54 protein-coding genes and 1 riboswitch (2 of these 55 only partly in view) are annotated in these 56,194 nt (G+C 72.2%); of the genes, 41 read left to right on the top strand and 13 right to left on the bottom strand.

Annotated features, from left to right (window positions below):
* From ACGFN2_RS14295 to nusB, 10 genes are all read left to right on the top strand, one after another.
* Positions 1-686 carry the 3' portion of a shikimate dehydrogenase gene (locus tag ACGFN2_RS14295; RefSeq protein ID WP_393360185.1) on the top strand. 154 nt of this gene lie to the left of the window's left edge, so 686 of the gene's 840 nt are visible here — the last part of the coding sequence; the start codon falls outside the window, past its left edge; the stop codon is at positions 684-686.
* A gap of 139 nt (positions 687-825) precedes the next feature.
* Positions 826-1,302: a hypothetical protein gene (locus ACGFN2_RS14290; protein WP_393360183.1), complete on the top strand. Its 477-nt coding sequence runs from the start codon at positions 826-828 to the stop codon at positions 1,300-1,302.
* A 193-nt stretch (positions 1,303-1,495) separates the two neighbouring features.
* Complete coding sequence (aroC, locus tag ACGFN2_RS14285; protein WP_362602304.1) at positions 1,496-2,680, top strand: chorismate synthase; 1,185 nt, start codon at positions 1,496-1,498, stop codon at positions 2,678-2,680.
* A complete protein-coding gene (locus ACGFN2_RS14280; protein WP_362602307.1) occupies positions 2,677-3,234 on the top strand; it encodes a shikimate kinase in 558 nt (185 codons plus the stop codon). Before aroC ends, ACGFN2_RS14280 begins: the two co-directional genes overlap by 4 nt.
* Complete coding sequence (aroB, locus tag ACGFN2_RS14275) at positions 3,231-4,322, top strand: 3-dehydroquinate synthase (protein ID WP_362602310.1); 1,092 nt, start codon at positions 3,231-3,233, stop codon at positions 4,320-4,322. The genes ACGFN2_RS14280 and aroB overlap by 4 nt, the downstream gene beginning before the upstream one ends.
* Positions 4,319-4,768 (top strand): type II 3-dehydroquinate dehydratase, encoded by a 450-nt coding sequence (gene aroQ / locus ACGFN2_RS14270; protein WP_362602313.1) that lies wholly within the window; start codon positions 4,319-4,321, stop codon positions 4,766-4,768. The genes aroB and aroQ overlap by 4 nt, the downstream gene beginning before the upstream one ends.
* A gap of 247 nt (positions 4,769-5,015) precedes the next feature.
* Positions 5,016-5,879 carry a Pro-rich N-terminal domain-containing protein gene (locus tag ACGFN2_RS14265; RefSeq protein ID WP_393360180.1) on the top strand — a complete coding sequence of 288 codons (864 nt, stop codon included), beginning with the start codon at positions 5,016-5,018 and terminating at the stop codon, positions 5,877-5,879.
* Between the two features lie 104 nt (positions 5,880-5,983).
* Positions 5,984-7,090 carry an aminopeptidase P family protein gene (locus ACGFN2_RS14260; protein WP_362602319.1) on the top strand — a complete coding sequence of 369 codons (1,107 nt, stop codon included), beginning with the start codon at positions 5,984-5,986 and terminating at the stop codon, positions 7,088-7,090.
* Between the two features lie 65 nt (positions 7,091-7,155).
* Positions 7,156-7,722 carry an elongation factor P gene (efp, locus tag ACGFN2_RS14255; protein WP_362602321.1) on the top strand — a complete coding sequence of 189 codons (567 nt, stop codon included), beginning with the start codon at positions 7,156-7,158 and terminating at the stop codon, positions 7,720-7,722.
* Between the two features lie 2 nt (positions 7,723-7,724).
* On the top strand, positions 7,725-8,159 hold the full coding sequence (gene nusB / locus ACGFN2_RS14250; RefSeq protein ID WP_362602322.1) for a transcription antitermination factor NusB: 435 nt from the start codon (positions 7,725-7,727) through the stop codon (positions 8,157-8,159).
* 205 nt (positions 8,160-8,364) lie between these two features.
* Here the strand turns inward: nusB and bldD are convergent, their stop codons facing one another.
* Positions 8,365-8,865, bottom strand: coding sequence for a transcriptional regulator BldD (gene bldD / locus ACGFN2_RS14245; protein ID WP_018087605.1), 501 nt, complete (start codon positions 8,863-8,865; stop codon positions 8,365-8,367).
* A gap of 221 nt (positions 8,866-9,086) precedes the next feature.
* Here bldD and pyrR point away from each other — a divergent pair, with 221 nt between their 5' ends.
* From pyrR to ACGFN2_RS14175, 14 genes are all read left to right on the top strand, one after another.
* The gene (gene pyrR, locus ACGFN2_RS14240) at positions 9,087-9,677 is read left to right on the top strand and encodes a bifunctional pyr operon transcriptional regulator/uracil phosphoribosyltransferase PyrR (RefSeq protein ID WP_362602325.1); all 591 of its coding nucleotides are present in this window, start codon (positions 9,087-9,089) and stop codon (positions 9,675-9,677) included.
* Positions 9,678-9,770: 93 nt separating this feature from the next.
* Positions 9,771-10,778 carry an aspartate carbamoyltransferase catalytic subunit gene (locus ACGFN2_RS14235; RefSeq protein ID WP_362602328.1) on the top strand — a complete coding sequence of 336 codons (1,008 nt, stop codon included), beginning with the start codon at positions 9,771-9,773 and terminating at the stop codon, positions 10,776-10,778.
* A 25-nt stretch (positions 10,779-10,803) separates the two neighbouring features.
* On the top strand, positions 10,804-12,090 hold the full coding sequence (locus ACGFN2_RS14230) for a dihydroorotase (protein WP_362602332.1): 1,287 nt from the start codon (positions 10,804-10,806) through the stop codon (positions 12,088-12,090).
* Entirely contained in the window at positions 12,087-12,695 is a 609-nt protein-coding gene (locus ACGFN2_RS14225) for a hypothetical protein (RefSeq protein ID WP_362602335.1), read from the top strand. Before ACGFN2_RS14230 ends, ACGFN2_RS14225 begins: the two co-directional genes overlap by 4 nt.
* Complete coding sequence (gene carA, locus ACGFN2_RS14220) at positions 12,692-13,834, top strand: glutamine-hydrolyzing carbamoyl-phosphate synthase small subunit (RefSeq protein ID WP_393360176.1); 1,143 nt, start codon at positions 12,692-12,694, stop codon at positions 13,832-13,834. The genes ACGFN2_RS14225 and carA overlap by 4 nt, the downstream gene beginning before the upstream one ends.
* On the top strand, positions 13,827-17,138 hold the full coding sequence (carB, locus tag ACGFN2_RS14215) for a carbamoyl-phosphate synthase large subunit (protein ID WP_393360174.1): 3,312 nt from the start codon (positions 13,827-13,829) through the stop codon (positions 17,136-17,138). The genes carA and carB overlap by 8 nt, the downstream gene beginning before the upstream one ends.
* 84 nt (positions 17,139-17,222) lie before the next feature.
* Complete coding sequence (locus ACGFN2_RS14210; RefSeq protein ID WP_393360172.1) at positions 17,223-18,332, top strand: quinone-dependent dihydroorotate dehydrogenase; 1,110 nt, start codon at positions 17,223-17,225, stop codon at positions 18,330-18,332.
* Positions 18,329-19,186 carry an orotidine-5'-phosphate decarboxylase gene (gene pyrF, locus ACGFN2_RS14205; protein ID WP_393360170.1) on the top strand — a complete coding sequence of 286 codons (858 nt, stop codon included), beginning with the start codon at positions 18,329-18,331 and terminating at the stop codon, positions 19,184-19,186. The genes ACGFN2_RS14210 and pyrF overlap by 4 nt, the downstream gene beginning before the upstream one ends.
* 215 nt (positions 19,187-19,401) lie before the next feature.
* Positions 19,402-19,725: an integration host factor gene (locus ACGFN2_RS14200; protein ID WP_006607450.1), complete on the top strand. Its 324-nt coding sequence runs from the start codon at positions 19,402-19,404 to the stop codon at positions 19,723-19,725.
* A 38-nt stretch (positions 19,726-19,763) separates the two neighbouring features.
* The gene (gene gmk, locus ACGFN2_RS14195; protein WP_393360168.1) at positions 19,764-20,384 is read left to right on the top strand and encodes a guanylate kinase; all 621 of its coding nucleotides are present in this window, start codon (positions 19,764-19,766) and stop codon (positions 20,382-20,384) included.
* A 71-nt stretch (positions 20,385-20,455) separates the two neighbouring features.
* Positions 20,456-20,728 (top strand): DNA-directed RNA polymerase subunit omega, encoded by a 273-nt coding sequence (gene rpoZ, locus ACGFN2_RS14190; RefSeq protein ID WP_005319902.1) that lies wholly within the window; start codon positions 20,456-20,458, stop codon positions 20,726-20,728.
* Between the two features lie 101 nt (positions 20,729-20,829).
* Positions 20,830-22,065, top strand: coding sequence for a bifunctional phosphopantothenoylcysteine decarboxylase/phosphopantothenate--cysteine ligase CoaBC (gene coaBC / locus ACGFN2_RS14185; RefSeq protein WP_362602351.1), 1,236 nt, complete (start codon positions 20,830-20,832; stop codon positions 22,063-22,065).
* 252 nt (positions 22,066-22,317) lie between these two features.
* Complete coding sequence (metK, locus tag ACGFN2_RS14180; protein WP_362602353.1) at positions 22,318-23,526, top strand: methionine adenosyltransferase; 1,209 nt, start codon at positions 22,318-22,320, stop codon at positions 23,524-23,526.
* Positions 23,527-23,639: 113 nt separating this feature from the next.
* The gene (locus tag ACGFN2_RS14175) at positions 23,640-25,778 is read left to right on the top strand and encodes a primosomal protein N' (RefSeq protein ID WP_393360165.1); all 2,139 of its coding nucleotides are present in this window, start codon (positions 23,640-23,642) and stop codon (positions 25,776-25,778) included.
* A 142-nt stretch (positions 25,779-25,920) separates the two neighbouring features.
* Here the strand turns inward: ACGFN2_RS14175 and ACGFN2_RS14170 are convergent, their stop codons facing one another.
* Complete coding sequence (locus tag ACGFN2_RS14170; protein ID WP_362602359.1) at positions 25,921-26,475, bottom strand: hypothetical protein; 555 nt, start codon at positions 26,473-26,475, stop codon at positions 25,921-25,923.
* A gap of 248 nt (positions 26,476-26,723) precedes the next feature.
* Here ACGFN2_RS14170 and fmt point away from each other — a divergent pair, with 248 nt between their 5' ends.
* The 9 genes from fmt to ACGFN2_RS14125 all read left to right on the top strand — a co-directional run bounded on the left by fmt (position 26,724) and on the right by ACGFN2_RS14125 (position 36,436).
* Positions 26,724-27,668: a methionyl-tRNA formyltransferase gene (gene fmt, locus ACGFN2_RS14165; protein ID WP_393360163.1), complete on the top strand. Its 945-nt coding sequence runs from the start codon at positions 26,724-26,726 to the stop codon at positions 27,666-27,668.
* Positions 27,669-27,942: 274 nt separating this feature from the next.
* Complete coding sequence (locus tag ACGFN2_RS14160) at positions 27,943-29,376, top strand: transcription antitermination factor NusB (RefSeq protein ID WP_362602364.1); 1,434 nt, start codon at positions 27,943-27,945, stop codon at positions 29,374-29,376.
* 158 nt (positions 29,377-29,534) lie between these two features.
* Positions 29,535-30,218, top strand: coding sequence for a ribulose-phosphate 3-epimerase (gene rpe, locus ACGFN2_RS14155; protein ID WP_362602367.1), 684 nt, complete (start codon positions 29,535-29,537; stop codon positions 30,216-30,218).
* Positions 30,219-30,434: 216 nt separating this feature from the next.
* Positions 30,435-31,451: a sugar-binding domain-containing protein gene (locus tag ACGFN2_RS14150; RefSeq protein WP_362602370.1), complete on the top strand. Its 1,017-nt coding sequence runs from the start codon at positions 30,435-30,437 to the stop codon at positions 31,449-31,451.
* Positions 31,452-31,571: 120 nt separating this feature from the next.
* Positions 31,572-32,039, top strand: coding sequence for a ribonuclease domain-containing protein (locus ACGFN2_RS14145; protein ID WP_362602373.1), 468 nt, complete (start codon positions 31,572-31,574; stop codon positions 32,037-32,039).
* Positions 32,036-32,491, top strand: a complete 456-nt coding sequence (locus ACGFN2_RS14140; protein ID WP_362602376.1) for a barstar family protein — start codon at positions 32,036-32,038, stop codon at positions 32,489-32,491. The genes ACGFN2_RS14145 and ACGFN2_RS14140 overlap by 4 nt, the downstream gene beginning before the upstream one ends.
* Positions 32,492-32,657: 166 nt before the next feature.
* Entirely contained in the window at positions 32,658-34,121 is a 1,464-nt protein-coding gene (locus ACGFN2_RS14135) for a GuaB1 family IMP dehydrogenase-related protein (protein WP_362602379.1), read from the top strand.
* 382 nt (positions 34,122-34,503) lie between these two features.
* Positions 34,504-35,970, top strand: coding sequence for an amino acid permease (locus ACGFN2_RS14130; protein ID WP_393360159.1), 1,467 nt, complete (start codon positions 34,504-34,506; stop codon positions 35,968-35,970).
* A gap of 10 nt (positions 35,971-35,980) precedes the next feature.
* On the top strand, positions 35,981-36,436 hold the full coding sequence (locus ACGFN2_RS14125) for an Lrp/AsnC family transcriptional regulator (protein ID WP_362602384.1): 456 nt from the start codon (positions 35,981-35,983) through the stop codon (positions 36,434-36,436).
* Positions 36,437-36,470: 34 nt separating this feature from the next.
* Here the strand turns inward: ACGFN2_RS14125 and ACGFN2_RS14120 are convergent, their stop codons facing one another.
* Positions 36,471-37,919 carry an MFS transporter gene (locus ACGFN2_RS14120; protein ID WP_393360157.1) on the bottom strand — a complete coding sequence of 483 codons (1,449 nt, stop codon included), beginning with the start codon at positions 37,917-37,919 and terminating at the stop codon, positions 36,471-36,473.
* 54 nt (positions 37,920-37,973) lie between these two features.
* Here ACGFN2_RS14120 and ACGFN2_RS14115 point away from each other — a divergent pair, with 54 nt between their 5' ends.
* Positions 37,974-38,909: a LysR family transcriptional regulator gene (locus ACGFN2_RS14115; protein WP_362602390.1), complete on the top strand. Its 936-nt coding sequence runs from the start codon at positions 37,974-37,976 to the stop codon at positions 38,907-38,909.
* A 159-nt stretch (positions 38,910-39,068) separates the two neighbouring features.
* Here ACGFN2_RS14115 and ACGFN2_RS14110 read toward each other — a convergent pair whose 3' ends face one another.
* Positions 39,069-40,208 carry a GDSL-type esterase/lipase family protein gene (locus ACGFN2_RS14110; protein WP_393360222.1) on the bottom strand — a complete coding sequence of 380 codons (1,140 nt, stop codon included), beginning with the start codon at positions 40,206-40,208 and terminating at the stop codon, positions 39,069-39,071.
* 316 nt (positions 40,209-40,524) lie between these two features.
* Between ACGFN2_RS14110 and ACGFN2_RS14105 the strand changes: the two genes are divergently transcribed.
* Positions 40,525-41,340 (top strand): carbon-nitrogen hydrolase family protein, encoded by an 816-nt coding sequence (locus tag ACGFN2_RS14105; protein ID WP_393360155.1) that lies wholly within the window; start codon positions 40,525-40,527, stop codon positions 41,338-41,340.
* A 109-nt stretch (positions 41,341-41,449) separates the two neighbouring features.
* On the top strand, positions 41,450-43,150 hold the full coding sequence (locus ACGFN2_RS14100; protein ID WP_393360153.1) for a flavin monoamine oxidase family protein: 1,701 nt from the start codon (positions 41,450-41,452) through the stop codon (positions 43,148-43,150).
* Positions 43,151-43,315: 165 nt separating this feature from the next.
* Here ACGFN2_RS14100 and ACGFN2_RS14095 read toward each other — a convergent pair whose 3' ends face one another.
* The 4 genes from ACGFN2_RS14095 to ACGFN2_RS14080 all read right to left on the bottom strand — a co-directional run bounded on the left by ACGFN2_RS14095 (position 43,316) and on the right by ACGFN2_RS14080 (position 45,911).
* Complete coding sequence (locus tag ACGFN2_RS14095) at positions 43,316-43,603, bottom strand: hypothetical protein (RefSeq protein WP_393360151.1); 288 nt, start codon at positions 43,601-43,603, stop codon at positions 43,316-43,318.
* Between the two features lie 66 nt (positions 43,604-43,669).
* Complete coding sequence (locus ACGFN2_RS14090; RefSeq protein ID WP_393360149.1) at positions 43,670-44,623, bottom strand: IS481 family transposase; 954 nt, start codon at positions 44,621-44,623, stop codon at positions 43,670-43,672.
* 118 nt (positions 44,624-44,741) lie between these two features.
* Positions 44,742-45,053, bottom strand: a complete 312-nt coding sequence (locus ACGFN2_RS14085) for a hypothetical protein (protein ID WP_393360148.1) — start codon at positions 45,051-45,053, stop codon at positions 44,742-44,744.
* 99 nt (positions 45,054-45,152) lie between these two features.
* Positions 45,153-45,911: a DUF5995 family protein gene (locus tag ACGFN2_RS14080; protein ID WP_393360147.1), complete on the bottom strand. Its 759-nt coding sequence runs from the start codon at positions 45,909-45,911 to the stop codon at positions 45,153-45,155.
* Between the two features lie 341 nt (positions 45,912-46,252).
* On the opposite strand from ACGFN2_RS14080, the gene ACGFN2_RS14075 reads away from it, so the two are divergent.
* On the top strand, positions 46,253-47,638 hold the full coding sequence (locus ACGFN2_RS14075; protein WP_393360145.1) for a uracil-xanthine permease family protein: 1,386 nt from the start codon (positions 46,253-46,255) through the stop codon (positions 47,636-47,638).
* Positions 47,639-47,733: 95 nt separating this feature from the next.
* On the opposite strand, the gene ACGFN2_RS14070 is transcribed toward ACGFN2_RS14075, so the two are convergent.
* The 3 genes from ACGFN2_RS14070 to ACGFN2_RS14060 form a co-directional block, all read right to left on the bottom strand.
* The gene (locus ACGFN2_RS14070) at positions 47,734-48,507 is read right to left on the bottom strand and encodes a CDP-diacylglycerol diphosphatase (RefSeq protein ID WP_393360143.1); all 774 of its coding nucleotides are present in this window, start codon (positions 48,505-48,507) and stop codon (positions 47,734-47,736) included.
* A gap of 131 nt (positions 48,508-48,638) precedes the next feature.
* Positions 48,639-49,049, bottom strand: coding sequence for a Rid family hydrolase (locus ACGFN2_RS14065; RefSeq protein WP_362602410.1), 411 nt, complete (start codon positions 49,047-49,049; stop codon positions 48,639-48,641).
* Positions 49,050-49,184: 135 nt separating this feature from the next.
* Positions 49,185-49,745: an isochorismatase family cysteine hydrolase gene (locus tag ACGFN2_RS14060; protein WP_362602412.1), complete on the bottom strand. Its 561-nt coding sequence runs from the start codon at positions 49,743-49,745 to the stop codon at positions 49,185-49,187.
* A 505-nt stretch (positions 49,746-50,250) separates the two neighbouring features.
* Here ACGFN2_RS14060 and ACGFN2_RS14055 point away from each other — a divergent pair.
* Complete coding sequence (locus ACGFN2_RS14055; RefSeq protein ID WP_362602415.1) at positions 50,251-50,739, top strand: thioesterase family protein; 489 nt, start codon at positions 50,251-50,253, stop codon at positions 50,737-50,739.
* 87 nt (positions 50,740-50,826) lie between these two features.
* Here ACGFN2_RS14055 and ACGFN2_RS14050 read toward each other — a convergent pair whose 3' ends face one another.
* Positions 50,827-52,053: an MFS transporter gene (locus ACGFN2_RS14050; protein ID WP_393360140.1), complete on the bottom strand. Its 1,227-nt coding sequence runs from the start codon at positions 52,051-52,053 to the stop codon at positions 50,827-50,829.
* 70 nt (positions 52,054-52,123) lie between these two features.
* On the opposite strand from ACGFN2_RS14050, the gene ACGFN2_RS14045 reads away from it, so the two are divergent.
* Entirely contained in the window at positions 52,124-53,515 is a 1,392-nt protein-coding gene (locus ACGFN2_RS14045) for an ROK family transcriptional regulator (protein WP_393360138.1), read from the top strand.
* A gap of 159 nt (positions 53,516-53,674) precedes the next feature.
* Here ACGFN2_RS14045 and ACGFN2_RS14040 read toward each other — a convergent pair whose 3' ends face one another.
* Positions 53,675-54,442 (bottom strand): NAD(P)H-binding protein, encoded by a 768-nt coding sequence (locus tag ACGFN2_RS14040; RefSeq protein WP_362602424.1) that lies wholly within the window; start codon positions 54,440-54,442, stop codon positions 53,675-53,677.
* A 173-nt stretch (positions 54,443-54,615) separates the two neighbouring features.
* Positions 54,616-54,746: riboswitch (FMN riboswitch) on the top strand.
* 154 nt (positions 54,747-54,900) lie between these two features.
* On the opposite strand from ACGFN2_RS14040, the gene ribD reads away from it, so the two are divergent.
* A complete protein-coding gene (ribD, locus tag ACGFN2_RS14035; protein WP_393360136.1) occupies positions 54,901-56,028 on the top strand; it encodes a bifunctional diaminohydroxyphosphoribosylaminopyrimidine deaminase/5-amino-6-(5-phosphoribosylamino)uracil reductase RibD in 1,128 nt (375 codons plus the stop codon).
* 1 nt (position 56,029) lies between these two features.
* A protein-coding gene (locus tag ACGFN2_RS14030) for a riboflavin synthase (protein ID WP_393360134.1) crosses the window boundary here: on the top strand, positions 56,030-56,194 show its 5' portion. The gene runs 471 nt beyond the window's last position; 165 of the gene's 636 nt are visible here — the first part of the coding sequence; the start codon lies at positions 56,030-56,032; its stop codon lies beyond the right edge, outside the window.

Genomic DNA, 56,194 nt, shown 5'->3' with positions numbered 1-56,194 from the left:
CGGGGCTCGGACCGGAATGGCGGGGGCTGTCGCTGACCATGCCGCTGAAGCGAGCGGTGATTCCGCTGCTCGATGAGGTCAGTGACGTCGCGGCATCCGTTGAAGCGGTCAACACGGTCGTCTTCACCGAGCAGGGCCGGAGGGTCGGCGACAACACCGACATCCCCGGAATGGTCGCGGCGCTGCGCGAGCGGGGCATCGACCGGGTCGAGACGGCCGCCATTCTGGGGGCAGGGGCGACCGCCTCATCTGCGCTCGCCGCGCTTGCGCAGGTCTGCGAAGGCGAGATCGTCACCTACGTACGCAGCGCGGCCCGTGCCGCCGAGATGCGGGAATGGGGAACGCGTCTCGGCGTCGAGGTACGGATCGAGGACTGGGCCGACGCAGCGCAGGCGCTGCGTGCCCCCCTTGTGATCGCCACGACGCCGGCGGGCGCCACCGACGCGCTGGCCGCGTCCGTTCCGGAGCGGCCGGCGACGCTCTTCGACGTGTTGTACGACCCCTGGCCCAGTGCGCTCGCGGCGCGTTGGTCGGGGTGTGGAGGTGCTGTGGTGGGCGGATTGGACCTGCTTGTTCACCAGGCGCTCCTTCAGGTCGAGTTGATGACGGGGCGCGCTCCGGCTCCCTTGGCTGCCATGCGGGCCAAGGGGGAAGCTGCCCTGGCGAAATCTTCATCAGAAGGCTGATCGAAATTCGCTTGACGTGATGCGGGAATATCCCCCAGGGGGCGCGGTCTGATGTGGCGCTCTCTTGTCGGATATTCGATTGACGGTCCCCTTCCTGCCGCATAGATTGCATGTGTCGCAGAGTTTTTCAGGGGGGATCGTGAAGCGCAGCATTTCTCGAATCGGTACGGTTTCGGCAGCTGGTCTGCTTGCCTTTACGGGCATGATTTTCGCGGGCGCGCCGGCGCAAGCTGTCGGTGGATGTTCCCGATCGCAGCACAAGGAGCTGTCAACTTCCGGGTACGACGTGGACATCTACGTCAAGATGTGTATCTATTACAATGGGGCGACCTACGTGGGCACGGCTCAGGGGTACTGGCAGGAAGCCGGCGGTCACAAGTTCGACAACTTTGATGTCCAGTCGCGAGTCGAGGAATTCGGCTCGACGAAGAGCCGGAAGACCTCTGACGAGACAGCCGAGATCAACGGCCGGACGGCGGATAGCTTTCAGGTCCGGGCCGAGTGGCTCTCCGGGCAGGAAAATGGGTTCACTGCCGACGGGAAAATCACGTACAACATCAATGATGATGGAAAAGGCGATATGGTGTGGAACCTCGCCGACTCGCCGGCGGTCTGACGCAGATGTAGTGACGTAGCTTCGCAATTGCGGCCCGACGGTTATCCCGTCGGGCCGCAATTCCATTTCTTCGTCGTCATTCCACGGACAACAATTCCCTGTCCGTGTACTGGACCTGCGACGATGCCGCAGCCGCGACGTGGGAGGATCAGGGAGAGACCGTACGCGGATGAGCAGTACATGAGGAGCACCGTTGAGCAGGTTGCGCTGGCTGACGGCGGGGGAGTCGCACGGCCCCGCACTCGTGGCGACGCTGGAGGGCCTTCCGGCCGGCGTGCCCATCACCACGGAGTTGGTGGCGGACGCGCTGGCGCGGCGGCGGCTCGGCTACGGCCGCGGTGCCCGGATGAAGTTCGAGCAGGACCAGGTCACCTTCCTGGGCGGGGTGCGGCACGGCCTGTCGCTGGGCTCGCCGGTGGCGGTCATGGTCGGCAACACCGAGTGGCCCAAGTGGGAGCAGGTGATGGCGGCCGACCCGGTGGACCCGGAGGAGCTGGCCGCGCTGGCCCGTAACGCGCCGCTGACCCGCCCCCGCCCCGGGCACGCCGACCTCGCCGGCATGCAGAAGTACGGCTTCGACGAGGCCCGCCCGATCCTGGAGCGCGCCTCGGCCCGTGAGACCGCCGCCCGGGTCGCGCTCGGCGCGGTCGCCCGCTCCTTCCTCAAGGAGACGGCCGGCATCGAGATCGTCTCGCACGTCGTCGAGCTGGCCGCGGCCAAGGCCCCGTACGGGGTCTACCCGCAGCCCTCCGACGTGGCGAAGCTGGACGCCGACCCGGTGCGCTGCCTGGACGCGGACGCGAGCAAGGCGATGGTCGCCGAGATCGACCAGGCCCACAAGGACGGCGACACCCTCGGCGGTGTCGTCGAGGTGCTGGCCTACGGCGTGCCGGTGGGCCTGGGCTCGCACGTCCACTGGGACCGGCGACTGGACGCCCGGCTGGCCGCCGCCCTGATGGGCATCCAGGCGATCAAGGGCGTCGAGGTCGGCGACGGCTTCGACCTGGCGCGGGTGCCCGGCTCGAAGGCCCATGACGAGATCCTCTCGACCGACGACGGGATCAAGCGCAGCTCCGGCCGCTCCGGCGGCACCGAGGGCGGGCTGACCACCGGCGAACTGCTGCGGGTGCGGGCCGCGATGAAGCCGATCGCGACGGTGCCGAAGGCGCTGGCCACCGTCGACGTGAGCACGGGCGAGGCGGCCAAGGCGCACCACCAGCGCTCGGACGTCTGCGCGGTGCCGGCCGCCGGTATCGTCGCCGAGGCGATGGTGGCCCTGGTGCTGGCGGACGCGGTGGTGGAGAAGTTCGGCGGCGACAGCGTGCCGGAGACCCGCCGCAACGTGCAGACTTTCCTCGACAACCTGGCGATCCGATGACGTCGCCGGCCGTCGTGCTGATCGGCCCGCCCGGGGCCGGCAAGTCGACGGTGGGTGCTCTGCTGGCCGAGCGGCTGGGCGTCGGCTACCGGGACACCGACGCCGATGTCGTCGCCACGGCCGGCCGGCCGATCGCCGAGATCTTCATCGACCAGGGCGAGGCGCACTTCCGCGACCTGGAACGGGCCGCCGTGCGCGCCGCGGTCGAGGGCCACCCCGGCGTGCTCGCGCTCGGCGGCGGCGCGATCCTCGACGAAGGCACCCGCGCGCTGCTGACCGGACTGCCGGTGGTCTTCCTGGACGTGGAGCTGGCGGACGCCGTCAAGCGGGTGGGCCTCGACGCGCCCCGCCCGCTGCTGGCCGTCAATCCGCGCAAGCAGTGGCGTGAGCTGATGGAGCGCCGCCGTCCGCTGTACACCGAGGCCGCGCGCGCCGTGATCGCCACCGGGGAGCGGACCCCCGGGCAGATCGTCGAGGCGATCCTGGACGCGCTGGAGCTACGCGAGGCCGCGGGAGACACCCCGCGGGCCGCCCACAGGGAGGAACAGGCATGACGGAGCAGGCCACCCGCATCCAGGTCGGCGGCACGGCGGGCACCGACCCGTACGAGGTGCTCGTCGGGCGGCAGCTGCTCGGTGAGCTTCCCGGCCTGATCGGCGCGGGGGTCAAGCGCGTCGCGGTGCTGCACCCGGAGGCGCTGGCCGCCACCGGCGAGGCGCTGCGCGAGGATCTGGCCTCCCAGGGCTACGAGGCCATCGCCATCCAGCTGCCGAACGCCGAGGAGTCCAAGACCGCCGAGGTCGCGGCGTACTGCTGGAAGGCGCTCGGCCAGTCCGGCTTCACCCGCAGCGACGTGATCGTGGGCGTCGGCGGCGGCGCCACCACCGACCTGGCGGGTTTCGTCGCCGCGACCTGGCTGCGCGGGGTGCGCTGGATCGCGGTGCCGACCACCGTGCTCGGCATGGTGGACGCGGCCGTCGGCGGCAAGACCGGCATCAACACCGCCGAGGGCAAGAACCTCGTCGGCGCCTTCCACCCGCCGGCCGGGGTGCTCTGCGACCTGGCCGCGCTGGACTCGCTGCCGGTCAACGACTACGTCTCCGGTCTGGCCGAGGTGATCAAGGCCGGCTTCATCGCCGACCCGGCGATCCTCGACCTGATCGAGTCCGACCCCGAGGCCGCCAAGCGCCCGGACGGCGCGCACACCGCCGAGCTGATCGAGCGGGCGATCCGGGTCAAGGCCGAGGTGGTCTCCGCGGACCTGAAGGAGTCCGGTCTGCGGGAGATCCTCAACTACGGCCACACCCTGGCGCACGCCATCGAGAAGAACGAGCGCTACAACTGGCGGCACGGCGCGGCCGTCTCCGTCGGCATGGTCTTCGCCGCCGAACTCGGCCGGATCGCCGGCCGGCTGGACGACGCCACCGCCGACCGGCACCGCTCCGTCCTGGAGTCCGTCGGGCTGCCGCTGACCTACCGGGGCGACCAGTGGCCCAAGCTGCTGGAGACCATGAAGGTCGACAAGAAGTCCCGCGGTGACCGGCTGCGCTTCATCGTCCTGGACGGCCTCGCCAAGCCGACCGTCCTGGAGGGCCCGGACCCGGCCATGCTGCTCGCCGCACACGCGGAGATCGCGGCGTGAGCGGCAAGGCCCGGCGGGTGCTCGTCCTCAACGGCCCCAACCTCGGCCGGCTGGGCTCCCGTGAGCCCGACGTCTACGGCGCCACCTCCTACGCCGGGCTGGTCGAGGAGTGCGGCAGACTCGGCAAGGAGCTGGGGTTCGAGACCGAGGTCCGGGAGACCAACGACGAGGGGGAGATGATCCGCTGGCTGCACGAGGCCGCCGACGCCTCGCTCCCGGTCATCATCAACCCCGGTGCCTTCACGCACTATTCGTACGGCATGCGGGACGCGGCCGCCCAGCGCACCGCCCCGCTGATCGAGGTGCACATCTCCAACCCGTACGCCCGCGAGGAGTTCCGCCACAATTCGGTCATCGCGGCCATCGCCAGCGGTACGGTCGCCGGCTTCGGCATCGGCTCGTACCGTCTGGCGCTCCGCGCGCTGGCCGAGGAACTGCGCGACTGACGTACCATCACGGCGCCTCGGTGTTCCCGCGGCGGACGCCGGGGCAGGAGATCCTCCGGGCGGGCCCGGGAGGGTACCGTTCGCAGCAGCACCCACCCGCCGACGGCCGCGGGGCACAACGGCCCCTCCGGGCCGGTGGGTTACCCGCAGGGGGCGCCGGGCGGCCTGGCCCGGCGCCCGCCGTACCATCCGGCGGGAGCCGGGGAGCACCGCACCACGTCGACCGCACGAGACGGAGAGCCACCGGATGCACTACGCAGTGGGGGCTCCGCTGCCGCCGCCCCACGGGCAGGCATCAGGACCCGGGGCCGCCATGCACTGGACGCCCGCCCCGGGAGGACCCGCCCCGGGAGGGCACACTCCGCCCGCCTCGCCCCCGGCCCCGCCCGCGCAGCAGCCGGCCCCCGCCGCCGGCCAGGGCTGGCACGGGCCCGCGCCCCAGCAGGCCCCGCCCACCCCGCACAGCGGCGACGTCACCGGCCATGTGCCGCTGCCCCCGGGCGCCCCGGTGCCGCTGCCCAGCCCGCCCACCGACGCCGCGCCGGACGCCACGCACGCGGCCGTCGCGGTGCTGCTCATCGGCCCGGCCGGGGCCGGCAAGACCAGCGTGGCGCGCCACTGGGCGGACACCCGGCGGGTGCCGACCGCGCACATCAGCCTCGACGACGTCCGCGAATGGGTCCGGGCCGGCTTCGCCGATCCCCAGTCCGGCTGGAACGACCACTCGGAGGCGCAGTACCGCCTCGCCCGCCGCACCTGCGGCTTCGCGGCCCGTAACTTCCTCGCCAACGGCATCTCCTGCATCCTCGACGACGCGGTCTTCCCCGACCGCCCGGTCATCGGCCTCGGCGGCTGGAAGCGCCATGTCGGCCCCGGGCTGCTGCCGATCGTGCTGCTGCCCGGACTGGAGATCGTGCTGGAGCGCAACGCCCGGCGCAGCGGCAACCGCCGGCTCTCCGACGAGGAGGTGGCCAGGATTCACGGGCGGATGGCCGGCTGGTACGGCTCCGGCCTGCCGATCATCGACAACTCCCAGCACGACGTCGCCACGACCGTGCGGGTACTGGACGACGTCGTCGCCCGGAGCATCGCCAGCCCGCCCAGCTGGTAGACGGGGCGGCGGCCTCCCGGGGGCGGCGGCCTCCCCGGGGCGGCCCTCCCCCGGGCGGCCCCGCTCGACCGGCCGCCTCGGGGGAGTCGCCGTACGCTCGTGATATGTCCGAGTTGTACGCGGCCCGACGCACGCGGCTGCGCGCCCGCGCAGCCGGGGCCGGAAGTACCGCCGCACTGATCTCGCGCCCCGCGAACGTCCGCTACCTCACCGGTTGCGCACCGCCCGGCGCCGCGCTGCTGCTGGGGCCGGCCGACGACATGCTGCTGTGCGGCAGGCCGCTGAGCGGCGATCCCTCCGAGGGGCGCCCGGCCGAGGACGTACGGGTCACGGTGCTGCCGACCCGCGGTGGCGACCCGGTCGTGGCCGGCGCCGACCTGGCCGCGAAGGCCGGAGCGGCCCTGCTGGCCGTCGAGGAGCACCACCTCACCGTCACCCGGCACCGGGCGCTCTCCCAGGTCGCGCCCCGGCTGCGGCTGACGGACCTGGCCTGCGCGGTCGAGGCGCAGCGGCTGGTCAAGGACGACGACGAGATCGCCTGCCTGCGGATCGCCGCGGAGATCGCCGACCAGGCCCTGGGGGAACTCCTGGAATCGATCCTGGTCGGCCGCACCGAGCGGCATCTCGCGCTGGAGCTGGAGCGCCGGCTGGTCGACCACGGTGCGGACGGCCCGGCGTTCCCCACCTCCGTGGCCACCGGCCCGCACGCCGGCCGCCCCGGGCATCTGCCCACCGACCGGCGGGTCGAGGAGGGCGACTTCCTCAGTGTCGGGCTGGGCGCCAACTACCGCGGCTACCGCTGCGAGATCGGCCGGACCTTCGTCATCGGCACCACGCCCTCGGACTGGCAGATCGAGCTGTACGACCTCGTTTTCGCAGCCCAGCGGGCCGGGCGGGAGGCGCTGGCACCGGGTGTGGAGTGCCGCGAGGTGGACCGGGTGACCCGCCATGTCCTGGATGCCGCGGGGTACGGCGAGCGGCTCGGAGCGTGGACCGGGCACGGTGTGGGACTCGAAATCGACGAGGACCCTCAGTTGTCCCCTGCCGCCATGGGTAAACTGGACGCTTGCGTGCCGGTCACCGTCGAGCCGGGGGTTCACATCCCGGGCCGTGGGGGTGTCCGGATCGACGACACACTCGTCGTCCGTCCAGAGGCGGACGGCGGGCCCGAGCTACTCACGATCACGACCAAGGAGCTGCTCGCACTCTGAGCCGTAGGGTTTCGGCGTGTGCCGCTCCGGGTCCCACCACCTGCAGTCCAGGAGATTCCGCAACCGTGGCATCCACGAACGACCTCAAGAACGGCATGGTGCTCAAGCTCGACGGCGGCCAGCTCTGGTCCGTCGTCGAGTTCCAGCACGTCAAGCCCGGCAAGGGCCCCGCCTTCGTCCGCACGAAGCTCAAGAACGTGCTGTCCGGCAAGGTGGTGGACAAGACCTTCAACGCCGGTGTGAAGGTCGAGACGGCCACCGTCGACAAGCGCGGAATGCAGTTCTCGTACATGGACGGCGACTACTTCGTCTTCATGGACATGGACACCTACGACCAGCTGCACGTCGACCGCAAGGCCGTCGGCGACGCCGCGAACTACCTGATCGAGGGCTTCGAGGCGGTCGTGGCGCAGCACGAGGGCGAGGTGCTCTACGTCGAGCTCCCCGCCGCGGTCGAGCTGAACATCAAGCACACCGAGCCCGGTGTGCAGGGTGACCGCTCCACCGGCGGCTCCAAGCCGGCCGAGCTGGAGACCGGCTACTCCATCCAGGTGCCGCTCTTCATCACCACCGGTGAGAAGATCAAGGTCGACACCCGCACCGGCGACTACCTCGGCCGGGTGAACAGCTAACCGTGGCCGCCCGCACCAAGGCCCGTAAACGCGCCTTCCAGATACTCTTCGAGGCCGACCAGCGCGGTGCCGATGTGCAGTCCGTGCTCGCGGACTGGATGCGGCACGCCCGGACCGATCCACGGCAGCCGCCGGTGAACGAGTACACCCTGGAGCTGGTCGAGGGATACGCGGAGCAGGTCGCCCGCATCGATGAGCTGATCTCCACCTACGCGGTCGACTGGGACCTGGACCGGATGCCGGCGGCCGACCGCAGCATCCTGCGTCTGGGCGCCTACGAGCTGCTCTGGGTGGACGACACCCCGGACGCGGTGGCGATCGACGAAGCGGTGCAGCTCGCCAAGGAGTTCTCCACGGACGACTCCCCGGCCTTCGTCAACGGCCTCCTCGGCCGGCTGAAGGAGCTGAAGCCGAGCCTGCGGCGCGAGGCGCAGTAGGCGGTCGGCAGAGCGTGTGAACGGGCCCGGAGCGAAGGGCAAGGCTCCGGGCCCTTCGCATGCCCGCAGAACGCCGTCAGCGGCCTTCGCGGGGTGTCCCGGGAGGAACGGCAGTGTGGCGGAGCGCCGTGGAACGGTCCCCGGAACGCAGAACCGCCGCCCCGGAAACCCGGAGCGGCGGCACGTTTCTGCAGGTGCGAGGGGGTCAGAGCTCCTCGTGCGACACGGCGCGGCGTGCGTCGGCGTCGAGCACGCCCCAGCTGATCAGCTGCTCGGTCAGCACCGAGGGCGACTGGTCGTAGATGACCGCGAGGGTGCGCAGGTCGTCCTGGCGGATCGAGAGCACCTTGCCGTTGTAGTCACCGCGCTGGCTCTGGATGGTGGCGGCGTAGCGCTGCAGCGGGCCGGCCTTCTCCTGCGGGACATGGGCGAGGCGCTCCAGGTCGAGCACCAGCTTCGGCGGCGGCTCGGCCGCTCCGCCCGGTGTCGTGCCCGGCAGCAGCTCCTGCACCGGAACGCCGTAGAAGTCCGCCAGCTCGGCGAGGCGCTGCACGGTCACGGCGCGGTCGCCGCGCTCGTACGAACCGACCACCACGGCCTTCCAGCGGCCCTGGGACTTCTCCTCGACGCCGTGGAGAGAAAGGCCCTGCTGGGTGCGGATGGCGCGGAGCTTGGCCCCGAGCTGTTTGGCGTATTCGCTGGACATAAAACTCCCCAGACGGCTGTATCGACATGCGGCTCCGCCGCGGGCTGGTAACTCACTGTGAGGTTACGCAGCGTAATCTGACTTCGTCAAGCGGAACGGGGCAGACCCTCACCCGTCAGGGGTGCGGACGGGGCGTGGGAAGGCCCCTGGTAGCCTGGGCCGCGTTATTCCGACGTCCTTTAAGGTCCGTCCCGTGAGGCGGAGAAGGAGGTCCGTTTCATATGGACGCAAACAGTTCCGACGCGAGCGCTCAGCTCCCCGTGCGGCCGGTGCTCGAAGGCCCGGACATCGCGCGGATGCTCACCCGTATCGCCCACGAGATCGTCGAACGCGCCAAGGGCGCGGACGATGTGGTGCTCCTGGGAATCCCCACCCGCGGCGTCTTCCTCGCCCGGCGGCTGGCCGCCAAGCTCGAAGAGATCACCGGCCGTACGGTCCCGGTCGGCTCGCTCGACATCACGATGTACCGCGACGACCTGCGCCTGGGCCCGGCCCGCACGCTCGCCCGCACGGACATCCCCGCCGACGGCGTCGAGGGCCGGGTCGTCCTCCTCGTCGACGACGTCCTCTTCTCCGGACGCACCATCCGCGCCGCGCTGGACGCCCTGGGCGACATCGGCCGGCCGCGCGCCGTACAGCTGGCGGTCCTGGTCGACCGGGGCCACCGCGAGCTGCCGATCCGCGCGGACTATGTAGGCAAGAACCTCCCCACGTCGCTGCGGGAGACGGTCAAGGTCCAGCTCACCGAGGAGGACGGCCGGGACGCCGTGCTGCTCGGCGTGAAGCACCCCGCCCCGGCCGGCGAGCGCTAGCGCATCGCGCACGGACCCGGTGACCCCGGGCCCGCAGGCATGCCCGCTCAACGGACAATCCCGTACACCTCCTTCACCCACGGAGAAAACCGGATGAAGCGTCACCTCATCTCGGCCGCCGACCTCACGCGCGACGACGCCGTCCTGATCCTCGACACCGCCGAGGAGATGGCCCGGGTCGCCGACCGGCCGATCAAGAAGCTCCCCACCCTGCGCGGACGCACGGTCTGCAACCTCTTCTTCGAGGACTCCACCCGGACCCGGATCTCCTTCGAGGCCGCCGAGAAGCGGCTCTCCGCGGACGTCATCAACTTCGCCGCCAAGGGGTCCAGCGTCTCCAAGGGAGAGTCCCTCAAGGACACCGCCCAGACGCTGGAGGCGATGGGCGTCGACGCCGTCGTCATACGGCACGGCGCGTCCGGAGCCCCCTACCGGCTCGCCAACTCCGGCTGGATCGACGCTCCCGTCATCAACGCCGGTGACGGCACCCACCAGCACCCCACCCAGGCCCTGCTCGACGCCTTCACCATGCGGCGCCGGCTGACCGGCCCGGACGCTGGGCTCGGCCAGGACCTGAGCGGGCGGCGGATCACGCTCGTCGGCGACGTGCTGCACAGCCGCGTCGCGCGCTCGAACGTCGACCTCCTGCACACCCTCGGCGCCGAGGTCACCCTCGTCGCCCCACCCACCCTGGTGCCGGTCGGCGTCGAGACCTGGCCGTGCGAGGTGTCCTACGACCTCGACCGCGTCCTGCCGAAGACCGACGCCGTGATGATGCTGCGGGTGCAGCGCGAGCGGATGAACGCCGCCTTCTTCCCGACCGAGCGGGAGTACTCGCGCCGCTACGGCCTGGACGGCGAGCGGATGGCGCGGATGCCCGAGCACGCCCTCGTGATGCACCCCGGCCCGATGGTCCGCGGCATGGAGATCACCGCCGAGGTCGCCGACTCCGACCGCTGCACGGTCGTCGAGCAGGTGACCAACGGCGTCTCGGTCCGCATGGCCGTCCTGTACCTGCTGCTCGGCGGCAACGAGCCCGCTGTCGCCCACCCGTCGCCCACCACCGCCCTTTCATCGAGGCGCTCCGCGCCCGCCTCTTGATTTCGTACCGAGGAGAAGTAAGACCATGAGCAAGATCCTTATCCGTGGTGCGAAGGTGCTCGGCGGCGAGGCCCAGGACGTCCTGATCGACGGCGAGACCATCGAGGCCGTCGGTGCCGGGCTGTCCGCCGAGGGCGCCGACGTCATCGAGGCCGAGGGCAAGATCCTTCTGCCGGGCCTCGTCGACCTGCACACCCACCTGCGCGAGCCGGGCCGCGAGGACTCCGAGACCGTGCTGACCGGTACCCGGGCGGCCGCCTCCGGTGGCTACACCGCGGTGTTCGCCATGGCCAACACCTTCCCCGTCGCCGACACCGCCGGCGTGGTCGAGCAGGTCTACCGCCTCGGCCAGGAGCACGGCTACTGCGATGTGCAGCCCATCGGTGCCGTCACCGTCGGCCTGGAGGGCAGCAAGCTCGCCGAGCTGGGCGCCATGCACGAGTCCGCCGCCGGGGTCACCGTCTTCTCCGACGACGGCAAGTGCGTGCACGACGCCGTGATCATGCGCCGGGCCCTGGAGTACGTGAAGGCCTTCGGCGGTGTCGTCGCGCAGCACGCCCAGGAGCCGCGGCTCACCGAGGGCGCCCAGATGAACGAGGGCATCGTCTCGGCGGAGCTGGGACTCGGGGGCTGGCCGGCGGTGGCCGAGGAATCGATCATCGCCCGGGATGTCCTGCTCGCCGAGCACGTGGGCTCGCGGGTGCACATCTGCCACCTGTCGACCGCCGGCTCCGTCGAGATCGTCCGCTGGGCCAAGTCCCGCGGCATCGACGTCACCGCCGAGGTCACGCCGCACCACCTGCTCCTCACCGACGAGATGGTGCGCAGCTACAACCCCGTCTACAAGGTCAACCCGCCGCTGCGCACCGAGCGCGACGTGCTGGCCCTGCGCGAGGCCCTCGCCGACGGCACGATCGACATCGTCGCCACCGACCACGCCCCGCACCCGCACGAGGACAAGGACTGCGAGTGGGCCGCGGCCGCCATGGGGATGGTGGGCCTGGAGACCGCGCTGTCGGTCGTGCAGCAGACGATGGTCGAGACCGGCCTGCTGACCTGGGAGGCCGTCGCGGACCGGATGTCCTACGCGCCCGCGCGGATCGGGCAGGCCAAGGGCCACGGCCGCCCCGTCTCGGCTGGTGAGCCCGCCAACCTCACGCTGCTCGATTCCGCTTACCGTGGAGAGGTGGACCCCGCGGGCTTCGCCTCCCGCAGCCGCAACACCCCCTACGAGGGCCGTGAGCTGCCGGGACGCGTCACCCACACCTTCCTGCGGGGCCGGGCAACGGTCGTCGACGGGAAGCTGGCGTGACTCCTCCACTCATCCACCTGGCCGAAGCGCAGAAGTCCGCGCCGGTCACCGACTGGGCCGCGCGGATCGGCTGGGTCGTCGGCCTGCTGGTCTTCGTCGTCTTCGTCTACTGGCTGATGCGCCAGGGCTGGAAATGGCGCGGCACCCTCCAGGGCGATCTGCCCGAGCTGCCGGCCGCCCCGGACGGCCTCGGAGAGCCCCGGCTGCGGCTCAGCGGCCGCTACCACGGGTCCACCACCGCCGGGCAGTGGCTCGACCGGATCGTGGCCCGCGGTCTGGGCACCCGCAGCCGCGCCGAACTGACCCTGACCGACCAGGGCCTGGACGTCGTACGGCCGGGCGCCGAGGACTTCTTCGTGCCGGCCGCCGCCCTGCGCGGCGCCCGCCTCGACAAGGGCATCGCCGGCAAGGTCCTGCCCGAGGGCGGCCTGCTGATCGTCACCTGGCGGCACGGGGACAAGGAGATCGACTCCGGTTTCCGCTCCGACCGCGCGGGCGAGCACCCGGCCTGGGTCGAGGCCCTGAACCAGCTGAGCACCACCGAACACAGCACCACCGAGCACAGCAGCACCACCGAGCACACCGAAACGGAAGGCGCACGATGACGACCTCCACCAGGGGGACTGCCAAGATCCCCGCCGTACTCGTCCTGGAGGACGGCCGCGCCTTCCGCGGGCGCGCCTACGGGGCCGTGGGGGAGACCTTCGGCGAAGCGGTGTTCTCCACCGGCATGACCGGCTACCAGGAGACGCTGACCGACCCCTCGTACCACCGCCAGGTCGTCGTCATGACCGCGCCGCACATCGGCAACACCGGTGTGAACGACGAGGACCCCGAGTCCGGACGGATCTGGGTCTCCGGCTATGTCGTCCGCGACCCCGCCCGCCTCCCGTCCAACTGGCGCTCGGTGCGCTCGCTGGACGACGAGCTGGTCGCCCAGGGCGTCGTCGGCATCAGCGGCGTCGACACCCGCGCGCTGACCCGCCACCTGCGCGAGCGCGGCGCGATGCGCGTCGGCATCTTCTCCGGCGACGCGCTGCCCGACGAGGGCACGATGCTGGCCAAGGTGCGCCAGGCCCCCGAGATGCAGGGCGCCGACCTCTCCACCCAGGTCGCCACCAAGGAGACCTACGTCGTCCCGGCGATCGGCACCAAGAAGTTCACCGTCGCCGCGATCGACCTGGGCATCAAGGGCATGACCCCGCACCGGATGGCCGAGCGCGGCATCGAGGTGCACGTCCTGCCCGCCACCGCCACCGTCGAGGACGTCTACGCGGTGAACCCGGACGGCGTGTTCTTCTCCAACGGCCCGGGCGACCCGGCCACCGCCGACCACCCGGTCTCCGTCATGCGCGGTGTCCTGGAGCGGAAGACGCCGCTGTTCGGCATCTGCTTCGGCAACCAGATCCTGGGCCGCGCGCTGGGCTTCGGCACCTTCAAGCTCAAGTACGGGCACCGCGGCATCAACCAGCCGGTGCAGGACCGTACGACCGGCAAGGTCGAGGTCACCGCGCACAACCACGGATTCGCCGTCGACGCCCCGCTCGACAAGGTCTCCGACACCCCCTTCGGCCGCGCCGAGGTCTCCCACGTCTGCCTCAACGACGACGTGGTGGAGGGTCTGCACCTCCTCGACCAGCCGGCCTTCAGCGTCCAGTACCACCCCGAAGCCGCCGCGGGTCCGCACGACGCCGCGTACCTCTTCGACCGCTTCGTTTCCCTGATGGAGGGCCAGCGTGCCTAAGCGCACCGATATCCAGTCCGTCCTGGTCATCGGCTCCGGCCCGATCGTCATCGGCCAGGCCGCCGAGTTCGACTACTCCGGCACCCAGGCCTGCCGGGTCCTCAAGTCCGAGGGCCTGCGCGTCGTCCTGGTGAACTCCAACCCGGCGACGATCATGACCGACCCGGAGATCGCCGACGCCACCTACGTCGAGCCGATCACCCCGGACTTCGTCGAGAAGATCATCGCCAAGGAGCGCCCGGACGCGCTCCTGCCCACCCTGGGCGGCCAGACGGCCCTGAACACGGCCATCTCGCTGCACCAGTCCGGCACCCTCGACAAGTACGGCGTCGAGCTGATCGGCGCCAACGTCGAGGCGATCAACAAGGGCGAGGACCGCGACCTGTTCAAGGAGGTCGTGGCGGAGGTCAACAAGAAGATCGGCCACGGCGAGTCCGCCCGCTCGGTCATCTGCCACTCCATGGACGACGTCCTGGCGGGCGTGGACGAGCTCGGCGGCTACCCCGTCGTCGTCCGCCCCTCCTTCACCATGGGCGGCGCCGGCTCCGGCTTCGCCCACGACGAGGAGGAGCTGCGCCGGATCGCCGGCCAGGGCCTGACGCTCTCGCCGACCACCGAGGTGCTCCTGGAGGAGTCCATCCTCGGCTGGAAGGAGTACGAGCTGGAGCTGATGCGCGACAAGAACGACAACGTCGTGGTCGTCTGCTCCATCGAGAACTTCGACCCGATGGGCGTGCACACCGGCGACTCGATCACCGTCGCGCCGGCGATGACGCTCACCGACCGGGAGTACCAGACCCTGCGGGACGTCGGCATCGCGGTCATCCGCGAGGTCGGCGTGGACACCGGCGGCTGCAACATCCAGTTCGCGGTCAACCCCGAGGACGGCCGGGTCATCGTCATCGAGATGAACCCCCGCGTCTCGCGCTCCTCCGCGCTGGCCTCCAAGGCCACCGGCTTCCCGATCGCGAAGATCGCCGCCCGGCTCGCCGTCGGCTACACCCTCGACGAGATCCCCAACGACATCACCGAGAAGACCCCGGCCTCCTTCGAGCCGACCCTCGACTATGTCGTCGTCAAGGTGCCGCGCTTCGCCTTCGAGAAGTTCCCGGCCGCCGACGCCACGCTCACCACGACCATGAAGTCGGTCGGCGAGGCCATGGCCATCGGCCGGAACTTCACCGAGGCACTCAACAAGGCCCTGCGCTCCCTGGAGAAGAAGGGCAGCCAGTTCGACTTCGTCGGCGCGCCGGGCGACAAGGCCGCGCTGCTGGAGAAGGCCAAGGTCCCGACCGACGGCCGGATCAACACCGTCATGACGGCGATCCGGGCCGGCGCCACCCCGCAGGAGGTCTTCGACGCCACGAAGATCGACCCGTGGTTCGTCGACCAGCTCTTCCTCGTCAAGGAGATCGCCGACGAGATCGCCGCGGCCGACAAGCTCGACCCCGAGATCCTCGCCGACGCCAAGCGCCACGGCTTCTCCGACGCCCAGATCGCCGAGATCCGCGGACTGCGCGAGGACGTCGTCCGCGAGGTCCGGCACTCCCTCGGCGTCCGCCCGGTCTACAAGACCGTCGACACCTGCGCCGCCGAATTCGCCGCGAAGACGCCGTACTTCTACTCCTCCTACGACGAGGAGAACGAGGTCGCGCCCCGCGAGAAGCCGGCCGTGATCATCCTCGGCTCCGGCCCCAACCGCATCGGCCAGGGCATCGAGTTCGACTACTCCTGCGTCCACGCCTCGTTCGCGCTCAGCGACGCCGGCTACGAGACCGTGATGGTCAACTGCAACCCGGAGACCGTCTCGACGGACTACGACACCTCCGACCGCCTGTACTTCGAGCCGCTGACGCTGGAAGACGTGCTGGAGATCGTGCACGCCGAGACCCAGGCCGGCCCGGTCGCCGGTGTCGTCGTCCAGCTCGGCGGGCAGACCCCGCTGGGCCTGGCGCAGGCGCTCAAGGACAACGGCGTGCCGATCGTCGGCACCTCGCCCGAGGCGATCGACCTCGCCGAGGAGCGCGGCGCCTTCGGCCGGGTGCTGACCGAGGCCGGACTGCCGGCCCCCAAGTACGGCACCGCGTTCTCCTTCGCCGAGGCCCAGCAGATCGCCGCCGAGATCGGCTACCCGGTCATGGTCCGCCCGTCCTACGTGCTCGGCGGCCGCGGCATGGAGATCGTCTACGACGAGCCCTCGCTGCGGGAGTACCTCACCCGCCACGCCGGCCTGATCGACCGCCACCCGGTCCTCATCGACCGGTTCCTCGACGACGCCATCGAGATCGATGTCGACGCGCTGTACGACGGCCACGAGCTCTACCTCGGCGGCGTCATGGAGCACATCGAGGAGGCCGGCATCCACTCCGGCGACTCCGCCTGCGCCCTGCCCCCGATCACCCTGGGCGGCTTCGACATCAAGCGGCTGCGGGCCTCGACGGAGGCCATCGCCAAGGGCGTCGGCGTCCGCGGACTGATCAACATCCAGTTCGCGATGGCCGGGGACATTCTCTACGTCCTGGAGGCCAACCCCCGCGCCTCCCGTACGGTCCCCTTCACCTCGAAGGCCACCGCCGTACCGCTGGCCAAGGCCGCCGCCCGGATCTCCCTGGGCGCGACCGTCGCCGAGCTGCGCGCCGAGGGCATGCTGCCCAAGACGGGCGACGGCGGCACCCTGCCGCTGGACGCGCCGATCTCGGTCAAGGAAGCCGTGATGCCCTGGTCGCGATTCCGCGACATCCAGGGCCGTGGTGTGGACACCGTCCTCGGCCCGGAGATGCGCTCCACCGGCGAGGTCATGGGCATCGACTCGGTCTTCGGCACCGCGTACGCCAAGTCCCAGTCCGGCGCCTACGGGGCGCTGCCCACCAAGGGCCGCGCGTTCGTCTCCGTCGCCAACCGGGACAAGCGCTCGATGATCTTCCCGGCCCGCGAGCTGGTCGCCCACGGCTTCGAGCTGCTCGCCACCTCCGGCACCGCCGAGGTGCTGCGCCGCAACGGCATCAACGCCACCGTGGTGCGCAAGAACAGCGAGGGCGAGGGCCCGGACGGCGAGAAGACCATCGTCCAGCTGATCCACGACGGCCAGGTCGACCTGATCGTCAACACCCCCTACGGCACCGGCGGCCGGCTGGACGGCTACGACATCCGTACCGCCGCCGTCGCCCGCGGCGTCCCGTGCCTGACCACGGTCCAGGCGCTGGCCGCCGCCGTCCAGGGCATCGAGGCCATGTCCCGCGGGGACGTGGGCGTGCGCTCCCTCCAGGAGCACGCCGAACATCTCACCGCGGCCCGCCAGGAGTAGCGGCCAGGAGGGGGACACCACAACGGTGTCCCCCTCTTCGTGATCCCCCTGCCCCCTCCTCAGCGCGGAAGGCCCCACCCGACGATGTACCGCCTCTTCTTCCAACTGATCTTCCGGCGTATGGACCCCGAGAAGGCCCACCACCTGGCCTTCCGCTGGATTCAGCTGGCCGTGCGCGTCCCCGTGCTGCGCACCTTCCTCGCGGCCGCGCTCGCGCCCCGCCACAAGGAGCTGCGCACCGAGGCCCTGGGCCGCCGGATGCACGGCCCCTTCGGCCTGGCTGCCGGCTTCGACAAGAACGCCGTCGCCATCGACGGGATGACCATGCTCGGCTTCGACCACGTCGAGATCGGCACGGTCACCGCCCAGCCGCAGCCGGGCAACCCCAGGAAGCGCCTCTTCCGGCTCGTCCCGGACCGCGCGCTGATCAACCGGATGGGCTTCAACAACGACGGCTCCGCCTCCGTCGCGGCCCGCCTCGCCGCCCGCAACCCGGTCTTCCCCACCACCGTCGGCGTCAACATCGGCAAGACCAAGGTCGTCCCGGAGGCCGAGGCCACCGCCGACTACGTCACCTCCACCGAGCGGCTCGCCCCGCACGCCGACTACCTGGTCGTCAACGTCTCCTCCCCGAACACCCCGGGGCTGCGCAACCTCCAGGCCGTCGACCACCTGCGGCCGCTGCTGACCGCGGTCCGCGAGGCCGCCGACCGCGCGGTCACCGACCGCCGGGTCCCGCTGCTGGTCAAGATCGCCCCGGACCTCGCCGACGCGGACGTGGACGCGGTCGCCGACCTCGCCGTCGAACTCGGCCTGGACGGGATCATCGCCACCAACACCACCATCGCCCGCGAGGGCCTCGGGCTGACCTCCGCCCCCGAGCTGGTCGCCGAGACCGGCGGCCTGTCCGGCGCGCCCGTCAAGCAGCGCTCCCTGGAGGTGCTGCGCCGCCTCTACGCCCGGGTCGGCGACACGATCACCCTCATCGGGGTCGGCGGCATCGAGGACGCCGAGGACGCCTGGCAGCGCATCCTCGCCGGCGCCACCCTCGTACAGGGCTACAGCGCCTTCATTTACCAGGGCCCGTTCTGGTGCCGCGCGATCCACAAGGGGCTGGCCGCCCGGCTGCGCAACAGCCCCTACGCCACCCTCGCCGACGCCGTCGGCGCCGAGCACAAGAAGGTGACCGCATGACCCGGGACGCCGCCCAGCCGTCGGCCACCCCCTTCGGGGCCCGCCTCCGCCAGGCCATGGACACCCGCGGCCCGCTCTGCGTCGGCATCGACCCGCATGCCTCGCTGCTGGCCGACTGGGGCCTGAACGACGATGTCGCGGGCCTGGCGCGGTTCACCCGGACCGTGGTGGAGGCCCTCGGCGAGACGGTCGCCGTCTTCAAGCCGCAGTCCGCGTTCTTCGAGCGCTTCGGCTCGCGCGGCCTGGCCGTCCTGGAGACCGCCGTCGTCGAGGCGCGCGAGCGCGGTGCCCTGGTCCTGATGGACGCCAAGCGCGGCGACATCGGCTCCACCATGACCGCCTACGCCGAGACCTTCCTGCGCCCGGACTCCCCGCTGTTCTCGGACGCGCTGACGGTCTCCCCGTACCTCGGCTACGGCTCGCTGCGGCCCGCCGCCGACCTGGCCCGCGAGAACGGCGCCGGACTCTTCGTCCTCGCGCTCACCTCCAACCCGGAGGGCGCGGAGGTCCAGCGGGCGGTGCGCGAGGACGGCCGTACCCTCGCGGCGACGATGCTCGGCCATCTTGCGGCCGAAAACGCCGGTGCCGAGCCGCTGGGCTCCTTCGGCGCGGTCGTCGGCGCCACCCTCGGTGATCTCTCCTCGTTCGACCTGGCGATCAACGGCCCGCTGCTCGCCCCCGGCATCGGCGCGCAGGGCGCCACCCCCGCCGACCTGCCGAAGGTCTTCGGGAACGCCGTACACAACGTCGTCCCGAGCGTCAGCCGGGGGGTGCTGCGGCACGGTCCGGACGCCGCGGCGCTGCGAGCTGCGGCGGACCGCTTCGCCGGCGAAGTGCGCACCGCGCTCGCCTAGAAGCGGAAAGTCGGGGACTTTGGTCCCGAAATGTCCTGGTCAGCTGAGTCTGACCAGGACTTTTCGTCTGTTCTCGCTGACTCCGGCGCCCTCTGCCGCTAGTCTCCGTCGAGAGCACTGCACGTAAGCGCGTTGCTCGTTGCTCCGCACATGCGGGGTGACTAGGTTCCACACTGGTCCGTATCCGACAGTTCGACATCCGAGGTGACGTAGGCGTGGCTCTTCCGCCCCTTACCCCTGAACAGCGCGCAGCCGCGCTCGAGAAGGCCGCCGCGGCTCGCCGGGAGCGCGCCGAGGTCAAGAATCGGCTCAAGCACTCCGGTGCTTCCCTCCATGAGGTCATCAAGCAGGGCCAGGAGAACGACGTCATCGGCAAGATGAAGGTCTCCGCCCTGCTGGAGTCCCTGCCGGGCGTCGGCAAGGTCCGCGCCAAGCAGATCATGGAGCGGCTCGGCATCTCCGAAAGCCGCCGTGTCCGGGGTCTTGGCTCCAACCAGATCGCGTCGCTGGAGCGCGAGTTCGGCAGCACCGCTTCCTGAGTTTTCCGGCATCACCGGGAAGCTGGAATAATCGCTGCATGAGTTCTGCAGTCTCCCGGGGGACGACCCCCGAGCCCCCGGCCAGACAACCGCGACTGACCGTGCTCTCCGGCCCCTCCGGGGTCGGCAAGAGCACGGTCGTCGCGCATATGCGCAAGGTCCACCCCGAGGTCTGGCTCTCGGTTTCGGCCACCACCCGCAAGCCGCGCCCCGGGGAGCGGCACGGCGTCCACTACTTCTTCGTGGAGGACGAGGAGTTCGACAAGCTCATCGCCAACGGTGAGCTGCTCGAATGGGCCGAGTTCGCGGGCAACCGCTACGGCACCCCCCGCAAGGCGGTGCTGGACCGTCTGGAGGCCGGGGAGCCGGTCCTGCTGGAGATCGACCTGCAGGGCGCCCGTCAGGTCCGCGCGTCCATGGCGGAGGCCGAGCTGGTCTTCCTGGCCCCGCCGAGCTGGGACGAGCTGGTCCGCCGGCTCACCGGCCGGGGCACGGAGGCGCCGGAGGTCATCGAGCGCCGGCTGGCCGCCGCCAGGATCGAGCTGGCGGCGGAGAAGGAGTTCGATGTGACGCTTGTCAACACCTCCGTCGAGGACGTCAGCCGCGAGCTGCTAGCCTTGATGCTGCATCGATCCGAGGACCGGAACTCCAGCGGCTGACCGCGCAGCTCCCCGGATCGGCCGAGACTTTTCGTTCCACCCCCGCTCCATCCCCCTTCGGAAGGTAGAGAGTGTCCTCTTCCATCACCGCACCCGAGGGCATCATCAACCCGCCCATTGATGAGCTTCTCGAGGCCACCGATTCGAAGTACAGCCTGGTGATCTACGCCGCCAAGCGTGCGCGCCAGATCAACGCGTACTACTCGCAGCTCGGCGAGGGCCTGCTCGAGTACGTGGGCCCCCTCGTGGACACCCACGTCCACGAGAAGCCCCTCTCCATCGCGCTCCGCGAGATCAACGCGGGTCTGCTGACCTCCGAGGCCATCGAGGGCCCCGCCCAGTAAGCAGCGCAATGCGGTACCCAAGGGCCCGGCGGAGCACCCGCCGGGCCCTTGGTGTGTCATAGGGGCATACGTAGGGACCTAGGCCGGGGAGCGGCGGAGCGATGGACAAGCGCGAGCGGGAGCGGCCCAGGGTCGTCCTGGGGGTCAGCGGCGGGATCGCCGCCTACAAGGCGTGTGAGCTGCTGCGGCGGCTGACCGAGTCCGGGCACGACGTACGGGTGGTGCCGACCGCTTCGGCGCTGCACTTCGTGGGGGAGGCCACCTGGTCGGCGCTGTCCGGCAACCCGGCGGGCACCGAGGTCTGGGAGTCCGTCCACGAGGTCCCGCACGTCCGCATCGGCCAGGCAGCCGACCTCGTCGTGGTCGCCCCGGCCACCGCCGACCTGCTGGCCAAGGCCGCCCACGGCCTCGCCGACGATCTGCTCACCAACACCCTGCTCACCGCCCGCTGCCCGGTGATCTTCGCCCCGGCGATGCACACCGAGATGTGGGAGAACCCCGCCACCCAGGAGAACGTCGCCACCCTGCGCCGCCGGGGCGCGCTGGTCATCGACCCCGCGGTCGGCCGGCTGACCGGCGTCGACACCGGCAAGGGCCGTTTCCCCGACCCGGCCGAGATCTTCGACTTCTGCCGCCGGGTGCTGGCCCGTGGCGCGCGGGCGGCGGAGCAGGATCTCGCCGGGCGCCATGTCGTGATCAGCGCGGGCGGCACCCGTGAGCCGCTGGACCCCGTCCGCTACCTGGGCAACCGCTCCTCCGGCAAGCAGGGCTACGCGCTGGCCCGTACCGCGGCGGCCCGCGGCGCCCGGGTCACCCTGGTCGCCGGGAACACCGAGCTGCCCGATCCGGCCGGCGTCGACGTGCTCCACATCGGGACCGCCCGGCAGCTCCACGAGGCCGTGGTGAAGGCCGCAGCGGATGCCGACGCCGTGGTCATGGCCGCCGCGGTCGCCGACTTCCGCCCGGCCGCCTACGCCACCGGCAAGATCAAGAAGGTCGAGGGCCAGGAGCCGGAACCCATCGCCTTGGTACGAAATCCGGACATCCTCGCCGAGCTCTCCGCCGAGCGGGCCGTCCCGGGTCAGCTCGTCGTCGGCTTCGCCGCGGAGACCGACGAGGTGCTCGCCAACGGCCGCGCCAAGCTCGCCCGCAAGGGCTGTGACCTGCTGGTCGTCAACGAGGTCGGGGAGCACAAGGCCTTCGGCTCCGCGGAGAACGAGGCGGTGATCCTCGCGGCCGACGGAACCGAGACCCCGGTGCCCTACGGGCCCAAGGAAACCCTGGCCGAGACGGTCTGGGACCTGGTCGCACCGCGCCTGGCCGAGACTCGTCGCTGACGCGTCGCACCGGCCCCGGAATCACTCCGTCAGCCCTACAAAATCGGGCATGTCCCCTTGACCCGGCCCATTCTCAAGGTGATCGTCCTACCGTAAGCCGCGGTGTCCCAGGTCACGGGGGGTCCATAAATCGAGACCGCGTGTCCGAACGCCGCATCCGACCGATAAACTGGCGAGTGGATCGGGCCGAGCGCAGCTCTCGGCCCTTCCGCCAATGATCAGCCAGCAGCCGCTGCAACCCCAGGGAGCGATGTGTCCCGCCGCCTTTTCACCTCGGAATCCGTCACCGAGGGACACCCTGACAAGATCGCTGACCAGATCAGCGACACCATTCTCGACGCTCTCCTCAAGGAAGACCCGACTTCCCGGGTCGCCGTGGAGACGTTGATCACCACCGGCCTGGTGCACGTGGCCGGCGAGGTGACGACGAAGGCGTACGCCGACATCCCCAACCTCGTCCGCAACAAGATCCTGGACATCGGGTACGACTCGTCCAAGAAGGGCTTCGACGGCGCCTCCTGCGGCGTCTCGGTGTCCATCGGCGCGCAGTCCCCGGACATCGCCCAGGGCGTCGACACCGCGTACGAGAACCGCGTCGAGGGCGACGACGACGAGCTGGACAAGCAGGGCGCCGGCGACCAGGGCCTGATGTTCGGCTACGCCTGCGACGAGACGCCGGAGCTGATGCCGCTCCCGATCAACCTCGCGCACCGGCTCTCCCGCCGCCTCTCCGAGGTCCGCAAGAACGGCACCATCCCCTACCTCCGCCCCGACGGCAAGACCCAGGTCACCATCGAGTACGACGGCCACAAGGCCGTCCGCCTCGACACCGTCGTGGTCTCCTCGCAGCACGCCAGCGACATCGACCTGGACTCGCTGCTCGCGCCCGACATCCGTGAGTTCGTCGTGGAGCACGTCCTCAACCAGCTGGTCGAGGACGGCATCAAGCTGGACACGGACGGCTACCGTCTGCTGGTCAACCCGACCGGGCGGTTCGAGATCGGCGGCCCCATGGGTGACGCCGGCCTGACCGGCCGCAAGATCATCATTGACACCTACGGCGGTATGTCCCGCCACGGTGGCGGCGCCTTCTCCGGCAAGGACCCGTCCAAGGTCGACCGCTCGGCCGCCTACGCCATGCGCTGGGTCGCCAAGAACGTCGTCGCGGCCGGCCTCGCGGCCCGCTGTGAGGTCCAGGTCGCCTACGCCATCGGCAAGGCCGAGCCGGTCGGTCTCTTCGTCGAGACCTTCGGCACCGCCACGGTCGACACGGACAAGATCGAGCAGGCCATCGGCGAGGTCTTCGACCTCCGCCCGGCGGCCATCATCCGCGACCTCGACCTGCTCCGTCCCATCTACGCGCAGACCGCCGCCTACGGCCACTTCGGCCGTGAGCTGGAGGACTTCACCTGGGAGCGCACGGACCGGGTGGAGGCCCTGAAGAAGGCCGCGGGGCTGTAAGTCCCGTCGCGCCCGTGTGACCTGCCACGGCCCCGGACCGCTCGCCGGTCCGGGGCCGTCGGTTGTCCACAGCCCGCCCGGCACTGTCCGTGCGGTCTGCTAAGACTGATGCTGTGAGCAGGGAGAACGGGCGACCGGACGCGGGGGCGTCGGATGCGGGCGAGCAGTTGGCCCTCATCCGGGAGACCGTGCGGGAGACCAAGACGGAGCGGGCGAAGCCGCGGACCTGGCGGGGGGCCGAGCCGGCGGCCGAGCTGCCGGTGGCGCGGGTGCTGGTCGACAAGGGGCTGGTGCACCTCGACCGGTATTTCGACTACGCGGTACCGGCGGCGATGGATCACGAGGCGCAGCCCGGGGTCCGGGTGCGGGTGCGCTTCGGGGCGGGGGAGAAGGGCGGCCGGCGCGAGGGCGGCAAGCTGGTCAGCGGATTCATCGTGGAGCGGGTCGCGGAGAGCGACTACCGGGGCGTGCTCGCCCCGATCGCGCAGGTGCTCTCCCCCGAGCGGGTGCTGACGCCCGAGCTGCTGGGGCTCTGCCGGTCGGTCGCCGACCGCTATGCCGGGACGCTCGCCGATGTGGTGCAGCTGGCCGTGCCACCCCGCCGGGCGCGCGCGGAGGCCAAGCCCTCGCCGGAGCCCCTGCCTCCCAACCCGCCGCCGGAGCCGGGGAGTTGGGAGCGCTACGGGGCGGGCGCCGGATTTCTGACGGCGCTGGCCCAGGGGGAAGCGCCGCGGGCGGTGTGGACGGCGCTGCCCGGGGCGACCTGGCCGAAGGAGCTGGCGCGGGCGGTGGCCGCGACGCTTTCGGGCGGGCGCGGTGCGCTGGTGGTGGTGCCGGACGGGCGGGCCGCGGCGCGGGTGGACGCGGCGCTCGGCGAGCTGATCGGCGCGGACCGCCATGTGCTGCTGACCGCCGACGCCGGGCCGGAGGAGCGCTACCGCCGCTGGCTGGCGGTCAGCCGGGGCGCGGTGCGCGCCGTGGTCGGGACCCGTGCGGCGATGTTCGCGCCGGTCGCCGGTCTGGGCCTGGTCGCCCTCTGGGACGACGGGGACGCCAGCCACAGCGATCCGCACGCCCCGCAGCCGCATGCCCGTGAGGTCCTCATCCAGCGCGCGGTCCATGAGCGCGCCGGATTCCTGCTGGGCGGGCTGAGCTGCACGGTCGAGGCGGCCCAGCTGGTCGAGACGGGCTGGGCCCGCCCGCTGATCGCCGACCGCGCCCAGGTGCGGGCCGCGGCGCCCCTGGTGCGTACGGTCGGCGACGGTGACGAGGCCCGGGACGCCGCCGCGCGGGCCGCCCGGCTGCCGACGATGGCCTGGCAGCTGGTGCGGGAGGGCCTGCAGCACGGCCCGGTGCTCATCCAGGTCCCGCGCCGGGGATACGCGCCCCGGCTGGCGTGCGAGCGCTGCCGTACCCCCGCGCGCTGCCGGGCCTGCGCGGGCCCGCTGGAGTCGCAGGACGCCGGCGAGCTGTGCTGCGGGTGGTGCGGCCGGCCGGAGCCGGACTGGCACTGCTCCGAGTGCGGCGGTGCGCGGCTGCGGGCCCAGATCGTGGGGGCGCGGCGGACGGCGGAGGAGCTGGGCCGGGTGTTCCCGGCGGTGCCGGTGCGGACCTCGGGGCGGGACCATGTGCTGGCCACGGTGCCCGGTGTCCCCGCGCTGGTGGTGAGCACCCCAGGGGCGGAGCCGGTGGCCGAGGGCGGCGGCTATGCGGCGGCCCTGCTGCTGGACGGCTGGGCGCTGCTCGGGCGGCCGGATCTGCGGGCGGGGGAGGAGGCGCTGCGCCGCTGGCTGGGCGCCGCCGCGCTGGTCCGCGGACAGGCCGAGGGCGGCACGGTCGCGGTGATCGCCGAGCCGACGCTGCGGCCGGTGCAGGCGCTGGTCCGCTGGGACCCGGTCGGCCACGCGGTCCGTGAGCTGGCCGAGCGGGCCGAGCTCGGCTTCCCGCCGGTGTCGCGGATGGCCTCCGTGGCGGGCCGCACCGAGGACGTCACGGAGCTGCTGCGTTCCGCCGGACTCCCCGCGGGCGCCGAGGTGTTGGGCCCCGTCCCGCTCCCGGTCCCGGACCCCGCGCGCCCGCGCCGGCCGGGCGATCCGCCGCCGGGCGAGCAGTGGGAGCGCGCGCTGGTGCGGGTCCGCCCGGGTCAGGGCGCGGCCCTCGCCGCCGCTCTCAAGGCGGCCCGCGCGGCCCGGCTGGTGAAGCGGGAGGGGGAGGCCGTACGGGTCCGGATCGATCCGCCGGACCTGGGGTGAGGTATCGCCGGGGCGGAGCGGCGCCAGGAGAGGGCCGCGGTGCCGGTGCTTCCGCGGACATGGCGCCGCCCCGGGACCAGGTCGGCGTCCCGGGGCGTTGGCGAGCGGCGTGGGGGCGAAGGCGCCCGGTGTCGCGGGTGGTTCAGCCGTTGCGGGGGCCGGGGAAGGCGCCCGGCCGGGCCGGTTCGTCGCGGGTGGCGGCGGAGGGCTGGGCGGGCATGGACCGGGCGGCGGGGACGGCCGCGGAGCCGGGCAGTCCCGCGGCCACGGTGACCGCGCGGGTCGCGGAGGTCTCGGCCGAACGCACCGCAGGTTCGGCCCCGTTGTCCTCCGTGGCGGGCTGGGCGGTGGCTCTGCGGGAGCCGTAACGGCGGTGTACCGCTTGTTTGGTGACGCCGAGCGCCGAGCCCACCGCGTCCCACGAGAAGCCCAGCGAACGGTCGAAGTCGACCGCGGCCGTGACGAGGGTTTCGACGCTGTCGCGCAGTTCCTGGGCGAGGCGCACCGTCGGAGCGGGCGCGCGTCCGTAGACGACGAAGCCCGCGGAGGGGCCCGTGCGCCGCGGCCGGTAGACGTTGCCGAGCTGAGCGGTCAGCGTGCGCAGTGCGTCCACCTGCCGGCGCACCCGCTCGATGTCCCGCACCAGGAGATGCAGGCTGGCGCGCGCCTGGGCGTCGTGGGTTGCGTGGTCGGCCATGAGCAAGCCTCTCGAACCGGCGTGGAATAGGAAGGATGACAGCGAGCGGGCCGCCGAAACGGCCCGGTCGGGTCAATGCTGTTTGACCAACGCGACAGCAGCGGCTCTGGTCACGGTATGGGGGCGTGCGAGCTTCCGTACGAGGCGCGGGAAATGGTGTACGCCCCCTGGATGCACCGCCTGTGACCCGGGGCGGACCCATAGACTGGTGTGTCGTTCCGCTGCGTGTGAGAGGTAGTTCACCACCCATGAGGCTTGTCTTCGCCGGCACCCCCGAGGTCGCCGTACCCGCCCTCGATGCCCTGATCGCCTCCGACCGGCACGAGGTCGTGGCCGTGGTGACCCGGCCCGACGCCCCCGCCGGACGCGGCCGGAAGCTGGTCGCCAGCCCCGTCGCGGAGCGCGCGGAGGAGGCGGGGATCGAGGTGCTCAAGCCCGCGAAGCCGCGCGGGGAGGACTTCCTGGCCCGGCTGCGGGAGATCGCGCCGGACTGCTGCCCGGTGGTCGCCTACGGTGCGCTGCTGCCGAAGACCGCGCTCGACATCCCCGCCAAGGGGTGGGTCAATCTGCACTTCTCGCTGCTGCCCGCCTGGCGGGGCGCGGCGCCGGTGCAGCACGCGGTGCTCGCCGGGGACGAGGTGACCGGCGCCTCGACCTTCCAGATCGAGACCGGCCTGGACTCCGGCCCGGTCTTCGGGGTGCTGACCGAGGAGGTCCGGTCCACGGACACCAGCGGCGACCTGCTCACCCGGCTGGCGTTCGCCGGTTCCGGACTGCTGGTGGCGACGATGGACGGCATCGAGGACGGCACCCTGCAGGCCGTGCCGCAGCCGGCCGAGGGCGTCACGCTCGCCCCGAAGATCGAGGTCGAGGACGCGAAGGTGGACTGGGCGACGCCCGCGCTGCGGGTCGACCGGGTGATCCGCGGCTGCGCGCCCGCGCCCGGCGCCTGGACGGTCTTCCGCGGTGAGCGCCTCAAGCTGATGTCGGCCGTTCCCGCCACGGACCACGCGGAGTTGGGCCTGGCACCCGGCGAACTCGCCGTCACGAAGAAGGCGGTGCATGTCGGCACCGGCAGCCACCCGGTGGAACTCGTCTGGGTCCAGCCGCAGGGCAAGAAGCCGATGAAGGCGGCGGACTGGGCGCGCGGGGTGCGGATCGAGGGCGGGGAGCGGCTGGGGGACAGGCCGTAGGGGGCGGGCGAACACATCCCGTAGGGGTTGCAGGCGCCCCCTGCGGGGCCACAACGTGACGGGGGCGGGCCGGTATTCCCGAGGGGCGGCTGCCCGCGCCTGCCGCGCCGCCCTCGCCGGCCGCCCGCACCGGCTGCCCACGCCTGCCGCCCGTGTCGCCGCCCGCGCCTGCCGCCCGCGCCGCCCGCTGCCCCGTCCCTCCCCCAGGGGCGCCGCTGCCGGGCCCGCGTAGGCTGGGAGGGACCCCTCATCTCGTATCCGGAGCACCTTTTCTGTGAGTCAGCAGCCGCGCCGTCGCCCCAGCAAGCCCCATCGCCGCCCGCAGAAGGACCCGGTCAGGATTCTCGCGTTCGAGGCGCTGCGGGCCGTCGACGAGCGCGACGCCTACGCGAACTTGGTCCTGCCGCCGCTGCTGCGCAAGGCGCGTGAGCGCGGTGACTTCGACTCCCGGGACGCCGCGCTGGCGACGGAGCTGGTCTACGGCTCGCTGCGCCGGCAGGGGACGTACGACGCGATCATCGCGCAGTGCGTGGACCGGCCGCTGCGGGAGGTGGACCCGCCGGTCCTGGACGTGCTGACCCTCGGGGCGCATCAGCTGCTCGGTACCCGCATCCCGACGCACGCCGCGGTGAGCGCCAGCGTCGAGCTGGCGCGGGTGGTGCTGGGCGACGGCCGGGCGAAGTTCGTCAACGCGGTGCTCCGCAAGGTCGCGGCCCATGACCTGGACGGCTGGCTGGAGCGGGTCGCCCCGGAGTACGACGAGGACCCCGAGGACCACCTCGGCATCGTGCACGCCCACCCCCGCTGGATCGTCTCGGCCCTGTGGGACGCGCTCGGCGGCGGCCGGGCCGGCATCGAGGACCTGCTGGACGCGGACAACGAACGCCCCGAGGTGACCCTGGTGGCCCGGCCCGGCCGGAGCACCACCGAGGAACTGGTGGCGGCGGCCGGCGAGGAGAGCACGCTCCCCGGGCGGTGGTCCCCGTACGCGGTGCGGCTCGCCGAAGGCGGGGAGCCGGGCGCGCTGGACCCGGTCCGCGAGGGGCGCGCCGGGGTGCAGGACGAGGGCAGCCAGCTCGTCGCCCTCGCGCTGGCCAACGCGCCCGTCGAGGGCGACGACCGCGCCTGGCTCGACGGCTGCGCCGGCCCCGGCGGCAAGGCGGCGCTGCTGGCGGCGCTCGCCGCGCAGCGCGGCGCCGCCCTGCTGGCGTCGGAGAAGCAGCCGCACCGCGCCCGGCTGGTGTCCCGGGCCCTGGAGGGCAACCCCGGCCCGTACGCGGTCATCGCCGCCGACGGCACCCGCCCGGCCTGGCGGCCCGGCTCCTTCGACCGGGTGCTGGTGGACGTGCCCTGCACCGGCCTGGGCGCGCTGCGCCGCCGCCCCGAGGCGCGCTGGCGGCGCCGCCCGGAGGACCTGGACGGCTTCGCCCCGCTCCAGCGCGGGCTGCTGCGGGAGGCGCTCGCGGCGGTCCGGGTCGGCGGTGTCGTCGGCTATGCGACCTGCTCGCCGCACCCGGCCGAGACCCGCGCCGTGGTGGACGACGTGATCAAGGGACGCGGCGGTGAGCCGGTCGAGGTGGAGTGGATCGACGCCCGCCCGCTGATGCCCGGAGTACCGGCACTGGGCGACGGCCCGGACGTCCAGCTGTGGCCGCATCTGCACGGCACGGACGCGATGTACCTGGCCCTGCTGCGCCGGACGGGCTGAGGGGCGGGCTGGCGGCCGGGCGCCGCTGCCCAAGCTCGGGGGCCCGTCCTCGGCGCGGTGCGGCAGCCGCCCTGTAGGAGAGGGGGCGCGCACCCCGCCCGCGCCCCCGCGCCCGTCCCCCCTCCGTCGGTCCCCGGGCCGCACGCCATACTGGGGGCATGGCCTTGATCAACCCCAGCATCCTGTCCGCCGACTTCGCCCGGCTCGCCGAGGAGGCGAAGGCCGTGGAGGGCGCCGACTGGCTGCACGTCGACGTCATGGACAACCACTTCGTCCCGAACCTCACCCTCGGGGTGCCGGTCGTCGAGTCGCTGAGCAGGGCGACGGACACCCCGCTCGACCTGCATCTGATGATCGAGGACCCGGACCGCTGGGCGCCGCAGTACATCGAGGCCGGGGCCGGTTCCGTGACCTTTCATGTGGAGGCGGCGGCAGCGCCCGTACGGCTGGCGCGGGAGATCCGGGCCAAGGGGGCGCGGGCGTCGATGGCGCTGAAGCCGGCCACGCCGATCGAGCCGTACGAGGACCTGCTGCCCGAGCTGGACATGCTGCTGATCATGACCGTGGAGCCGGGCTTCGGCGGCCAGGCGTTCCTGGACATCATGCTGCCGAAGATCCGCCGTACCCGTGAGCTGATCTCCCGGCACGGTCTGGAGCTGGCGCTCCAGGTGGACGGCGGGGTCTCGGCGGAGACCATCGAGCGGTGCGCGGAGGCGGGCGCCGACGTGTTCGTGGCGGGCTCCGCGGTGTACGGCGCGGACGATCCGGCCAAGGCGGTACGGGACCTGCGGGAAAAGGCCGAGACGGCGACCGCGGCGGCGGGCTGGGGCTGCGCGCACTGAATTTCGGAAGGGGGCACGGGCGGCCCGGCATATTCCGGCCAGGGGAATTTCCCCGCGGTGCGGTGCCGCCTCTTGCCCGTGGCGCAACCGAGCGTTCACGAGGGTCGGGGCGCCCATGGTCCCCGTTGCCCCCGGGTTTCTGAAAGGATGAGCAAAGACTCGATCAGATGCGCAAAAGGGGAGAATTTCGTGGTAGCCAGCCGCCCACAGTCGGGAATGGGCCCCGCCGAGCTGGTGCAGGCCGCGGCCATGGCCCGCCGTTTCTATCTTGAGGGCAAGTCGAAGATTCAGATCGCGGAGGAATTCGGCGTCAGCCGGTTCAAGGTCGCGCGGGTGCTGGAGACGGCGCTGGAACGTGATCTCGTACGGATCGAGATCCGGGTGCCCTCCGAACTGGACGCCGAACGCTCCGACGCGCTGCGGGCCCGCTACGGCCTGCGGCACGCGGTGGTCGTCGAGTCGCCCGCCGACGCTCCCCCCGCCTTCGGCGGCCAGACCCCGCCGGAGGACGCCGCCGACCCCGAGAACCTCGGCGAGGTCGCGGCCGACCTGCTGGGCGAGCTGGTCACCGAGGGCGATGTGCTGGGGCTGGCCTGGGGCCGGTCGACCATCCACATGGCCGCCGCGCTGCACCGCCTCCCGCCGTGCACCGTCGTGCAGTTGACCGGTGTCTACGACGCGGGGACCGCCGACCGCGGCTCCGTCGAGGCGGTGCGCCGTGCGGCCGACGTCGCCGGGGGCGAGGCGCACCCGATCTACGCGCCGATGCTGCTGCCCGACTCGGCGACGGCCGAGGCGCTGCGCCGCCAGACCGGCATCGCCCGCGCGTTCGACTACTTCGACAAGGTCACCGTCGCCTGCGTCTCCATCGGCTCCTGGGAGCCGGGCGTCTCGACCGTCTACGACATGCTCAGCGAGCAGGAGCGGGAGCACTACGCCTCGCTGGGCGCCGCCGCCGAGATGTCGGCGCACCTCTTCGACGCCGAGGGGCGGCGGATCGGCCGGGACCTCGGCGAGCGGTGCATCACGGTCGAGGCGGACCGGCTGCGCCGTATCCCGGAGGTCGTCGCCATCGCGGGCGGCGGGCGCAAGGCCGCCGCGATCGGTGCGGTGCTGCGTTCCGGGCTGGTGACGAGCCTGGTCACGGACACCGCGGCGGCCGACCATCTGCTGCTGGAGACCGGCCCGGGGCCGCGCCCCGCACTGGACCGGGCGGACCCTGACGGGGCGTGACGTACGCCGGAGCCCGGCGGGGCGGAGCGGCCGGGGAACACCGGCGCCGCACCGCCCGGGGCACCCCCGGGGCGCGGCCATCGACGAGCAGCCCGCGCGGGCCTGTGACAGCATCGGCGCATGGTGATCCGCTTCTCCCCGCGCTCTGCCGCCGCCCTCGTCGGCGCGCTGCTGGCCGGGCTGCTCCTGGTGCTGACCGGGTGTTCCACAAGCGGTGGCGGCGACGGGAGTTCGGCCGGAGCGCCGCGGTCCACCGCCACCGCCGTCGGCGGCTCGCCGCGTGCCTCCGGCGTACCGGACTGGGCGCAGGGCATGCCGGTCGTCCCGGTCGGCGAGCTGCCCTCCCAGGCACGGGACACGCTGCGGCTCATCGACGCCGGCGGGCCCTTCCCGTACTCCCAGGACGGCACGGTCTTCGGCAACCGCGAGCGGCTGCTGCCCCGTCAGCCGCGCGGCTACTACCACGAGTACACGGTCCCCACCCCCGGCGCACCGGACCGCGGCGCCCGCCGCCTGGTCACCGGCGAGGGCCAGGAGACGTACTACACCAACGATCACTACCGGTCCTTCAAGGCGGTGCTGCGATGACGGCTCCCGTGCCCCGGCCCCTCGCGGCGGTCCTCGACGGCAGCACGCCGCCGGGGGTGCTGCCCTGGCCCGCGGAGCGCTCGGTGGCGGACGCGCTGGCCGCGGCCCGGGACGCCGGCTGGACCGGCGCCTCCCTGGACCTCGACGAGGTCGCCGACAAGGCCGCCTTCATGGACCGCTGCGCCCGCGCGCTGCGGCTGCCGGACTGGTTCGGCCGTAACTGGGACGCGCTCGACGACTGCCTCACCGATCTGTCCTGGTGCCCCGCCGACCGCGGCCGGCTGCTCGTGGTGACGGGCTGGCAGGGCTACGCGGCCGCGGCGCCCGACGAGTGGAGCATCGTCGAGGGGGTGCTGGCGGACGCGGTGGGCTATTGGCGGGACACCGCCACCGGACTGGCCGTGATCATGGCCAGGGGGCGGGCCCGGCAGAGCGCGGAACGGCGGCCGTAGCGGGCCCGACCAGCCACGATGCCGCGCGGTCCGCCGCTCGCGCGAAGGGCCGGGGCGCGGCGCGGACACCACCGGCGGCGCTGGGCCCCTTGGGGGATCGCACACACCGTCCACAGGGCGCTCGGACAATCACATGACCCCTGGTCAGGGCCCGTATCCTGGCCATATGCGATTCCTGAACCCGAAGAACGGCGCGCTCGAAGAGAGTTCTTCGGTGCCCTACGACCTGACCTACGACGACGTGTTCATGGTGCCCGGCCGCTCCGCCGTCGGCTCCCGCCAGGGCGTGGACCTGTCCTCGCACGACGGGACCGGGACCACCATCCCGCTCGTGGTCGCCAACATGACGGCGATCGCCGGCCGCCGGATGGCCGAGACGGTGGCCCGCCGCGGTGGCCTGGTCGTCATCCCTCAGGACATCCCGCTCGATGTCGTCACCGACGTCGTGACCTGGATAAAGCGCCGCCATCTGGTCCTGGACACGCCGATCGTGCTGTCCCCGGTCGCGACGGTGGCCGACGCGCTGGCGCTGCTGCCCAAGCGGGCGCACGGCGCGGGCATCGTCGTCGAGGGCGGCCGTCCGGTCGGCGTCGTCACCGAGCACGACCTGGCCGGGGTGGACCGCTTCACGCAGGTGGCCGAGGTCATGTCCAAGGACCTGCTGGTCCTGGACGCGGACATCGACCCGCGGGAGGCCTTCAACCGCCTCGACGCCGCCAACCGCAAGCTCGCGCCCGCGGTCGACGCGGACGGCATGCTGGTCGGCATCCTCACCCGTAAGGGCGCGCTCCGCGCCACCCTGTACACCCCCGCCACGGACGCCGACGGCAAGCTGCGGATCGCGGCCGCCGTCGGCATCAACGGCGATGTGGCCGGGCGGGCCAAGGCCCTGCTGGCGGCCGGTGTGGACACCCTCGTGGTGGACACCGCGCACGGCCACCAGGAGTCGATGATCAGCGCGATCAAGGCGGTCCGGGCGCTGGACCCGCAGGTCCCGATCGTGGCGGGCAACATCGTCGCCGCCGAGGGCGTCCGCGACCTGATCGAGGCCGGCGCGGACATCATCAAGGTCGGTGTCGGACCGGGCGCGATGTGCACCACCCGGATGATGACCGGGGTCGGCCGGCCGCAGTTCTCCGCGGTGCTGGAGTGTGCCGCCGAGGCCAGGAAGTTCGGCAAGCACGTCTGGGCGGACGGCGGTGTCCGCCACCCCCGCGATGTCGCCATGGCACTGGCCGCGGGCGCGTCCAACGTCATGGTCGGCTCGTGGTTCGCCGGCACCCTCGAATCGCCCGGTGACCTCCAGCACACCGCCGACGGCCGGCCGTACAAGGAGAGCTTCGGCATGGCCTCCGCCCGTGCGGTGCGCAACCGCACCAGCGACGAGTCGGCCTACGACCGGGCCCGCAAGGCGCTCTTCGAGGAGGGCATCTCCACCTCGCGGATGTTCGTCGACCAGGCGCGCCCCGGCGTCGAGGACCTGATCGACTCGATCATCGCGGGCGTCCGCAGCTCCTGCACCTACGCGGGTGCGGCCTCCCTGGCGGAGTTCGCCGAGAAGGCCGTGGTCGGTGTGCAGAGCGCCGCCGGCTACGCCGAGGGCAAGCCGCTGCACGACAGCTGGAACTGACCCGCCACGGGGCCGCTCGCCGGTCCCGGAACCGCCGCCCGAACGGCCCCGCACCCACCCGGTGCGGGGCCGTTCGGGTAAGTGGAACCCGGGGCCCCGGTCGGTGTCACCCGGCTGGAACCCGTACGATCGGAACTTGGCGCGCAACGAACGACCGCCCGCAGCGCCGGTGCGCAACATTCGTGCACTGTTGCGCAAGGAACCTGCATTACGGCAGGTCAGCGGCGGGCCGTAAGGTCAAGCGCTGTACGTGGAGTGGCGGAGTCCGTCTGCTCGGCGGTCTCCTGCTGCGGGCTGCTTCGGCATGCCCTTGTACCGACCGCTGCCGGTCACCGCCATCCGTACCGTCATTCTGATCGGCAGCGATAAAGGAGCCACCCCAGTGTTGGAGCACGGCGCAGCCCCGCCCGCAGGGGACAGCGAGCCCCCCTCGTCAGGGGGCATGGCCACTCGGCTGATGCGGCGCAAGCCCGTCGAGCGGCTGGTCGCCGAGGGCGGCAAGGGGCAGGGGGGAACGCTCCGCCGCTCGATGGGCATGTGGCAGCTGACCATGATCAGCATCGGGGCCACGCTCGGCACCGGCATCTTCGTGGTCCTCGGCGAGGCCGTCCCGGACGCCGGGCCCGCGGTCATCCTCGCCTTCGTGCTCGCCGGTGTCACCGCCCTGTTCTCCGCACTGTCCTACGCGGAGCTGGCCGGCAGCATCCCGGTCTCCGGATCGTCGTACTCCTACGCCTACGCCACCCTCGGTGAGCTGGTCGCCTGGGTCTGCGGCTGGTGCCTGATCCTGGAGTACGGCGTCTCGGTCGCGGCCGTCGCCGTGGGCTGGGGCCAGTACCTCAACGAGCTGCTCAACGGCGTCTTCGGCTTCACCATCCCGGCCGCGCTGTCCCAGCCGCCCGGCGACGGCGGCATCTTCAACCTGCCGGCCCTGCTGGTCGTGCTGCTCGCGATGGTGTTCCTGCTGGGCGGCGCCAAGGAGAGCGCCCGGGCCAACACGATCATGGTCGTCGTCAAGATCGCCGCGCTGCTGCTGTTCTGCGGCGTCGCCGTCCAGGGCGTGCGCTCCGGCAACTACGAGAACTTCTTCCCGATGGGCATGGCGGGCGTCAGCGCCGCCGGCGCCACCCTGTTCTTCTCGTACATCGGCTTCGACGCCGCCTCCACCGCCGGTGAGGAGGCCAAGAACCCGCAGCGCGACCTGCCGCGCGCGATCATGCTCTCGCTGGTGATCGTCACAGCGCTGTACTGCCTGGTCGCGGCGATCGCCGTGGGCGCGATGCCCTGGAAGAAGTTCGAGGGCTCGGAGGCCGCGCTCGCCGGGATCATGAAGGCGGTCACCGGCCAGAGCTGGTGGGCCGTGCTGCTCGCCTTCGGCGCGGTCGTCGCCATCGCCAGCGTCGTGCTGACCGTGCTCTACGGCCAGACCCGCATCCTGTTCGCGATGTCCCGGGACGGGCTGGTGCCGAAGGTGTTCTCCAAGGTGCACCCGAAGACCGGTGCGCCGCGCGCCAACACCGTGATCGTCTCGCTGTTCTGCGGTGTGCTCGCCGCCGCGGTTCCGCTCGGCGAGCTGGCCGACGCCACCAGCATCGGCACCCTGTTCGCCTTCGCGCTGGTCAACATCGCGGTGATCGTGCTGCGCCGCACCCGGCCCGACATGCCGCGCAGCTTCCGCACCCCGCTCTCGCCGCTCTTCCCGGCGATCGGCTTCCTGCTGTGCCTCTACATGATGGGCAGCCTCGGCGCCGTGACCTGGGTGGTCTTCGGTGTCTGGATGGTCGTGGGCCTTGTGGTCTACTTCGGATACGGCATGCGCCGCTCCCGATTGGCCACCGCAGAGAAGTGATCCACCCGCAGTGCGACTGAACGACCTCGACGAACGCATCGTCCACGCCCTCGCCGCGGACGCCCGCCGCAGCTACGCCGACATCGGCCAGGAGGTCGGGCTGTCCGCACCGGCCGTCAAACGCCGGGTGGACCGGCTGCGGGCGGACGGTGCGATCACCGGATTCACCGTACGGGTCGACCCGGCCGCGCTCGGCTGGGAGACCGAGGGGTTCATCGAGATCTACTGCCGCCGCAACACCTCGCCCGAGGCGATCCACCGCGGCCTGTCGCGCTACCCGGAAGTGGCGTCCGCCTCCACCGTCACCGGTGAGGCGGACGCCGTCGTCCAGGTCTTCGCCTCCGACATGCGGCACTTCGAGCGGGTGCTGGAGCGGATCGCGGGCGAGCCGTTCGTGGAACGGACCAAGTCCGTGCTGGTCCTCTCGCCGCTGCTGCGGCGCTACAGCTCGGGGGCGCCGGGCTGACGGCCCCGCACACCCGGGGCCTGCGGGGCCCGGCTCAGGACCCGCTCCGCCCGGCCCGCGCACCGGTCCGCAGCCCCCACACCACGGCGCAGCCCACCACCAGCACCACCCCCGCCGCGATCCGGTAGCCCAGCGCCGTGGCCTCGGTGAACGCGGCGGCCGTGGCGGCACCGTGCCCGGTGCCCGAGGCGAAGCGCACCGACAGCACGGTGCCCACCACGGCGATCCCCAGCGCCGCGCCCAACTCCCGTGCCGCGCCCTGGAGTCCCGACCCCATCCCGGAGCGGTGCGCCGGTACGGACGCCACGACCGCCTGCGAGAGCGTCGGCGTCGCCAGCCCCGCACCGGCCGCCATCACCAGGAGAAACACCAGGTAGCAGAGGTAGGGGGTACCGGCGTCCGCGGTGGCGAGCAGCAGCAGACCGGCCGCGACCAGCGCCAGTCCCGTACCGGCCGTCCTGGCCTCACCGGCGCGCCGTGCCCAGCGCAGGCCGTACCGCGTCACCGCCATCATCCCGAGGGCCAGCGGCGCGATCGCACAGCCCGTCCGGAGCGGCGAGTACGCCTTCACGTACTGCAGGAACTGGGCGTTGACGTAGAAGAGCGCGAACATCCCGAAGAAGGTGACGGCGATGCCCAGGCTGCCGGCGAGCAGCCTCGGCAGCCGGAACAGCCGGGGGTCCAGCACCGGGTGCGCGGCCCGCCGCCCGTGCCGTACGAACAGCGCGAACACCACCAGCGCCAGGGCGAAGGCGCCGGTCACCGGGGCCGAGGACCAGCCCCGCCCCGGGCCCTCGATGACGCCGAAGAGCAGCGCCGCCGCCCCCAGGACCAGCAGCGCCGAACCCGGCAGATCGAGCGCCGCGGTCTGCCGGGGAACCCGGGGCGCGGCCGCCGCCACCCAGGCCAGCAGGCCCAGGCCGAGCGGCACGTACACCCAGAACAGCCCCTGCCACGGCAGGAACTGCAGAATCAGCGCGCCGCCCGCGTTGCCCGCCAGCCCGCCGATGCCGATAGCCGTGCTCCAGGCGGCGACGGCCCCGGCCCGGCGGTCGGGCGGTGCGGTGTGCAGCAGCACGGCCATGGTCGCGGGGACCAGCAGGGCGGCGCCCGCGCCGGAGAGCGCCCGGCCCGCCAGCAGCACCGGCAGGGTGGTCGCCGGCGCGCTCAGCAGCGCGCCCGCGGCGAACACACCGAGCCCGGTGAGCAGCACCCCCTTGCGGCCCACCCGGTCCCCGAGCGCACCCGCCGGGATCAACAGCCCCGCGAAGACCAGCACATAGGTGTCGACGATCCACAACAGCTCGGCGGGGGAGGGGTGCAGAGCACCGGCGGCGATCTTGGGTATCGCGAGATTCATCGCGGCCACCAGCGACTGCGCCACCAGCACACAGGCACACATCGCGGCCGTCACCGAGCGCGGACGGGCCCGGATGCCGACGGGCGCGGGCGGGGACTTCGGAAGGGAAGCGGTGGAGGTCATGGGCGGGACGCTAAGGTCCCTTGCAGTTGACCTCAAATGCAAGGTGTGCACTCCATGATTGCGCGAAACGCAAACATCGACCTCAACCTGCTGACGGCACTGGACGCCCTGCTCGAAGAGCAGAGTGTGACCGCGGCCGCCGACCGGCTCGGGCTCTCCGGACCGGCCATGAGCCGCGCCCTCGGCCGAATCCGCCGCACCACCGGAGACCCCGTCCTGGTGCGCGCCGGCCGCCACATGGTGCCCACCCCGCGCGCCCTGGAAATCCGGGCCGAGGTGCGGCGGCTGGTGGCGGCGGCACACGGCGTGCTGGCCCCGTCCGCGCCGGCCGACCCGGCCCAGCTGGCCCGGGTGTTCACCATCAACGCCAACGACCTCTTCGTCACCGCCGTCGGTCCGCGCCTCGTCGCCCGCGCCGCCCGGGAAGCACCGCAGGTCGTGCTGCGCTTCCTCGGCGAGAGCCATATCGATGTGCCGCTGCTGCGCGACGGCGCAGCGGACCTGGAACTCGGCGTCATCGACAGCCCCGAACCGGAGATCCGCCGGGAGGAGCTGTTCACCGACCGGAGCGTCGCCGTGGTGCGCGAGGGCCATCCGCTGACCACCGGGACACTCACCGTGCGCCGCTTCGCCGACGCCGCGCACCTCAACTTCTCCCGCCGCGGCCGGCTGACCGGGCCCGTCGACGCGGCACTCGCGGCACACGGACTGCGGCGCCGGGTGATCGCCACCGTCCCGACCTTCGCCGCCTCGCTGATGATGGTCCGTGACAGCGACGCGGTGGGCCTGGCCAACGAGCGGGCCGGGGCGGCGACGGTCCGCGGCCTGGGCCTGCGCACGCTGCCGATCCCGCTCGAACTGCCGCCGATGGAGCTGGAGATGGCCTGGCATCCGCGCCAGGACGCCGACGCGGGGCACCGCTGGCTGCGCGGACTGGTGCGGGAGACGGTGCTGGACTCCGTACGGGACGCGCCGCCCGGCGAGGAGTGACCGCCCCGGCCGCCGATCCCGACGGCCGGTCAGTCCTCCCCGGAGGGCCCGTGCACCGCGTCGAAATCCTCCATGAAGCGGGTGAACGGCCGGGCGAACGCGGCGCGTTCGGCGGCCGGCCGGTTTCGGGTCACCCGCGCCACCGCGGAAGGCTGCAGCTCACCCGAAGGGCCCGTCGTCCGCGAAGGCGTGCGCGGCGAAGCGGTCGCCCATCCGGCGGTACGCGGCGGCGCCGGGGTGCAGCCCGTCGGCCAGGTCATCCGTCTCGTCCGGGCCGAGCAGCTCGCGTCCGTCGAGGTAGTGGAGGCGGGGGTCGTGTGCCCGCCGGGCCGCCACGATCCGGGACAGCTCGGCACGGACCACCGCCAGTGACAGCGCACCGTCGGCCACATCGGCCGGATCGCCCAGGGCGGCGAGCTTCCCGTCCGGGGCGATCGCCGTCGGGCCGGGGGTCTCCTCCAGGGCCGGACAGCTCACCGGGGAGATCACCAGCAGCGGGGTGTCCGGATGCCCCTCCCGGATCGTGTCGAGGAAGCCGTGCACCGCCGGGCCGAACGTCCGCAGCCGGAAGGCCGCCAGGCTCACGATGTTGATGCCCACCTTGAGGCTGATCAGGTCGGCGGGCAGGTCCCGGATCGTCCGGGCGACATAGGGGTCGAGCAGGGCGTTGCCCGCCTGGCTGAGGTTGATCACCTCCACGCCGCCGAGCGCGGCCGCCACCACCGGCCAGGTGCCGGTCGGTCCGTCCGCCTCCACGCAGTGGCTGATGGAACTCCCGTGGTGCACCCAGCGGCGCCGCCCGTCCGGCAGCGGCGCCAGCACCTCACCGTCCGCGCGCAGGGCGACCAGTTCCGTGGGCGTCTGCTGAGGCAGCCACAGCTCCACGGTCTTCATGCCGTCCGGCAGCCCGGAGAACCGAACGGTCCCCGGCTCGCCCGGGATCATCCGCTGCTCGCCCCCCGGCCCCGCCATCCGCACCACGTTCCCCACCGGCGCCTGCCGGCGACCGGCCGGGGCGCCGTCCACCAGCAGCTCCAGCATCCCGGTCGGCTGGGGCCCGGGGTCGGTGTCGAGCTGCCCCGTCGAGGTGAGCACCTCGAACTCCAGCTCACGCGCATCGGTGCGGAACACCAGCCGCACCCCCGACGGCATCAGGGTCACCCCGTGGACCGACGGGTCCTGGTACTGCTCCTTGGTCCACTCGGGCAACCGCCGCGGCAGCACCCCCGCCGGGGTGTCCTCCAGGTCCAGCGCACCCCGTAGCTCCACCGGTCCGCCCCTCAGGGGAACCGCCCGCATCGCCGCCATCACCGCTCCTGTTCCGGGCCAGCGCACAAGGAAACCGCGCTGACCCGAACCTATTGATCATCAGTCCCCGACGGCAACGACCGGACACCCCGCACCACGGCCGGACCGGACCGGCACCGCGCGGACCCCTGCCACCAGCGGCGCAGCCGTCCGGCCCCGCGCCCCGCGCGGGCGCAACGAATCACCGCACAGCCGCTTGAAAGCGCAATGAATCGCTCCTCGGCACGCAACGGTGGCGCCTTGTCCCGGATCACCGGCGGACCGTACCGTCAATGCGTCCGCCCGCACCGTCCCGCCGAGGGGTCCCATGACGTCGCTGCACACCGCCCTGCTCCAGAGCTCGGGACGGCCCGGCGATGTCGCGCACAACCTGCGGGTGATCGAGGACGCCGCCCGCGAGGCCGCGGCGACCGGTGCCGGGCTCCTCGCCTGCCCCGAGCTGTTCCTGACCGGCTACGCCATCGGCGGTGACGTCCACCGCCTCGCGGAGCCCGCCGACGGCGACAGCGCCCGCGCTGTGGGCGCGATCGCCGCCGAGCACGGCATCGCGGTGCTCTACGGCTACCCCGAGCGCGCCGCGCAGGACGAGGACGACAGCACCGCGGTGTACAACTCCGCGCAGCTCATCGGCCCCACGGGCGAGCGCCTCGCCAACTACCGCAAGACCCACCTCTTCGGCTGCTTCGAGCGCGAGTGGTTCACCCCGGGGGAGCGGGCCGTCGTCCAGGCCGAGCTGGCCGGGCTCCGGATCGGCGTGATGATCTGCTACGACGTGGAGTTCCCGGAGAACGTCCGGGCCCACGCACTGGCCGGCACCGATCTGCTGCTGGTGCCCACCGCGCAGATGCACCCCTTCCAGTTCGTCGCCGAGTCCGTCATCCCGGTCCGCGCCTTCGAGAACCAGATGTACGTGGCGTACGTCAACCGGGTCGGCGCGGAGGGCGAGTTCGAGTTCGTCGGCCTCAGCTGCCTGGCCGGCCCTGACGGGGTGGTCCGTACCCGCGCCGGCCGCACCGAGCAGCTGGTCCGGGCCGAGGCCGACCCCGCCTTCCTCAAGGAGTCCCGGGCCGGCAACCCGTATCTGCACGACCGCCGGCCCGAGCTGTACGGCCCGCTGACGTGACCTGACCCCGCCCCGCACCCCACACACCCCCCACCGATCCGCCGCAGGCGGCCCACCCGGCCCGAGCCGCCCTGCCTGCTGTGCCCTGTCTGCAAGGAGCCCGTCCCCGATGACGTCCACGGTGCCCACCGCCGCCCACCACGCGGATGCCCAGCCGCCGATCACCATGTTCGGCCCGGACTTCCCGTACGCCTACGACGACTTCCTCGCCCACCCGGCGGGCCTCGGCCAGGTCCCCGCGACCGAGCACGGCAAGGAGGTCGCGGTCATCGGCGGCGGCCTCTCCGGCATCATCACCGCCTACGAGCTGATGAAGATGGGCCTCAAGCCCGTCGTCTACGAGGCGGACCAGATAGGCGGCCGGCTGCGGACGGTCGGCTTCGACGGCACCCCGGCCGACGCCGCGGGCCTGACCGCCGAGATGGGCGCGATGCGCTTCCCGCCGTCCTCGACGGCGCTCCAGCACTACATCGACCTGGTGGGCCTCGCGACCGAGCCGTTCCCCAACCCGCTGGCGGCGGACACCCCGTCGACCGTCGTCGACCTCAAGGGCGAGTCGCACTACGCCCGTACCGTCGACGACCTGCCCGAGGTCTACCACCAGGTCATGGACGCCTGGAACGCCTGCCTGGAAGAGGGCGCGGACTTCTCCGACATGAACCAGGCGATCCGCGAGCGCGACGTCCCGCGCATCCGCGAGATCTGGTCCCGGCTCGTCGAGAAGCTCGACAACCAGACCTTCTACGGCTACCTCTGCGACTCGACGGCCTTCAAGTCCTTCCGGCACCGCGAGATCTTCGGCCAGGTCGGCTTCGGCACCGGCGGCTGGGACACCGACTTCCCCAACTCCATCCTGGAGATCCTGCGGGTCGTCTACACCGAGGCCGACGACCACCACCGCGGCATCGTCGGCGGCAGCCAGCAGCTGCCGCTGCGCCTGTGGGAGCGCGAGCCGCAGAAGATCGTGCACTGGGCGCCGGGCACCTCGCTGTCCTCGCTGCACGACGGCACCCCCCGGCCCGCGGTCACCCGCCTGCACCGCACCGCCGGCAACCACATCACCGTCACCGACGCCCACGGCGACATCCGCACCTACGAGGCGGCCGTCTTCACCGCGCAGTCCTGGATGCTGCTGAGCAAGATCGCGTGCGATGACTCGCTGTTCCCCATCGACCACTGGACGGCGATGGAGCGCACCCACTACATGGAGTCCAGCAAGCTCTTCGTCCCCGTCGACCGCCCCTTCTGGCTGGACAAGGACGAGGAGACCGGGCGGGACGTCATGTCGATGACGCTGACCGACCGGATGACCCGCGGGACGTACCTGCTCGACAACGGTCCGGACCAGCCCGCCGTCATCTGCCTCTCCTACACCTGGTGCGACGACAGCCTCAAGTGGCTGCCGCTGGACGTGAACGAGCGGATGGAGGTCATGCTGAAGTCGCTCGGCGAGATCTATCCGAAGGTCGACATCCGCAAGCACATCATCGGCAACCCGGTCACCGTCTCCTGGGAGAACGAGCCCTACTTCATGGGCGCGTTCAAGGCCAACCTGCCCGGCCACTACCGCTACCAGCGGCGGCTGTTCACCCACTTCATGCAGGACCGCCTGCCCGCGGACAAGCGCGGCCTCTTCCTCGCCGGCGACGACATCTCCTGGACGGCCGGCTGGGCCGAGGGCGCGGTGCAGACCGCCCTGAACGCGGTGTGGGGCGTGATGCACCACTTCGGCGGGTCGACGGACACCACCAACCCGGGTCCGGGCGATGTGTACGACGAGATAGCCCCGGTCGAACTGCCGGAGGACTGAGGACTGAGGACTGAGGACTGAGGGCTGTTGGCGGGTAGGCGGATCAGGGTGGCTGACCTCGGGAGGTGAACCACCATCCCGCCCCCGGGCTCGGCCCGTGGTGCGGTAGTGGTAGCCGTACCGTTGTTGCCGCGCGCGGCGGGAAACGTGGCCCGGAAGGAGCGGCTACGCCCTGCCGCCCTCGGCCCTTCCCACAGCTGTCCACCAGGCGATCACTCGGGTAGCCATGGCTTCCGGTCGCGCGCCGAGTGGGTCGAGACCGAAGTGCTCCTCCAGCTCGTGCTGCAGGAACTCGCCGATCTCGGTCTCGTCGGCACCGCCACAAAGCCGCCGGAGCATGGGGGCGAGCATGCAGTCGTACTCGTCCTGCACCTCGCCGGCGACGCCGATCGGGTCCCACTCATTGAGCAGACGCCGCAGATCGTTCTCAACGCATGGGCTCCAGGGCTGCATCGCCCCAGATTGCCACCCTGGACATACCCGCCGCACCCGCCCCTGCCTTGAGCCGAACGGGAGGCCCTAGATGTGTTGTTCGGAGAGGTTGGTGACGCGGCTGGCTGGGGTGTGGCCGCTGATTCCGGTGTGGGGTCGGTGGTAGTTGTACCAGTCCAGCCAGTCGGGGAACGCTGCTTGTCGTTCGGCGTCTGAGGTGTAGGGCTGGTGGTAGGCCCATTCGTCGGGCAGGGTGCGGTGGAAGCGTTCGACCTTGCCGTTGGTCTGGGGTCGCCAGGGCCGTGTCCAGCGGGGTTGGATGCCCAGGTCGCGGCAGGTCCGGCGCCAGGTGTTCTTGGTGTAGGCCCAGGCGTTGTCGGTCAGGACGCGTTCGACGGTGATGTTCTGTGCGGCGAACCACGCGGTGGCGCGGGTCAGGAAGCCTGCGCAGGTGCCTGCTTTCTCGTCGGGGAGGTCTTCGGTGTAGGCGAGGCGAGTGTGGTCGTCCAGAGCGGTGTGGAGGTAGGCGAGTCCGACGCCGGTGCGGTTCTTGCGGCCGGCGGCCCGGCCGAGGACTTTGTGACCTCCGCCGTCGGGGATACGGCCGAGTTTCTTGACGTCGATGTGGACCAGTTCGCCGGGCCGGGCACGTTCGTAGCGGCGGACGGGCTCACCGGTGGCCCGGTCGCAGGTGGCCAGCGGTGGCAGGCCGTGGCGCTTGAGGATGCGGTGGGCGGTGGAGGCGGCGACGCCTGCACGGGTGGACAGTCGCAGCGGGCCGATCCGGTGCTCGCGTCGCAGGCGAATGATCTCGCCCTCCACCGCTGCGGACGTGCGGCGAGGCTGGTGGTGGGGCCTGCTGGGACGGTCTTCCATGCCTGCGTGTCCCAGGCGCTGGTAGCGGCCGGCCCATCGGGCGGCGGTGGTGTGGCTGACCTGGAACCGTTCCGCGGCCCGGCGCAAGGGCCAGCCGTCGTCGACGACGCACCGGGCCAGACGCAGCCTGCCGGTCGGCGTCAGCGGGGCGTTACGGTGGATCACGAGGGCCTCCTGCACTCGGCGGTAGATGTCGCAATCCCCACCGAGCCAGAAGGCCCTCACCTCGTTCAAGCACCAACCAGGGCGTGTCACCTGTCACCAACGTGCCGGGACAACACACCTAGATTCCGGCCGCCCGCGCCGCCGTGTACACCTCCGCCGCGAGGTCCTTGAGTTCCTCGGCGTCCCGGGCCCGGCCCTGGAGACCGAGGAGGATCTCCTCCGGGCCGACCGCGGCATGCGCGGCCAGATCCGCCACGACCTGCTCGACGCTGCCCTGGAAGGGGCGGCGGTCCCGGCCCTCGTACGGGGCGGCGGTGGGCTGTGCGTTCACCTGCAGCACGGTCTGCACCGGCTTCGTGCGGCCCCGTTCGGCGGCCAGTTCCCGCAGCTGCGGCAACTGCGGCAGGCCCAGCCCGAGCCGAATGGCCACCTTGCTCCTCCTTCGCCTCTGCCCCTTCGTCAACGTAACGCCGGAGCAAGGGAGTTCCGGGGGAGTGCGGCGCCGTGGCGGCCGTACGGGAGGGCGGGATCAGCCGGGCAGTGGAGTCAGCAGTATCCGCCCGACCAGGCCCACCCCGGCGTCCAGCCGGTCGGTCAGCTCCTCCGCCACCTCCGGCAGCCGGCGTACGCCCCACAGCGCCCTGGCCGCCACCCAGGCGCCGTCCCTGACCTTGTCCAGGCTCCACGACCCGATCAGATGCGTCAGCGGATCGGCGACGTCCAGCACATCGGGGCCGGGCATCAGCAGCTCACGGATGCGCTCCTCCAGGCTCGTCAGCACCCCGCCGACCCGCTCGAAGTCCTGCTCCAGCGCGGCGGGTTCACACTCCAGCGCCCGGCAGGTGTCCAGTACGGCCAGCGCCAGATCGTGGCCGATGTGGGCGTTGATCCCGGCCAGCGCGAACTGGAGCGGACGTACCCCCGGGTGGCGGCGGAGCTGGAAGAGCGGCCGCCAGCAGGCCGGTGGCCGCAGCCCGGCGGCCGCGGCGTCCACCGCCGCGAAGTAGCGCCGCGCGAAACGGACGTCCAGCTCACCGGCGGCCGCCGGGTCCTGGAACGTACCGTCCCCGATACGCCGCGCCACCGCCTCCGTGACCGCGAGGTAGACGCCGTTGAACACCGCCACCCCGTCCTCGGCCGGTAGCCCCGCCGCCAGCGCCCGCATCCGCGCCAGCACCTCCGCCACATACGGGCCGGCCGCGCCTCCCGCTCCGGTCGGCGGGCGGGGCGCGGCTCCCCCGGCCGGGCCCGTACGGCCGGGACCGCCGTGTTCCTGAGTCGTCGTCATCCACTCAGCGTGACAGCGGTAATGCGGATAGTGAGGTTTGTGTGGCCCCGATGACCGGATCGGGGTAATGGGCGGCGCGCCCGCTTGTGACGCGTGCGCAAGCGGTGGGAGGGGCGCGGGGGCGATGGCCCGGACCCGGGACCCGGAATCGGAGATTCGGAAGCCGGAACCGGAAGCCGGAAGCCGGAACCCGGCGATCCCGCTCGCGCGGAGTCCACGGAGACGCGCGTACCGCCCGCCACTCGAATACCTCTCGGCGTCAGTTTGTCCAGAAGCATTCGTTCGACTATGAATCACCTCGGCTCTGTGACGTGCAGGGCGTCGCGGAGTGGAGAGTGATCATGGCCGGTTTCGGATGGAAACTGCATGGCGACGGGCGCCATCTGAAGCCCGGCGAGGTGGTCCGGCCCGGGGAGCGCCTGACCTGGGGGCGGACGGTCGCGCTCGGCGCCCAGCATGTGGTGTCGATGATCGGTGCCTGCTTCGTCGCCCCCGTCCTCATGGGCCTGGACCCCAGCCTCGCCCTGATGGCGTCCGGTGTCGCCACCGCCCTGTTCCTGCTGATGACCCGCGGACGCATCCCCAGCTACCTGGGCTCCTCACTCTCCTTCGTGGGGGTGTCCGTCGTCATCGCCGGTCAGGGGGGAGACGCCGGCACCCTGACGGGCGCGATGCTCGTGGTGGGCGCCTGCCTGGCGGGCTGCGGCGTCGCCATTCACGTCGTCGGGGCGCGGGTGATCCACGCGGTGCTGCCGCCGACGGTGACCGGCGCGGTCGTGATGCTGATCGGCTTCAACCTCGCGCCCGTGACGGCGTCCACGTACTGGCCCCAGGACCAGTGGACGGCGCTGGCGACGATGCTGTTCACCGGGCTCGCGCTCGTCGTGCTCCGGGGGTTTTGGTCGCGGATCGCCATTTTCCTGGGCCTGGTCTTCGGCTATGCGCTGTCCTGGATTCTCGACCGCACGGCGGGACGGATTCATTCCGTCAACGGCGCGGGCAAGGTCACCGACCACTGGCGCATCGACTTCTCCGGTGTCGAAAAGGCCGACTGGATCGGCGTTCCCACCTTTCACGCACCGAACTTCTCCACCTCCGCGATCCTCGTCGCGCTGCCGGTCCTGGTCGCGCTGATCGCGGAGAACGCCGGACATATCAAGGCGGTCGGCGCGATGACCGGTGACCCCCTGGACGACAGGATGGGCGTGGCGATCGTCGCCGACGGCACGGCAACGGTCCTGTCCACCGCGGTGGGCGGCCCCGCCACCACGACCTACGCCGAGAACATCGGCGTCATGGCCGCCACCAGGGTCTACTCCACCGCGGCCTACTGGGCGGCGGCCGGCTTCGCCCTGCTCTTCGGACTGTGCCCGAAATTCGGCGCGGTGGTGGCGGCGATCCCCGGCGGGGTGCTGGGCGGTATCACCGTCATCCTGTACGGCATGATCGGCCTGCTCGGAGCCCAGATCTGGGTGCGGAACAAGGTGGATTTCTCGGTCCCGCTGAACCTCATTCCCGCCGCGGCCGGAATCATCATCGCCATCGGCGGCGTCTCACTGAAGTTCAGCGAGAACTTCGAACTGAGCGGTATCGCGCTCGGCACGCTCACCGTGCTCACCGGCTACCACGCCCTGCGCTGGCTCTCCAAGGCAGCGGCCCGGCCCGGCACGCCCCTCCTCGACGCTGGGACCGGCGAATACAGCAAGCCCACCGACGGGGACGACTGACGCGCTCGCGAAACCGCGCACGCCGACGGGATGGCTTTTCCCTTCTCCCACCTGCAAGTGAACTCACCCGCAAGTGAACTCGCCTGCAAACGAACTCACTTGCAGATGAGGAGACTGTCGCAGACCCCGATTCCCTGGGGAGTGGTGGCGGGATGGGGAAGGCCGTCCCAGCTGTTGAGGACGTAATACCCGTCGGCCGGGCCGTTTCCCGCCTCGATGACGATCATTGTCTGGTCGCCCATGGACTCATTGCGGGTGACCACGACATTGTCGTAGAGGGCCTTGAAGAGATTGAGGGTCTTGAAGCTGTCCGTGTGGACCACGCGATAGGTCCGGGGCTGCGGATTTCCGCTCATGTCCTCGCCGGTGACCGTGTTCAGGTACGTGGGCCAGTTCTTCCAGTCCTTCGCGATCCTGCCCGACTGGTACGCCATGTCGAGCATGGGTTTCACCCCTTGGCGGACCGCGGACATATGAATGTGCAACTGCTCGTGCGAACGGTGGTGGGCCGCATTGACCCCCAGCCCCACCACACCCCACTTCTGCTGCCCGAACCAGTAGCCCGCCCGCTCCTCGGCGACCTGCCAGTAATTGTTGCCGGCGTACGCGCCCGACACGAGGTCCGGGCACTCGATCCCCTTGATGCGGTCGGTGGCCACCAGCAGATATCCCTTGACTCCTCTGGACACCAGCCAGAACGCGTTGATCTGCCGCTCCTTGCAGTCCAGGGCCATGTGCCAGAGGAATTCGTCGATGTCCTTCGGGTCTCCGCAGAGTGCCACGGGCGGCACGGTGAGGGTGCTCTCCCGGGTGCCTTCTCGGTACTTCTCGGTCACGGCGATACCTCCGAGCTGTACGAGCTGTCCCACCACCGTCCCACCACCCCGAGAGGGGCGCATCTGCTGGGCCGGGGGCGGTGGTTCGCGAGCGGGCGGGACCGCCGGGACGGCGCGGGGGCGACGGCAGAGTCACCCGTCGGCCGTGAGATGACCGTGCCGGCTCAGGAGTCGAGCACCGCGGCGACGGCTTCGATCTCCACGAGCTGGTCGTTGTAGCCGAGCACCGTGACACCCATCAACGTGCTCGGCACATCGTGCTCACCGAACGCGTCCCGGACCACCTCCCACGCCGTCACCAGGTCTTCCTGGCGGCTGGAGGCGACGAGGACGCGGGTGCTGATGACGTCGTGCAGTGAGGCACCGGCGTCCGCCAGCGCGGTCCGCATGTTCTCCACGGCCTTGGCGGCCTGCCCCGCGACGTCCCCGACCGCCGCGGTGGAGCCGTCCTCGTTCAGCGGACAGGAACCCGCGAGGAATATCAGCCGCGCCTCGGCCGGCGCCGTGGCCGCGTAGGCGTACTCCGCGACATCGGACAGCGACGCGGAGCGAATCAACGAGACGGCACGAGGCATGGGCGTTCCTTTCGCGGTGCATACGGGACGCCCACGACCCTCTCAGGGATCAACTCCGCGTTCGACGCAATATTTTGAGGGGCGGCGCGGGGCGGGGCGCGGCCGGGCGGCGCGGGGCCGGGCGCTCTCCCCTTCCTACGGCGCGAGGGTCCCGACCCACTCCTCGACCGTGACGACATCCGCCCACTGCGGGAACATCCGCTCGGTGAGGAACCGGTGAGCCTCCGGGTCGGTGTCGAGGCAGGCGTCCGCCAGGACCGTGAGACCGAAGTCCTGGTCGTTGGCCTGGCACAGGGTGTGCAGCACCACGCCACTGGTCGCGATGCCGGTGAGCACGAGGCTGTCGATGCCGCGCGCCCTGAGCACCACGTCGAGATCGCTGCCCGAGAACGCGCTGGCCCGCCTCTTGGTGACCACGATGTCGCCCTGCCGGGGCGTGACGTCGTGGTGGATCTCCGTACCGGGAGCGCCTTCGGTGAAGAGACCGGCCTGCACGATGGCGCTGAGTACCCGGTTGCGGGGGCTGACGTCCGTGTGGCCCGGCCGCAGGCCGATGACCACGTAGATCACCGGGATTCCCGCCGCCCGAGCACCGTCGATCGCGCCCCGCAGGCGCGGCAGATACCCGGACCCGTCGTCAGCGATCTCCACGATGTCCTCCTGGACATCCATCACGAGGAGCGCACTGTTCGCCATGTTCACCCTTCCGTCCCGTTGTCCACTGTCCGTTGTCCGTTGTCCGCTGTCCGTTGTCCACTGTCCACTGCGAGAAGCGACCCGGGCGGCCGGGCTTCGGGCGACGCGCTCGCGCGTGAGGGGCCGTCAGCCGTGACGGCCGCCAGGTGCCGTCCAAGTCTCCCTGGGGGCGGGGAACCCGGCCAGGATGTCGCCCCGCGGCGCGTTCCGACGCCGGTTCAGAGGGGGAGCCCGATGAGCCCCACCCGCGAGGTGCGCCCAGCCGACGCCAGGACGGTGAGGTCCGTGCCCATGGGGTGAGGCTAGCCCGCCGTGACGGAGCCTGGCAGGGACGCCTGCCTCCGGAGCCGGGGCGAGGCGCACCCGCCGCCGGCATCCCGGCGTCCACCGCACCCTAAGCAGCCGCTTACCATGGCCCGGGCTCCTCGTACGGGCCCCACCCCTCGCAACAGCACCCTCCGCCCCTACCGCGCCGTTGAGCGCGAGAAACCCAGGAGCACACCCCGTGAGCGTCGAACCCCTGCAGGCCACCACCGTCCCGTACGGCTCGCTGGTGCCCGTCACCGTCCACTTCGACGACCTCGACGCGCTCGGCATGCTCCACAACTCCCGCTACCCGCTGCTCGCCGAGCGCGCCTGGGCGGAGTACTGGCACGAGCAGGGCTTCGGCTTCGACGGCGACTGGGCCACCGCGGGCGACATGTGCAACGTCATCAAGGAGATGCGCGTCTCCTACGAGCGCCCGGTCACCCGGCCCGGCCACTACGCGGCGCACCTGTGGGTCGAACGCCTCGGCCGCACCGGCCTCACGTACGGCTTCCGGCTCTGCTCGGCCGACGGCGCCGAGACCTACGCCCAGGGACACCGGGTGCTCGTCCGCATCGACGCACAGACACTGCGCCCCACCCCGTGGTCCGACCGCGCCCGCGCCATAGCCGACCGGCTGCTCCGGCCGGAGACTCCGGACGAGGGCACGGAGGCGGACGCGGCCTGAGGCGCCGGGGCGGGGGCGGACGTTGGCGGGGTGCCGGGGCGCGGGCGGGCGTTGCCTGGGGCGCCGCCACCCCCTCGGCCGCCGCGCTCAGGACCGTTCCAGATCTCCCGTCACCGCGGGAGCGCCGCCCGACGCCGTACGGCTCGGTACCCGCAGCACCCGCGCGCCCACCACCAGCCCGCACGCCAGCGCCGTGACCAGCATGAACGACACCGGCAGTGAGGTCGCCTGGGCGAGGCCGCCGATCGCGGACGGCGCGATGAGGCCGGAGGTGTACGTGATCGTGGCGACGCCCGCGATCGCCTGGCTGGGGGCGGGGCCGCTGCGCCCGGCGGCCGCGAAGGCCAGCGGGACCACCACCGCGATGCCGAGGCCCATCAGCCCGAACCCGCCCAGCGCCATGGCCGGATGCCGCGCCGTGACGATCAGCAGCCCGCCGGCCGCCGCCAGCACCCCGCCGGCCCGCACCGTGCGCACCGCGCCGAAGCGGGCCACCACCCGGTCCCCGGCCAGTCGCGCGAGCGTCATCGTGCAGGCGAAAGCGGTGGTCGAGGCGGCCGCCAGGCCCGCGTCGGTGCCCAGTTCGTCGCGGAGGTAGACCGCCGACCAGTCCAGGCCGGCGCCCTCGGCGAACACCGCGCAGAACCCGATCGCCCCGATGACCAGCGCCGATCTCGGCGGCAGGGCGAAGCGCGGCGGCGGATGCTCGTCGGGGGTCCTCCGCAGGTCCAGCACACCCCGGCAGGCGAGCGCGCCGAGCAGTGTCAGCACGAGCGCGGCACCGGCCAGATGGAGCCGGGCGTCCCACCCGGAGTGCGCGGCGACGGTGCCGGCCGCCGAGCCGAGCAGGGCGCCCGCACTCCACATGCCGTGCAGCCCCGACATGATCGGTTTGCCGAGCCGGTCCTCGGTCTCCACGCCGAGCGCGTTCATCGCGACGTCCGACATCCCGGAGGCCGCGCCGTACGCCAGCAACGCCGCGGCCAGCGCGAACAGACCGGGGGAGAGGGCGGGCAGGACCAGCGACAGGGTCCAGAGCGCGAGCAGCCCGCGGAGCGCGGTGCGGGCGCCGAGGCGGTGGCTGATCCGGCCGGCCAGCGGCATCGCCAGGGATGCGCCGATCGCCGGGAAGGCGAGTGCCAGACCGAGTTGGCCAGGTGAGAGGGCGGTGTGGTCCTGAATCCACGGGATGCGGGTGGCGAAGTTGCCGGTGACCGAGCCGTGGAGGAGGAACACCGCGGCAATGGACCACCGCGCGCGGCGCAGCCCGGTGTGGTGGGGGAGAGGCGGAGCGGCGCCGTCGTTGCCAGCCATGGGCGGTAAATTATCAGGAACCCTGCCTGATAATAAGGGCGTTGGCCCGGCCGGATGGCAGAATCCCGCCATGCATCCACCGCGCGCGGCAGCGGCCCGCCGCACCGCCTCCCCGGCCACCGCCCGGCTGATCAACGACCGCCTGGCCCTCCAACTGCTGCAGTCCGAGGGCCCGTTGACGGCAGGGCAGCTCAAGTCGCTGACCGGTCTGTCCCGGCCGACCGTGGCGGACCTCGTCGAGCGCCTCCAGCAGGCCGGGCTGATCGCCGTGGTCGGCGAGAGCGGCGCGCAGCGGCGCGGGCCCAATGCCCGGCTCTACGGGATCGTCGCCGACCGGGCCCATCTCGTCGGCCTCGACCTGCGGACGCACAGCGTCACCGTCGCCGTCGCCGACCTCCTCGGCCGGGTGCGCGCCGAACACACCGTCCCCATCGGCCCGGAGGCCGCCCCCGATACGGCCGTCACCACCGCGCTCGCCGCCGTCGACACGGCGCTCGCCGCCGCGGGCGCACACCCGCCGCACACCATCGCCGTCGGCGCCCCCGGCCTGGTCGACCCCGCCACGGGACGGCTCGGCGCCGCCGACTGGATGTCGCCGTGGCACGACGGACTGGTCGGCGCGCTGCGTGCGCGGACGGGCGTCCCCGTCCTGCTGGAGAACGAGGTCAACCTCGCCGCCATCGCGGAGCAGCGCGGCGGCGCGGCCCGCGACCGGGACACCTTCGTCCTGCTCTGGCTCGGCCATGGCACCGGCGCCGCCGTGGTCCTGGACGGCAGACTGCGGCGCGGCGCCTCGGGCGGCACCGGCGAGATCGGCTTCCTGCCGGTCCCCGGCACCGGCGCGCTGCCCTCCGCGACCGGCTGCGACGGCGGCTTCCACGCACTGGCCGGCTCCGCCGCGATCTGCGCCCTCGCGGCGGAACACGGGGTGCCGTCCGCCGCCGTGGCAGAGGGACGGGACCGACCGTCCGGCGAAGACGAGGCCGCCGGCCCGAACGGGGTGAGAAGCGGGGCGAGCGGGGCGAATTGGCCCTCGTCCGACACCGAGGCGGCCCCTGGCGGGCCCTCCGCCGAGGCGGCCCCTGACCGGTCCTCCGCCGAGGCCCCCACCGACGTCCCGCCGGCCGAGTCCCTGGTCCGCGCCGCCGTGGCCGCCGGGGACGCCGGTGCCGCCTTCCTCGACGCACTGGCCGCACGGATCGCCCTCGGCGTGGCGGCCGTGTGCGCCGTACTCGATCCCGGGTGTGTCGTCCTCGGCGGTGAGATCGGCTGCGGCGGCGGGGCCGAACTCGCCGACCGGGTCGCCGCCCATCTGGCCCGGCTCTCCCCACTGCGCACCGACGTACGCGCGGGGACGGTCGGCGGACGGGCGGTACTGCTCGGCGCGGTGCTCGCCGCCCGGGACGCCGCACAGAACGAGCTGTTCGGGGCGGTGGGGCCGGGGGCGTCGGCCCGGGCCTGAGGGGGTGACCCTTCAGGGGGGTGGGAACAGATCCCGTAGGGGGTGCGGGTCCCCCTTGCGGGCCACAACGTGCAGGAGGCGGGCGGGTATTCCCGACGCCAAAGGAGCGCGCGCCGGCCCCTCACCCATGCACCGGTCGTCACCCTCAAGGAACAGCCCTCACCCGCCCACCCTCTCCGCCAGGAACTCCCCATAAGTCCGCCGTCCCTGCGCGTGTTCGGGGGTCAGGTTCCCGCCGCGGCGCAGCGCGGCGGCGGTGGCGCCCGGCAGCCGCACGGGCAGCAGCAGCCGGTGCCGGCCGCCGGCCTCCAGGGTGGTCCGTACGAGGTCGTGGGCGGTCAGTACCTCGGGGCCGCCCATGTCGGGGACCCGGCCGGCCGGCGGGCCGGCCGCCAACTCGGCGAGGCGGGCGGCGACTTCGGTCACCTCGACCGGCTGCACCCGTACCCCGGTCGGCACCGGCAGTACCGGTGAACGGGCGCCCGCCTTGATGATCTGGAGCACCAGATGGTGGAACTGCGTCGTGCGCAGCACCGTCCAGCCGATGCCGGAGTCCTCGATCAGCCGCTCCACCGCGAGTTTGGTCCGGTAGTAGCGGAGCGGGACCCGGTCCACCCCGACGATCGAGATGTACACCAGGTGCAAGACGCCCGCCGCCTTCGCCGCCTGGACGAGCCGCCCGGCCGCCTCCGTGTCGCCGCCGGCCGGCGAGCTGGCGCAGTGCACGAGCGCGTCCACGCCCGCCAGCGCCTCCGGCAGCCCCGTGCCGTCGCGCAGATCGACGGCGTACGACCGGGGCCGGAGCCGCTCCGTGCCGGTGTGCGGCCGCCGGCTCAGTGACCGGACGTCGTGGCCGTCGTCGAGCAGCCGGTGCACCAGGGGGCGCCCGAGTGTGCCGGTGCCGCCGGTCACCAGAATTGTCGCCATCGTGGATCAGTCCTTGCGAGGTGGAGGAACGGGTATGTCCTCGCTATGACGCCTCACGCGCGCCGTCTGTGACACGGGCGGCGCGCCGGGGGCTGTGAGGGAGCCCACAGGGCTTCGCCCGCATGGGCGACGACGCGGCGTGGCAGACTGAAGCTGTACTGACATAAGAGCAGCAGCGCACTCCGGGGTCGGTGTAATTCCGAACCGGCGGTAACAGTCCGCGACCCGTCCGCAGCCAGCGGCCGGTTGAGCAGGTGAAATTCCTGCACCGACGGTGAAAGTCCGGATGGGAGGCAGTGCGCGGCGGGCGAGCTTCGGTACACCGCCGTCGGCGGCGCGTCCGGGTATTTTCCCGGGCGGTCCGTGTATGTCCGGCCGCGGTGTTCCCGTGGCGTCGTTTCCGCTTCTGTCGTCATCGACAGCCCCGGAGTCCGTGCCCTGAGAGGCAGGAGGACCCGGTGGCCACCGCAGCCCCCGTCGAGATCGCGGCGATGCGCCGAGCCATCGAGCTCGCCGCGCGCGGGCTCGGGCACACCAGCCCCAACCCCGTGGTCGGCTGTGTCGTCCTGGACTCCGCGGGCCGCACGGCGGGCGAGGGCTGGCACCAGCGGGCCGGCGGGCCGCACGCCGAGGTCCATGCCCTGCGTGCCGCGGGCGAACGGGCCCGCGGCGGCACCGCACTGGTCACCCTCGAACCCTGCAACCACACCGGCCGCACCGGCCCCTGCGCCCAGGCGCTGATCGACGCCGGGGTCTCCCGCGTCGTCTACGCCGTCTCCGACCCCAACCCGACCGCGACCGGCGGCGCCGTCACCCTGGCCGCGGCCGGGATCGACGTCGAAGGCGGGCTGCTCGCCGACGAGGCCGCGGCCGGCAACGAGGCCTGGCTGACGTCGGTACTGCGCCGCCGCCCCTTCGTGCTGTGGAAGTACGCCGCGACCCTCGACGGCCGGATCGCCGCCGCCGACGGCACCAGCCGGTGGATCAGCTCGCCCCAGTCGCGCGCCGACGTGCACCGGCTGCGGGCCGCCGCCGACGCCGTGATCGTCGGCTCCGGCACGGCCCGCGCCGACGACCCGCAGCTCGGCGCCCGGATCGCCGGTCTGTCCGACGACGCGATCAGCCAGCCGCTGCGGGTCGTCGTCGACTCCGGGGCCACCGCCGTGAAGGCCGGCGCCCGCGTCCTGGACGGCACCGCGCCGACCCTCATCGCGGTCGCCGAGGACGCCGACGCGAGCCACCTCGAAGGCCTCGCCCCGCTCGTCCGGCTGCCGCGCGCCGCCGACGGGCGCGGCCTGCACCTCCCCGCGCTGCTCCAGGCCCTCTACGAGCGGGACGTCCGTTCCGTGCTCCTCGAAGGGGGCCCCACGCTCGCCGGTGCCTTCCTGGCCGCGCAGGCCGTCGACAAGGTCGTCGGCTATCTCGCGCCGGTCCTGCTCGGCGCCGGGCCGGCCGCCGTCGGCGACGCCGGAATCACCACCATCGCCCAGGCGTTGCGGCTCGACGTGACCGACACCGAACGGCTCGGACCCGACCTGCGCATCACCGCCACCCCCATCCGCCACGCCCTGAACGAGGAGAACTGACGTGTTCACCGGAATCGTCGAAGAACTGGGTGAGGTCGCCGCCGTCGAGGACCTCGGCGACAGCTCCCGGTTCCGGCTCCGCGGCCCCGTCGTCACCGAGGACGCCAAGCACGGCGACTCGATCGCCGTCAACGGTGTCTGTCTGACCGTCGTGGACACCGCCGAC

The organism is Streptomyces sp. NPDC048612, from assembly GCF_043199295.1.
GTDB lineage: Bacteria > Actinomycetota > Actinomycetes > Streptomycetales > Streptomycetaceae > Streptomyces.
The sequence above is the reverse complement of the archived record's forward strand: the minus strand, read 5'-3'. Positions and strand labels throughout refer to the sequence as shown.

What these genes read in the sequence shown, in the direction of transcription:
- ACGFN2_RS14280 (WP_362602307.1), top strand. Translation starts at nt 2,677, where the DNA reads ATGACGTCGCCGGCCGTCGTGCTGATCGGCCCGCCCGGGGCCGGCAAG.
- aroB (WP_362602310.1), top strand. Translation starts at nt 3,231, where the DNA reads ATGACGGAGCAGGCCACCCGCATCCAGGTCGGCGGCACGGCGGGCACC.
- ACGFN2_RS14265 (WP_393360180.1), top strand. Translation starts at nt 5,016, where the DNA reads ATGCACTACGCAGTGGGGGCTCCGCTGCCGCCGCCCCACGGGCAGGCA.
- ACGFN2_RS14260 (WP_362602319.1), top strand. Translation starts at nt 5,984, where the DNA reads ATGTCCGAGTTGTACGCGGCCCGACGCACGCGGCTGCGCGCCCGCGCA.
- bldD (WP_018087605.1), bottom strand. Translation starts at nt 8,865, where the DNA reads ATGTCCAGCGAATACGCCAAACAGCTCGGGGCCAAGCTCCGCGCCATC.
- pyrR (WP_362602325.1), top strand. Translation starts at nt 9,087, where the DNA reads ATGGACGCAAACAGTTCCGACGCGAGCGCTCAGCTCCCCGTGCGGCCG.
- ACGFN2_RS14235 (WP_362602328.1), top strand. Translation starts at nt 9,771, where the DNA reads ATGAAGCGTCACCTCATCTCGGCCGCCGACCTCACGCGCGACGACGCC.
- ACGFN2_RS14230 (WP_362602332.1), top strand. Translation starts at nt 10,804, where the DNA reads ATGAGCAAGATCCTTATCCGTGGTGCGAAGGTGCTCGGCGGCGAGGCC.
- carA (WP_393360176.1), top strand. Translation starts at nt 12,692, where the DNA reads ATGACGACCTCCACCAGGGGGACTGCCAAGATCCCCGCCGTACTCGTC.
- ACGFN2_RS14210 (WP_393360172.1), top strand. Translation starts at nt 17,223, where the DNA reads ATGTACCGCCTCTTCTTCCAACTGATCTTCCGGCGTATGGACCCCGAG.
- pyrF (WP_393360170.1), top strand. Translation starts at nt 18,329, where the DNA reads ATGACCCGGGACGCCGCCCAGCCGTCGGCCACCCCCTTCGGGGCCCGC.
- gmk (WP_393360168.1), top strand. Translation starts at nt 19,764, where the DNA reads ATGAGTTCTGCAGTCTCCCGGGGGACGACCCCCGAGCCCCCGGCCAGA.
- coaBC (WP_362602351.1), top strand. Translation starts at nt 20,830, where the DNA reads ATGGACAAGCGCGAGCGGGAGCGGCCCAGGGTCGTCCTGGGGGTCAGC.
- ACGFN2_RS14170 (WP_362602359.1), bottom strand. Translation starts at nt 26,475, where the DNA reads ATGGCCGACCACGCAACCCACGACGCCCAGGCGCGCGCCAGCCTGCAT.
- fmt (WP_393360163.1), top strand. Translation starts at nt 26,724, where the DNA reads ATGAGGCTTGTCTTCGCCGGCACCCCCGAGGTCGCCGTACCCGCCCTC.
- rpe (WP_362602367.1), top strand. Translation starts at nt 29,535, where the DNA reads ATGGCCTTGATCAACCCCAGCATCCTGTCCGCCGACTTCGCCCGGCTC.
- ACGFN2_RS14150 (WP_362602370.1), top strand. Translation starts at nt 30,435, where the DNA reads ATGGGCCCCGCCGAGCTGGTGCAGGCCGCGGCCATGGCCCGCCGTTTC.
- ACGFN2_RS14145 (WP_362602373.1), top strand. Translation starts at nt 31,572, where the DNA reads ATGGTGATCCGCTTCTCCCCGCGCTCTGCCGCCGCCCTCGTCGGCGCG.
- ACGFN2_RS14140 (WP_362602376.1), top strand. Translation starts at nt 32,036, where the DNA reads ATGACGGCTCCCGTGCCCCGGCCCCTCGCGGCGGTCCTCGACGGCAGC.
- ACGFN2_RS14135 (WP_362602379.1), top strand. Translation starts at nt 32,658, where the DNA reads ATGCGATTCCTGAACCCGAAGAACGGCGCGCTCGAAGAGAGTTCTTCG.
- ACGFN2_RS14120 (WP_393360157.1), bottom strand. Translation starts at nt 37,919, where the DNA reads ATGACCTCCACCGCTTCCCTTCCGAAGTCCCCGCCCGCGCCCGTCGGC.
- ACGFN2_RS14115 (WP_362602390.1), top strand. Translation starts at nt 37,974, where the DNA reads ATGATTGCGCGAAACGCAAACATCGACCTCAACCTGCTGACGGCACTG.
- ACGFN2_RS14110 (WP_393360222.1), bottom strand. Translation starts at nt 40,208, where the DNA reads ATGCGGGCGGTTCCCCTGAGGGGCGGACCGGTGGAGCTACGGGGTGCG.
- ACGFN2_RS14105 (WP_393360155.1), top strand. Translation starts at nt 40,525, where the DNA reads ATGACGTCGCTGCACACCGCCCTGCTCCAGAGCTCGGGACGGCCCGGC.
- ACGFN2_RS14100 (WP_393360153.1), top strand. Translation starts at nt 41,450, where the DNA reads ATGACGTCCACGGTGCCCACCGCCGCCCACCACGCGGATGCCCAGCCG.
- ACGFN2_RS14095 (WP_393360151.1), bottom strand. Translation starts at nt 43,603, where the DNA reads ATGCAGCCCTGGAGCCCATGCGTTGAGAACGATCTGCGGCGTCTGCTC.
- ACGFN2_RS14080 (WP_393360147.1), bottom strand. Translation starts at nt 45,911, where the DNA reads ATGACGACGACTCAGGAACACGGCGGTCCCGGCCGTACGGGCCCGGCC.
- ACGFN2_RS14075 (WP_393360145.1), top strand. Translation starts at nt 46,253, where the DNA reads ATGGCCGGTTTCGGATGGAAACTGCATGGCGACGGGCGCCATCTGAAG.
- ACGFN2_RS14065 (WP_362602410.1), bottom strand. Translation starts at nt 49,049, where the DNA reads ATGCCTCGTGCCGTCTCGTTGATTCGCTCCGCGTCGCTGTCCGATGTC.
- ACGFN2_RS14060 (WP_362602412.1), bottom strand. Translation starts at nt 49,745, where the DNA reads ATGGCGAACAGTGCGCTCCTCGTGATGGATGTCCAGGAGGACATCGTG.
- ACGFN2_RS14050 (WP_393360140.1), bottom strand. Translation starts at nt 52,053, where the DNA reads ATGGCTGGCAACGACGGCGCCGCTCCGCCTCTCCCCCACCACACCGGG.
- ACGFN2_RS14045 (WP_393360138.1), top strand. Translation starts at nt 52,124, where the DNA reads ATGCATCCACCGCGCGCGGCAGCGGCCCGCCGCACCGCCTCCCCGGCC.
- ACGFN2_RS14040 (WP_362602424.1), bottom strand. Translation starts at nt 54,442, where the DNA reads ATGGCGACAATTCTGGTGACCGGCGGCACCGGCACACTCGGGCGCCCC.